Source organism: Streptomyces aurantiogriseus, from assembly GCF_014649375.1.
GTDB classification, from domain to species: domain Bacteria; phylum Actinomycetota; class Actinomycetes; order Streptomycetales; family Streptomycetaceae; genus Streptomyces; species Streptomyces aurantiogriseus.
In genome coordinates this window covers 1-54,695 of sequence record NZ_BMSX01000040.1, presented here as the reverse complement: position 1 = coordinate 54,695, position 54,695 = coordinate 1, and the positions used below count along the sequence as shown (strand labels likewise).

Below are 54,695 nucleotides of genomic sequence, written 5' to 3'. Positions count from 1 at the left end.
TCTGTGCCAGGTCGCGCAGAGACGCGGCGGCGGGGCCGAGGGCCGCGAGGTCGAGGCGGGTGTGTGGGTCGTTCGCCCATGCGGTCCGGATCACCGGGGCCGCCCCGGCCTCCACCTCCCCGGTGACCCGGCACACGGCAACCGCCGCCGACGTCCGCTCCACCCGCGACGCGTCCTCGACCATGCGGCGCAGCGCGGGCAGCGCGGGCAGCGCCGGGTGCGCGGCGGGGCCGAGCCGGGCGAGTCGCCGGGCGGCGAGGGCCTGGTGCCGAGGGCCTGGTGCCGAGGGCTCCCGTGGTTCAACTCCCGCAGCAGAACCGGCAGGACCAGGGATGTGTCGCCCTCGACGGCCCACAGGGCCTCCGCCGCAGCGAGCGCGTGCTCGCCCTCCAGCAGGTCGCGCAGGACCGGCACGGCGTCACGCGCGGGAGACCCGATCGCCGCCAGCGCCCCGAGCGCCGCCGCAGTGGGGCCGGGTCCGGACGGGCCGCCGTCCAGCAGCCGGAGGACGTGGGGCACGGCGGCCGCGTCGCGCAGGTCCCCGAGTGAGGATCAGTCCCCCTCGGGCAGTGCCCGGCCCAGGATCCCGTCGAGGTCCGCGCCGTCCGGGAGCGTGCCGAAGGCGTACCCCCAGTCACCGCCCAGCCGGGTCGCGCAGAAGGCGTCGGCGACCGCCGGCGGGGCGTACCGCACCAGGAGGGAGGCCTGGAGGGTGAGGGCCATCTGCTCCACCAGACGGCGGGCCCCGGCCTGCGTCGCCTCGCCGAGCCGCGACCTGAGCCGGCCGACCGCCGCGTCCAGCCGGGCGTCCGCCCCCTGGGCGAGGGCGAGTTCGCCGAAGAGGGCGTCCGCGGTGGCGGGCTCGCGGGTCAAGGCCCGCAGCACGTCGAGGGCGTTGACGTTGCCCGAGCCCTCCCAGATGGACAGCAGGGGAGCTTCGCGGTAGTGCCGGGGCATGCCGGAGTCCTCCACGTAGCCGTTGCCGCCCAGGCATTCCAGGGCCTCCGCGGTGAAGGCCGGACCCCGCTTCGTCACCCAGTACTTGCCGACGGCCGTGGCGATCCGCCGGAAGCCCTGCTCACCCGCGTCCCCGCGCACCGCCCGGTCCGCTGCCCTGGCCAGCCGCAGCGTGAGCGTCGTGGCGGCCTCCGACTCCAGCGCCAGGTCCGCCAGGACGTTGCGCATCAGCGGCTGGTCCAGCAGCCGCGCCCCGAAGGCCGTGCGGTGCCGCACGTGATGGCCGGCCTCGACGAGCGTCTTGCGCATCAGCGCCGCCGACATCATCACGCAGTCCAGCCGGGTGCAGTTGACCATCTCGATGATGGTCTTCACACCCTGCCCCTCGGGCCCGACCAGCCAGGCCACCGTCCCGTCGAACTCCGGCTCGGAGGAGGCGTTGGAGCGGTTCCCCAGCTTGTCCTTCAGCCGCTGGATGCGGAACGTGTTGCGAGTGCCGTCGGGCAGGACGCGCGGCACGAGGAAGCACGACAGGCCGCCGGGAGCCTGGGCCAGTACCAGGAAGACGTCGCACATCGGTGCCGAGGTGAACCACTTGTGCCCGCGCAGGGTGTACACGCCGTCCTCCGCCGTGGGCGTGGCCGTCGTGGTGTTCGTCCGGACGTCCGAGCCGCCCTGCTTCTCGGTCATCCCCATGCCGGCGAGCAGCCCGCGCTTGTCCGTCGGCACGCGCAGCCCGGGCTCGTACTCCCGGCTCGTCAGCAGGGGTTCGTAGACCTTCGCGAGGTCCGGCTGCCGGCGCAGCGCGGGGACGGCGGCGTACGTCATCGACGTCGGACAGCCATGTCCGGCCTCCGTGTGCCCCCAGACCAGCCCGCCCGCCGTCCTGGCGACATGAGCCCCGGGACGGTCGTCCGCCCAGGGCGCCCCGGCCAGCCCTTCCGCCACGGCGACCCGCATCAGTTCGTGCCAGCCGGGATGGAAGTCGACCTCGTCGACGCGATGCCCGTACCGGTCGTGTGTGCGCAGCTCGGGCTCGTGCCGGTTGGCCAGCTCGGCCCACTCCTGCGGCTCGGGACCACCGGCCAGCAGCCCGAGCCGGCGGACGTCCTCCTCCGCCCACCCGGCGCCCTCCCGGCGCAGCCCCTCCAGCAGGGCGGTGTCGTCGGAGGCGTCGTACGGGGCCAGGGGAGGGGGCTGATTGGTGACGTCGTGCGTGGTGTGCACCGGGACGGGCGACTGCGCGAGGATCGAGGCCATACCGGCCATGTTGCATGATCCCTACAGTCGCAGCAATACTGCAACAACGACGGGCGACGTACAGTACGGCGTCATGCGCAGGAACGTGCCGGTGGAGGCCGGCGAGCCGGAGCTGCGGCCGCTGTCGGCGCGGTCGGTCGTGCTGAGCCTGCTGCTCGGCACGCATCCGCCTCAGCTGCCGGTGAAGGACCTCGTCCGGCTGGTGGAGCCCTTCGGTGTCGGCGGGTCCACGCTGCGGGCGGCGCTCAGCCGGATGGTGGCGGCCGGTGATCTGCGGCGCGCCGGTGCCGTCTACGGCCTCAGTGACCGACTGCTGGAGCGCCAGCGACGGCAGGACGACGCCGTCCACCCGGCGACCCGGCCCTGGGGCGGCGACTGGGAGATGGCCGTCGTGACGGCGACCGGCCGGGGTCCGGCCGAACGCGCCGAGCTGCGCACCGAGTTGACCCGCCTCCGCCTGGCCGAACTGCGTGAGGGCGTGTGGCTGCGCCCCGCCACCCTGCTCCGCCCCTGGCCGGACGAACTGGCCGACGTCACCCGGTACTTCACCGCCCGCCCCGGCACAGCGGACCGGGAACTGGCCGCCGCTCTCTGGCCGTTGGACGAGTGGGCCGCCCAGGCTCGCGCCCTGCTGGCCCACATCGCGCGGGCCCGGCAGCCCGCCGACCGCTTCACCGCCTTCGCGGCCGTCGTACGGCATCTCCTCGCCGACCCCGTCCTGCCCCCCGAACTCCTGCCCGCCGACTGGCCGGGTGCCGCGCTGCGTGCCGCGTACACCGCCTACCAGCGGGAGGTGACGGACACGGTGCACGGGCGGGAACACGCCTGACGGCCGGAGGAAGCGGGTGCGGGCCGCTTCCTCCGGCCGTCCGTGGGGGGAGAGGGATCAGCGGTAGGTGACGTCCGAGGTGGCGTACAGGCAGTTGGTGCTGTCGGGGCCGACACCCGCTGCCGTGTTGTTGTTGTACTTCTGGCAGGGGATGACCTTGCGGCTGGCGTCGTTGAGGATCGTGATCTTGCGCAGCGTCGCCACGTCGTTGCGGTTGACGTTGATGCCGACGATCCGCGCCGTGGACCCCGTGCCGGTCACCTCGATGGTGTTGAGGTTGACCTTGCGCGTGTACTGCGTGGAGCAGTCACCGCAGGAGCGGTAGAGGGTCTTGAACTCCTGCACGGCGAAGTTGGAGATGTTCACCGTGCCGCCGCCGTTGTGCTGGAAGACCTTGTCGGACGCCTTCTTGGCGCCGCCGCCGACGACGTTGTACGTCGCGCTGCTGCCGCCCTTGAAGGTCGCGGCGTCCTCGCCGACGTCCTCCCACCAGACGTTCTGCAGCGTGCAGCTGCCCAGGCAGTGGATGCCGTCGGCGCCGGGCGCGCCGATGATGACGTTCTTCAGGGTCACGCCGTTGGCGAGGGTGAGGATCGGCTGCTGGTCCTCGGCCTGGTCCCCGGTGCCCAGGGCGCCGCTGCCGTAGAGGCGCAGCATCCCGTAGTCCTTCGAGCTGGTCAGGTTGATGGTCGAGCTGACCGGCTGGCTGCCGGAGGCGGAGGGCCAGGTCGCGGCGCCGGCCGGGGCCGTCCCGGTAGTCATGATCATGCCAAACGAAAGGCCGAGGGTGGCCACCGCGCCGGTCAGCGCCCGCCCGCGGGCGCGCCGTCGTGTCGCAGAAGTCATGTCCCGTTCCTTCTGTCGTGGGGGTGGGGTCAGAGCTTTCCGGCGCCCGCGCCGGACGTCACCGAGGCGACGACGGACGAGGCGGGCTCGGCGGTGTAGCTGTACGGCGGCTTCGTGAACGTCCCGACCCGCGACACCTCGGTAGCGGCTCCACCGAGGTCGTTGCCGGTCAGGTTGGCGTAACCGTCCACGTCGCTGCTGCGGTTCGTCGTCACCGCGACCTTCGTGCTGCGGAAGACGTTGTTCTCCACGAGCATCTGCGCGCCCATGCGCGAGTGCACGGCGGTGTCGGCGCCGACGACGTAGTTGTCGTAGAAGTGCCCGGTGCCGAAGCGCAGGCTCGGGATGCGCGAGTAGACGTTGCTGAACAGGTTGTGGTGGTACGTCACCTTCAGGTGACCGGTGTCCTCGTCGGCGTTGTTGTCGCTGTGGCCGACGAGCGAGCCCTTGAAGTGGTCCTTGAAGGTGTTCCAGGACACCGTCACGTTGTCGGAGCCGTGATTGATGTCCAGCAGACCGTCGTAGTAGTCCTTGTCGTGATCGCGGTCCGCGGAGAAGGAGTTGTGGTCGATCCACACCTTCGTGGACGCCTCGACCGTGACGCCGTCGGCCGGTGCGAGCGGCTTGCTGATGTTCAGGTTGCGGATGACGACGTTCGTGACCTTCTTCAGCCGCAGCCCACCACCGGTGAACCCGGAGGACGAACCGACCCCCAGGACCGTGGTGTTGGAGCCGATGTCGACCTGACCGCTCAGTGTGATCAGGCCGTTGACCTTCACGACCTTGGCCGCGTTCCCGGTGACGGCCGTCTTGAAGGCGGCGAGCGTCGACACCGTGACCGCCGTGGCGCTGCCGCCGCCGGTCGTCCCGGCGCCGAACCCGATCGGCGCGCTCTCGGCGGCGCCGGCCTGGTGGGGGAGGGCGAGGACCGCGACCGTGGCGAGAGCGGCGGCCGTCGCCGCCAGAGCGGACCTTTGCACGTGTGTACGTGGGGGGCCTGTGCGCATGCGGGTGCGTCCCTTCGAAAGGGCGGGGGAGATCGCATATCTGAACGATGTGCGCCATGTTGAACTGCTGGTGCGGGCAGTGCGGCGTTTTGGGGATCAGAGTGAGCGGCTCGTCCACACTGTTGAACGGAAGGTAGGGGGCAAGCGCTTTCTAGTCAACGCTTTGCGCAGAAGACATCCGGCCACACCGGCTGACCGGCAAGGGCTTCCGCGAAGGAGGTGTGGGAGCGCTTCCATGATGGGCATGTGCATGCCACTATGCGAGGCGGACGCTTACCCATCCGCTACGGAGAGAGGGGCGAGTCGATGACGACTCCGCGGACTTCTTCGACAGCGAGCCGCAGGCCGGCATCGACCACAAGGGCACCGGCGGCCGGCTCCTTCCCTGGCGTCCGAGCCTGCTGACCCGGACGAACTCAGCCTGCTGAGCCCACCCTCCGCGTACGACAGTCCCCCGAGCCGCCATCAGAAGGGACCAGCGTGGTTACCCTCGACTCCTCCAGGAGAGCGCTGCGTTCGGTGCTCGCGGCGCTGGTGCTGTTACTCACCGGCGCCCTGCTCGCCGCCCCCACCGCCTCCGCCCGCGCCCGGACCGCCGAAGCGGCGGTCCCCGCCGCCACCCTCACCGAGGTCACCGGCTTCGGCACCAACCCCAGCAACCTCCAGATGTACGTGTACGTGCCGGCCAACGTCACCGCGCGCCCGGCCGTCCTCGTCGCCGTGCACTGGTGCGGCGGCTCCGGCCCCGCCATGTACTCGGGAACCGAGTACTCCCAACTCGCCGACCGCCACGGGTTCGTGATCATCTACCCGTCCGTCACCCGCAGCAGCAAGTGCTTCGACGTCTCCTCGCCCCAGGCGCTCCGCCGCGGCGGCGGCAGCGACCCCGTCGGCATCAAGTCGATGATCGACTGGGTGGCGACGACGTACTCCGCCGACACCTCACGCGTGTACGCCACCGGCATCTCCTCCGGGGCGATGATGACCAACGTCCTGCTCGGCGACTACCCCGACGTCTTCGCTGCGGGCGCCGCGTTCTCCGGGGTGCCCTTCGGCTGCTTCGCCACCACCGACGGCTCCGAGTGGAACAGTGCCTGCTCCGGCGGCACGGTGATCCGCACCCCGCAGCAGTGGGGCGACCTCGTGCGCGGTGCCTACCCCGGCTACACCGGGCCCCGGCCACGCATGCAGCTGTGGCACGGCACCGAGGACGACGTACTGCGCTACCCCAACTTCGGCGAGGAGATCAAGCAGTGGACGAACGTCCGCGGCATCGGGCAGACCCCGGCCGCCACCGACTCGCCGCAGTCCGGCTGGACCCGCACCCGCTACGGCGGCACCGGTGACCAGGCCCCCGTGGAGGCCATCAGCCTCCAGGGTGTCGGACACAACCTGTACGCCTGGGGCATGGCCTCCCGCGTGATCACCTTCTTCGGCCTCGACTCCGGCAACCCCACACCCCCGCCCCCCACGGGCCCCTGCAAGGTGACCGTGTCCACCAACGGGTGGAGCACCGGCCTGACCGCCTCGCTGACGCTCACCAACACCGGCACCACCACGGTGAACGGCTGGCAGCTCGGCTTCACCCTGCCCGCCGGGCAGACCATCACCAACGGCTGGGGCGCCACCTACACGCCGGCCTCCGGCGCGGTGACCGCCACCAACGCGACGTACAACGGCACCCTCGCACCGAACGCGAGCGTCACCATCGGCTACCAGGCGAACCACACGGGCAACAGCGCGGCGCCCGGCGCCTTCACGCTCAACGGCACGGCCTGTACGACGAGCTGATCGTCAGCTGTGTGCGGCCCGTGGGTGATCGCCGCGGGCCGCACGCGGAAAATGCCGAGCAGCTGGTGCAGGCGGAAGGTAGCGTCGTCGAGATCGGGACCCCGGTCCTCAGGGATGGAGAGATGAGCATGACGTCCGACGACGTGGTCAGGCTGTTCGCCGACGAGACCCGGGTGCGCGCCTTCGCCGCCGTGGCGCTGGGTGCGAGGAACGCCACCGAGGTCGCCGAGCGGACCGGGCTCTCGGCCAAGGACGCCCTCGGCGCGCTGCGCCGGCTCGAGGACCGCGAGGTCCTCGTGTCGCACGGCGGCGGGCTTGTGGTGTCGTACGACCACTTCCGCGGCCTGGCGCGCGCGGCGGTCGTGTCCGGGCCGCCGGAGGACCACGGGTCGGGGGACGAGCAGGTGGAGACGCTGCTGCGGACGTTCGTGCGCGGCGGGCGGCTGGTGCGGCTGCCGGCCCAGTGGGAGCGCAAGAAGGTCGTCCTGCGGCATCTCGCGGAGCGCAGCTTCGAGCCGGACCGGGAGTACTCCGAGCAGGAGGTCAACGACCGGCTGCGCGCCTGGTGCGAGGGCGGCGCGGCCGACCACGTGACCCTGCGCCGCTACCTCGTCGACCTGCACCACCTCGACCGGCAGGACGGTGTCTACCGGCGCTCGCCCGAGGACACCGCGCTGCTCGACCGAACGGCCGGCGAGGAGACGACCTAGACGGTCTCTTCCCGGGACTTCTCGCCGCCGGCCTCCTCGACGCCGCCGCCCGCGCTTCCGTCCGACTCGGCGAGGCCTGAACCACCCTTCGCGGGAAGGTGGTTGAAGAGCAGGTTCAAGACGATCGCGGTCACGCAGCCCGCACTGATCCCGCTGTTCATCACCGTCTGGAACCAGTCCGGGAACTTCTCGTAGACCGTCGGCACGCCGACCGGCAGCATGCCCACCGCCACCGACACGGCGACCACCGTCAGCTGGTGGTTGCCCTTGAAGTCGACCTCGGCCAGGGTCCTGAGGCCGCTCGCCGCGACCGTCCCGAACATCACCAGGCCGGCGCCGCCCAGAACCGGCGCCGGGATGGCCGCGACCACCGCGCCCAGCTTGGGCAGCAGTCCGAGCAGGACGAGGATGCCGCCGGAGGTGGCGACGACCCAGCGGCTGCGCACCCGGGTCATGCCCACGAGGCCCACGTTCTGCGCGTACGCCGTGTACGGGAAGGTGTTGAAGACACCGCCGAGGACGGTGGACAGGCCGTCCGCGCGCAGGCCGTCCGAGAGTGAGCGCGGCTCGACCTTGCGGCCGGTCATCTCACCGACCGCGATCAGGTCACCCGTCGTCTCGGTCATCGTCACCAGCGCCACCACGAGCATCGAGATGATCGCCGACGCCTCGAACGTCGGCGCCCCGAAGTGGAACGGCGTGCTGATCCCGAGCCAGTCGGCGTCCTCGACCCCGCCGAAGTCCGTGAAGCCGAAGGGGACGGCGACCGCCAGGCCCACCGCGATGCCGATGAGCACCGCGATCCGGCTCAGGAGGGCCGGCGCGAACCGCTGCACACCCAGCACGACCGCCAGCACGAACGCGGCGAGCGCGATGTTCTTCGGCTCCCCGAAGTCCGCCGAACCGGCCCCGCCCGCGGCCCAGTTGCCCGCGACCGGCAGCAGCGAGAGGCCGATGATCAGGATCACCGTGCCGGTGACGAGCGGCGGGAAGAACCTGAGCAGGCGGCCGAACACGGGCGCGAGCAGCACGATCGCGAGCCCCGCGACGATCACCGAGCCGTAGATCGCGGGCAGTCCACCGCCCGTCGTCCCGATCAGCACCATGGGCGACACGGCCGCGAACGTACAGCCCTGCATGATCGGCAGCCGCACACCGAAGCGCCAGAAACCCACGCACTGGATGAGCGTGGCGACGCCGCAGATCAGCAAGTCCGCGGTGATCAGATACGCCAGGTCGGCGGGCGGCAGCTTCATCGCGCCGCCCACGATCAGCGGCACGGCCACGGCGCCCGCGTACATCGCGAGCACATGCTGCAGACCGAAGGCGGCCAACTGCCGTGCGGGTGGCACCTCGTCGACGGGATGAACGGGCGCGGTCGTGGCCATGGGCACTCCAGAGCGGCGGGGGACGGAGAGGGCGGCGGGGACGAAAGCATCCGAGCAGCAGGCGTCACCAGAACAGCAGGGGACACCTGAACAACAGGGGACACCCCAACAACAGGGGACACCAAACAACAGGGGACACCAAACAACAGGGGTCCCCCGAACAACAGGCGACATCGGACAGCACGAGACCGTACGAGCCTTAAACAGTTTGTTGATTTCACGGATGTTGCTGTTGTGTGTCCCGTACACCTGATTCCGCCCGGCTCGCCGCCGCCCGCAGCGACGCCCAGTCCGGCAGCTTCACCACACCCCGCCCCAGCGAGGCCCCGAGTTCCGCCTCCGCCCGCTCGATCGCCTGCCACCCCGCCCACTCGACCGGCTCCACCCCGGCCTCCCGCAGCAGCGGGAGCGGATCACCGGGCAGTTCCCGCCGTACGAGGGCGGGGGCGTCCTCCAGCAGGGAGGTCGCCGTCTCCTTCGCGCACGGCCGATTGGTGCCGATGACGCCGGTCGGGCCCCGCTTGATCCAGCCGGCCACGTACTCGCCAGGCGCGATCGCGCCCTCGCGCAGCACCCGCCCGGCGAGATGGGGAACCGTGCCCCGTTCCGGGTCGAACGGCAGCCCCTCCAGCGGCACTCCGCGGTAGCCCACCGACCGCAGCACCAACTGCGCCTCGACGTCCTCGTACCGGCCGGTCCCCGTTACCCCGCCGTGCCCGTCCGGAGCGGTCCGCTCGAAGCGCACCGCCCGCACCCGGCCCCCGTCGGCCTGCAGTTCGACGGGCCGCAGGAAGAAGCGCAGGTGGATCCGGCGCCGCAGGCCCCGGGGCGGTGTGGCCGCCCAGCCGCGCAGCACCTCCACGTTGCGGCGCTGTGCCGCCGGCAGCGCGGACGGGTCGGCGTACGCCGGGTCCAGGGCCAGCTCGGCCTCGTCCACCAGCACGTCGGTGTCCGGCAGGGCGCCCAGCTCGCGCAACTCCTTGGTAGTGAAGCGGGCCTGGGAGGGGCCGCGCCGCCCCACCATGTGGATCTCGGTGACCTCGCTCGCGGTGAGCGCGGTCAGCGCCGCCTGCGGCATGTCCGTGGGGCTCAGCTCCGCCGCGCCGCGCGCCAGGATCCGGGTGACGTCCACGGCGACGTTCCCCACGCCGATCACCACGGCCGTACGGGCGCCGGATAGGAAGCGGCCGGCGACGGCGTCCGGGTGGGCGCTGTACCAGGCCACGAAATCGGTCGCCGACCAGCTGCCCGGCAGGTCCTCACCGGGGATCCCCAGGTGGCGGTCCGTCGCGGCGCCGACGCAGTACACGACCGCGTGGTACAGCTCCCGCAGCCGCTCCACGGGCACCCCGCCCGTGCCGGCCCGCACCCCGCCGAGGAAGCGCACCCGCTCGTGCTCCAGCACCGTCCGCAGGTTCTGCTGGAGCGACTTGATCTTCTCGTGGTCCGGGGCGACGCCGTAGCGCACCAGCCCGTACGGGCACGGCAGCCGGTCCAGGACGTCGACGAGCACCTCGGAGTCCTGCTGGACGAGGCTCTGGGCGGTGTAGACCCCACTCGGCCCGGAGCCGACGACGGCGACACGCAGCACGGCCGAACTCCTTACCCCGGCAGGCGCAGGAGAGCGCTGGTGCTTCCAGCATCGCACCGCCGCCGTCGCGCTGACAGGGTGTGGTGCGCCATGTGCGGGTGCGGGACCGTTCGAGCGAGAAGTGACCATACGGTCACGCTACGTGTGCGACGCCTTTCCCCGGATCACAACATCCTCCGCATCCGCGTGATCTCCGCCGTCTGCTCCGCCACGACGTCGTCCGCCATCTCCTCGATGCGGATGTTGTTCCCCTGCGCCTTCACGTCCGCGGCCATGGTGAGGGCGCCCTCGTGATGGGTGATCATCAGGGTCAGGAACAGCTCGTCGAAGGCCTTGCCGCGCGCCGCCCGCAGCTTCTTCAGCTGCGCCTCGGTCGCCATCCCGGGCATCGCGGCGTGGTCGTGCCCGCCGCTCGCCCCGCTCTCGCCGTCCTTGCCGTGAGTCGTCAGCCAGCTCTCCATCGCTTCGATCTCCGGCCCCTGTGCGGCGGAGATCCGTGCGGCGAGGGCCTTCACCTGTGTGGACTCGGCCTGTTTCGGGGCCAGTTCGGTCATCTCGAGGGCCTGGCTGTGGTGCTCGATCATCATGCGGGCGAAGGAGACGTCCGCCGAGTTCGGGGTGTCGTCCTCGGCGCGCTGCGCGGCCGCGTCCTCGGCGGACAGTGTCCGGTTCTCCTCGCCCGGCATGCCCGGCGCGATCACCGAAGGGCCGCTCGCCGCATCCGACTTGGTGTCGTCCGACCCGGAGTCACAGCCCCCGAGGACGAGCACGAGCAGCGAGGCGGTGACGAGGGGCGCGCGGCGGAAGAGCACAACGACCTCCTGATGTAGCCGGGTTGACGACCTGTGAGGACCTGCCCACAACTGGGACCGTCCTAGCACGAGTCTGTGCGCCACTGATCAAAAACATTCATTACGAGTGCGTTGCCGTCTGTTGATCTGTGCATGATGAAGACGATACTTCGGAGGACCGTGAACCGTTCCATGCGAACGGCGACAAGGGAGGACGCAGTGACCCTGAACCATCCCCGAACGCGGCGCAGACGGCTGGGAGTTGCCGCGGCCTGTGCCGGACTCCTGGCCACGCTCCTCACGGCTGTCCCGGCGGCCGCGACCCCCGACCCGGGGGACGGCCCGGCCGTGGAGCGCGAAGTCTCCCAGGGCGTGCAGGCCGAGGTGGCCGAGGCGATCGCCGAGGGGGAGATACCCGGCCAGGACGAGATCGTCCACTCCGCCAACATCGAACACGTCGTCAACGTCCCCAAGGAGGCCCTCAAGGCCACCAACTCGGACCTGGCCTTCCAGGGCAGGTACGCCTTCGCCGGCAACTACGACGGCTTCCGGATCTTCGACATCAGCAACCCGAAGGCCCCGAAGTCCGTCGCCCAGGTGCTCTGCCCCGGCTCGCAGAACGACATCTCCGTCTCCGGGAACCTGCTCTTCCTCTCCACCGACTCCTCGCGCAGCGACAGCAGTTGCAACAGCACCACGCAGCCCGCGACCGAGAAGTCCTCCTGGGAGGGCATGAAGATCTTCGACATCACCGACAAGGCGAACCCGAAGTACGTCGCCGCCGTCGAGACCGCCTGCGGCTCGCACACCCACACGCTGGTGCCCGAGCGCAAGAACGTCTACGTCTACGTCTCCTCGTACTCGCCCAACGCGGCCTACCCCGACTGCCAGCCCCCGCACGACGGCATCTCGATCATCAAGGTGCCGCGCCACGCGCCCGAGAAGGCCGCGATCGTGAACTTCCCCGTCCTGTTCCCCGGTGAGGGACCGGACGGCGGCGGCAACCCGGGCGGGCCCACCAACCCGGGCGTCTCCAAGACGACCGGCTGCCACGACATCACGGTGCTCCCGGAGAAGGACCTGGCGGCTGGAGCCTGCATGGGCGACGGCATCCTGTTCTCCATCAAGGACCCGGAGAACCCGAAGATCATCGACCAGGTCCAGGACAACGTGAACTTCGCGTTCTGGCACTCGGCGACCTTCAACCAGAAGGCGAACAAGGTCGTCTTCACCGACGAGCTGGGCGGCGGCGGCGCGGCCACCTGCAACGCGGCGACCGGCCCGAACAGGGGCGCCGACGGCATCTACGACATCGTCGGCAAGGGCGACCACCGCAAGCTCGTCTTCCGCAGCTACTTCAAGATCGACCGCCACCAGGCGGACGTCGAGGTCTGCGTGGCGCACAACGGCTCGCTGATCCCGGTCAGGGGCAAGGACATCATGGTCCAGGCCTGGTACCAGGGCGGCGTCTCCGTCTGGGACTTCACCGACTCCGCCCACCCGAAGGAGATCGCCTACTTCGAGCGCGGCCCGGTCAACACCGGGCAGCTCACCACCGCCGGCTCCTGGTCGGCGTACTACTACAACGGCTACATCTACTCGAACGACATCGCCAAGGGCTTCGACGTGCTGAAGCTCAACGACCGGCGCACGGATCCGGCCAAGTACGTCCGGCTGCGTGAGCTGAACGTCCAGACCCAGCCGGACTACTTCGACTGATCACCGGCAGGCACTCCCGTCGCGAAGAACCGCGACAGGTCCGTGTCCCGGCTCCCGCCGGGCGCCTCGGCGCCCGGCGGGACCCCCAGGCCCCAGTCGAGTCGGTAGCGCGCGAACAACTCGGCGCGCACGGGGGCGATCGGCATGCCCACATTGGGCAGCACCATCGCGTAGACGGCCCCCATCAGCAGGGCGCGCAGCATCGGATAGTCGGCGTCGACGTCCCGCGAGCCGTGCCGGGCCATGGTGTCCCGCAGCAGCTCGGCCAGCCGCCGCTGCTCCGGACACTGCACGAAGCCCTCCGCCTGGAGCAGCCCGGCCATGTGCTGACGCATCAGCACCGTCCGGTCCCGGGCCAGCCCGAGGATCGCGTCGATGGCCCGCGCCATCCGCTCCCGGCCGTCCTCGGTGCGCGGCTCGCGCTCCAGCGCCTCCTCCAGCGTGCGGTGCATCAGCCGGTGCACGGCCGACTGCACCAGCTGGCGCTTGCCGGGAAAGTAGTACGACACCAACCCGCGCGCCGAGCCCGCCCGGTCCGCGATGTCACCGAGTGTCGTCGCCTCGTACCCGCGCTCGCTCACCAACTCGACCGCGGCCTGCAGGAGCCGCTCCCGGGAACGGCGCCGCAATTCTTCATTGACCGAGGCGCTGCGCGGGGACATGCTGTAACTCCTGCGTTGACTGGCTGCCAGCCAACTATACTCAGCGCATCCCGGTTCGCTCCGTTCCGTTTCGGAGTCGTACCGGGCGGCCGCCTGCTCTGGGCGACGCGGGGGATCGTCCAGAGTGGGCGCGCTTTTCCCCGGATGGTGGCCTGGGGCTCCTTTCCTGCCGGCCCGTGATTCCGCTTCCGCTTCCGGTCCCGCCATCGCGAGAGGCGGGCTGCCTGCGGACTCAGCCCACCAGATCCAGCACCGGCCGCAGCCCGTCCGGCCGTTCGGCCGCCGGCAGATGGTCCACGAAGTGCACCGCGCAGCCCAGCGCCGCCGCCCCGCCGTCCGCATGGCGGCTGTCACCCACCATCAGCGTCGACCCGGGATCGGCACCGAGCGCCTCGCACGCCGCCGTGAACAGCCGCGGATCCGGCTTCTGCACACCGTGCTCGTAGGACAGCACATACGCGTCGACGAGCGGGTCGAAGCCGTGCTCACGGAACACCGGCCGCAGATCCCAGCCGATGTTGCTCACCACGCCCACCCGGACCCCACGCTCACGCAGCGCGCTCAGCACCGGGAGGGCATCGGGGTACGGGCCCCAGGCGGCCGGTGTCATGTGCCGGTCGTACAGCGCGTCGTGGAGCGCCGGGTCGGGCAGCGGCACCTGACGGGAGAGGCCGGTGTAGGCGGCCCGGTGCAACTCCGCGCTCCGGTCCCGCACCGGCCACAGACCGGCCAGCTCCTCCGGCACCCGCACGGGGTCGGCCCCGCCCGGCAACGCCCCGGCGATCTCGAGCGCCCGCGCCGTCTCGACGATCTCCGCCTCGGACAACTCGACGCCCGCCCCATCGAGCACGGCCCGCAGCCAGGACTCGGTGGACTCGACACGGAAAAGGGTCCCGGAGAAGTCGAACAGCACGGCGACGGTCATGCGGTGGATCTTACGGAAACGGCACGTCCACGTTCCAGAATTCTGGGGACTGCCGCACCCCCAGTCCCCCGCTCCGGCCCTCAACGGGCCTCGTCCTCGAACGTCGGACGGGCTGGACACACCCGCGCCCGCCCAGAAGGTGCCGCCCGGCCACTTGGCGATACCGCCGCCCCGGCCCGCTCACGGTCGCCACCGCAGGTGGGCCGCGATCGCCAGTGCCACCAGCATCGTCCCCATGAGCCAGCCGCCGAGGACGTCCGTGGGCCAGTGGACGCCCAGCCAGATCCGGGTCAGTCCCACGCCCACCACGGAGACGACGGCCAGAGTCACCGCCGTACGCCATACCGCGGGGGCGGCGCCATGGCGGTACAGGAGCCAGAGGAGGAGGCCGCAGACGACCGTCGCGGTGAGGGCGTGGCCGGAGGGGTAGGCCGCGTAGTGGGCGGAGTCGACGGGGTCGGGCCAGACGGGGCGTTCGCGGCCGAGGGCGGCCTTGAGGCCCTGTTGGAGGAGGGTGCCCACGGCCGAGGTGGTGACCAGCCACACGGCCGTCCACCAGGCCGAGCGCCGCCACACCAGCCAGATGGCGACCGCCGCGCACAGCAGACGCATCGTCAGCGGGTCCCAGACCCAGTCGGTGAGGACGCGGCAGACCTGGGTGACGTCGGGATCGGCGACGGCCCAGCGGTGGGTCGTGCGCGAGACGCCGCCGTCGACGGACATCAGGGGGCGCCACTCGGCCGCGACCAGGAGCAGGAGGAGGACGGAGCACAGTCCCAGGGTCAGGGCGGTGCGGACGGCCGTGCGGTAGGGCGACGGGGCGGGCGGGGAGTCGACGGACGGGTTGTGCATGGAGGGATCCTTGCCGAACTCCGGGATCTGAAGCCAACCCGGGGGCGACTTCCGGCCCCGGCTGCGGTCAGCCGAGCGCCCGCAGGCCCGGCACGAGCGTCACCAGCACCGGGATCACCGGCACCAGCGCGGCCGCGGCCGTCAGCCGCAGTCTGCGGGCCGCCGTGAGCCGGTCCGGGGGTGTGAGCAGACGGTGCACGCGCTGCGGAACGTGCGCCTGCGGAGTGGGGGAAGGGCCGAACACGCCCCGGTCCTCGTTGAGTTCCACCAGCGCGAGCGCGGTGGTCAGCCGGCCGAAGCGGCGGGAGGCCATGTCGTCGGCGGAGAGTTCGACCAGCCGGTGCATCTCGTCGCGGAACGCGGCGAACACCGGCACCTGCGGGAAGCCGTTGGCCAGCGCCGCCGAGCAGTGCAGCAGCCAGTCGTGCCGCGCCTGGGCGTGCCCCTGCTCGTGCGCGAGCACGGCATCGAGCTGACGCCCCTTCAGTCGACGCAACGCCCCTGTGGTGACCACCAGTCGGGGCGCGGCGCCCGCAAGCCACCAGGCGTCGGACCGCTCGCCCTCCAGCACCACGAGCCGTCCGGTCGCGGGCTCCTCACCCGGCAACAGCGGCGCCCGCAGCCGCAGTTCGGCCCGCCGGTGCCGACCCCAAGCCCGGGCGCGGACGACCTCCCGTACGAGCATCGCCCCGCTCCACAGCCCGGCACTCGCGAGCGCCACCGCGGTCGACGCCGCCCAAGGGCCCGTCGCGCTCAGGGCGTAGGCCTCCACGACCGCGCGCGGCGCCGGCGCGAAGACGTGCCCGCGCACCGCCTGCCAGGCCGCCGCCGCGCTGAGCGTCATGGAGAGCGCGCAGCACAGCAGCACCGCCGCCACCACGCACTGCCACGCCCACAGCGCGACCACCGGTTCACGGTCCGGCCAGTCGGCCCGCGCGAGCAACCGGGGGCCGACGAAGGCGGTCAGGGCGCCGAGCAGCAGCAGGACCGCGGGGACCATCATGGGCAGCACCCTATGAGCGGCGTACCGGTCAGGGGTACGGCCTGTAGCAGCAAAGTGACGCAGACCACGACCGCCTGCCGGGCGGCTCGGGGATCACATGGTCAGCAGCATCGCGAGCATGCCGATCCCCATCGACAGACGGCACGCCCGCGCCAGTTCGGGCCGATCGCTCCACGCGACGCCACCGCCCCCCGTTCCGGCCACGGGCAGCAGCCGGACCCCGGAGACGAGGACGTATCCCGCGAAGTACAGCAGCAGCACGCCCGTCAGCAGCGGGACACCCGCGGCGCCGTGACCGTGCCCGGTCCCGGGGGAGGCGGCCATCACGACCGCCATGTAGACCATGGCCGAGGCCCCGACCAGATGGTGCAGGTGGTGGGCGCTCGTGCGGGCCGCCCACAGCGCCCGCAGCGCGGCCACGCCGAAGACCGCCGCATACGCCGGCCAGGCCCACTCCGGAGGTGTGAACGCCGCCGCGGGCACGGCCATCGCGGCCATGCCGAACCCCATGAGCGCCTCGCCGCCCGCGGCCCGGCGCTGCTCCTCGTCGCCTCTGCGCATGCGCAGCAGGCAGTACGCGCCGGTCGCCGCACACAGCGCGACCAGCAGCCAGCCGGGCGAAGCCGGTCCGTGCACGCGCACCTCCCCGCTCGACGGTCGGTCGAGGGATGCGATGCCCGGGGTACGCCGAGCGCAAGCGAGCGCACGGGTGTACACGGGGAGCGTTCGGCGGAGCACGGCAGGTGACGTGCGCCGCAAGAAGGCGCCCGGGAGATGCCCGAAGACGCCTGGCGACACCGGAGATGCTTTACGAGTAAAACACATGCTAAATTAATGACCATGAGTAGTGCGACCCACCTCCCGCTCGCCGGTGTGCTGCGCCTCGGCCGCCCCTCCGACATCTGGTTCAAGCCCGCCCTGAGCGTGGTCGCCGCGGTCGCCCCGCCCAACCTGACCCTGCTGGCGCTCGGCCGCCTCGACCTGGCGATGTACACGATGGCCGGATCCCTGTGCGCGCTCTACGCCCACAACCGCCCCTACGCCGCCCGTGCCCGTGCCCTGGCCTGGGTGGTGCTCGGCATGACCGGCGGACTGGCCGTCGCCCTGCTCGCGGCCTCGCTCACCGCGAACGCCGCCGTCCTGGTCACCGTCGGTGCTCTCCTCGCGGCGGCGCAGAAGGTGCTCTGCGACGCGACCCGCATCGGCCCGCCCGGCAACATCGTCCTCACCTTCATCACCTCCGCCTCGCTGTTCGCCCCGCAGACCCTGGGGCAGGTCCCCGGCCATCTGGCCCTGGCCCTCGCCGCGGGCGCCTGGTCCTGGATCGTCGGCATGGCGCCGGGGCTGCTGCGCCCGCACGGCCCGGAGCGCCGCGCCACCGCCCAGGCGCTGAACGCGGCCGCCGCCCACGCCGCCACCCGCGGCACCGGCGACGGCCACGCCCGGACCCGCGCCGCCGCGGCCGCCGCCGTGCACGCCGCCTGGCAGACCCTGCTGTCGGCCCGCGACGGGGACACGGTCCGTGCCCTGGAACGCCTCGTGGTCCGCGCCGAGGTCGCCCTCGCCGCCCCAGCCGACACCGACCCGGCGCGCCTGCGCACCTGGGCCCGCGCACTGCGCGGCACGGGACCGGTGCCCCGCCCCGACGACCTCGTCGACGACGAGGAACTCCTCGGCGTCGACGCCGAACGTGCCACCGGCCGGCCCTCGTTGTGGCGCCGCCTCGGCCCCCTCACCCCGCTCGCCGTCCGCACCGCCCTCGGCTGCGCCCTCGCCGGATACGCCTCCCTCGCCCTCGGTGTCGGCCGCCCCTACTGGGCCCTGGTCACCGCCGCCTCCCTCTACCAGGCGAACGTCACCCTCACCTGGAGCCGCGGCGTCCAGCGCGTCGTCGGCAACCTCGTCGGTGTCCTCGCCTTCGCCGTGATCGTCCCGCTCGCCCACCTCCACCAGGCGGCCCTGGTCCTGACCTGTCTCGCCCTGAACTTCGGCGCGGAGGCGCTGATCAGCCGCAACTACTGGCTCGGCAGCGTCTGCGTGACCCCGATGGCCCTGCTCATCACCGAGTTCACCCGGTATCAGGACGCGGGTGAACTGATCACCGAACGGGTCGTGGACACCTTCGTCGGCGCCCTGGTCGGCTTCGCCACCGCGGTCGCCGTCACCAACCGCCGCGCCGGCGACCGCCTCGGGCACGCCCTGACCGCCGTGGAACGGGCCCGGGAGCACGCCGCCCGCCTCCTCGCCGAGCCGCGCCCGGCCCCCGGAGCCCTGGAATCCGCCCGCCGCGCCCTCGCCGCCGCACTGGTCGACCTGCGCGCCACCGCGGACGCCGCGTCCGGCGAGTGGTGGCAGCGTGCCCTGCCCCAGGAGCGGGTCGTCGCGGCGGAACAGTCCGGACACCGTACGCTCGCGGCGACGGTACGGCGCCAGGGACTCCTCCCGGCGCGGGACGCGAGCGCGAGAACGGAGAACGTACGGCCATGACGGGGACGCAGGGACGGCCTGGCGGCGGGAACGGCGGGGGACGGGGGAGGTCGCAGGCCCACGGAAACGGAGCCCGGGGCGACACCGTCGCCGCGGTCGTGGGGCAGTGGCGGACCGTCCACCCCGACCTCGACACCGGCCCCATGGAGATCATCGGTCGCGTCAACCGCTGCGCCGCCCTCCTCCAGCAGGCCGAGGACGCCCCCCTGCGCCGGGCCGGCCTCAGCCGTCCCGAGTTCGACCTGCTCGGCGCGCTGCGCCGCACCGGCCACGAACTCACCCCCAGCGAACTGGCCCGCGAGACCTTCTCCTCGGGCGCCGCCGTCACCAAACGCGTCAAGCAGCTGACCGAACGCGGCCTGGTGGAGCGCCGCGGCGACACCCGCGACCGCCGCGTCGCCCACGTCCGCCTCACCGACGCCGGCCGCGACCTCGTCGACGGCATCCTGCCCGAGCAACTCGCCTACGAGAGCGCCGTACTGTCCGCCCTCGACGCCGACCGGCAAGGCGAACTGGCCGATCTGCTCGGAGAGTTGCTCGGCCGCCTGGAAGGACACATGCGGGCGCTGCGGGTCTGAGGCCCGCACGCCCGTTGACGCCGCCCGGAGATCCTCTCTACGTTCGAGCGGCGGTCGATTCGACGTACCGACCGCCGCTCGAAATCCCGAACAGAGGATGGATGTCGTGGCAGCCGAGCACACCCCCGAGACCCTCACCGTCGACCTCGGCACGGACACGGGCCCCTTCCACGGCGGCGCGAGCGGCACGCTCTACGGCCTCTACGGCGCCGGAGTGCCCAGCCGCACCCTCATCGAGGGCATGGCCGTCCGCACGGTCGCGACCAAGGCCCAGGACGGCGTCCAGCACCCCGGCGCCGACGCCCTGGAGATCCTGCCGTCCTTCGCCGAGGCGGGCGGCAAGGACGTGTACGTCTACGTCCCCGACATCTACCGTGGCTTCCCCTACGAGTGGCCCGGCGCCACGGGCGAGGAGCGGCTCGCCGACCTGAAGGAACGCGTCCGGCGCCAGGTCGCGTACGTCCGCACGCTGGGCGCCCACCGCTCCCACGTCGTGTACGTGCCGTTCAACGAACCCGAGGGCAACATGTTCGGCACGGGGGAGTGGAGCTACGACGGGGTCTCCTGGCGCACGGAACCCGGCCCCTACTTCACGGCCTGGCGGCAGGTGTACCGCCTGATCAAGGACCTCGATCCCGAGGCCCGCGTCGCCGGCCCGAACACGAGCCTCCTCTACCCGGAGGTCCGGGGCTTCCTGGAGTACGCGAAGGCCCATGACGTCCTGCCCGACGTCGTCACCTGGCACGAGCTGTCCTCACCGGACGAGATCCGCACGAACGTGGCCCGGTACCGCGCCATGGAAAGGGAACTGGGCATCGGGCCGCTGCCCGTCAACATCAACGAGTACGCGCACAACTACCACCTCTCCGTCCCCGGCCAGATGATCCAGTGGATCTCCGCCATCGAGGAGGGGAAGGTCGACGCCGACATGGCGTACTGGAACATCGCCGGCAACCTCAACGACTCGGCGGTGGGAGCCAACCGGGGCAACGGCCAGTGGTGGCTGTTCAACGCCTACGGCCGGCTCACCGGGAACACCGTCCGTGTCACCGCCCCGCACCCCAACGCCCAGTACACCCTCCAGGGGGTGGCCGCGCTCGACCGTGCCAAGCGGCAGGCACGGGTGCTGTTCGGCGGTGCGGGCGGCGCCGCGCAGCTCGTCGTCGAGCACATCGACCCGGAGCTCTTCGGTACGACCGTGCACGTCCGCCTGGAGGAGATCCCCTGGACGGGCCAGGTGGGCGAGAGCGACCGGCCGTTGCTGCTGCGGGACACCGAACTGCCCGTCACCGACGGCACGGTGACCGTCCCCCTCACCGGCCTCGAGGAGATGTCCGCCCACCAGCTCACCCTCTCACCCGGCGGCAACGGGGCCACGCCCGCGCAGCCCTCCGTCCGCTGGCGGCGCACGTACGAGGCCGAGGACGCGACGTACACCGGCACCGGCTACGTGAAGCACGGACCCGAGGGATCCCCGTCCGACGTCGGCAAGTTCGCCACCTCCGGCGGCTACCACGTGGGCGGCCTGCGCACCGGCTCCGACGGCGTCCTCGCCTTCGAGGTCGAGGTCCCCCGCGACGGCACGTACGACGTCGCCGTTTACGCCAACTCCCACAACCGGGCCGACCTGGTACGGGAGTTCGGCCCGACCAACGTCTTCCTGCGCGTCGACGGCGAACAGCCGCGGGAGCTGCGGCTGCCCCTCGGCTACCAGTGGGCCGTCTGGGGCCACACCGACACGCGGGTCGAGCTGACCGCGGGCCGGCACACCCTCACCCTGGCCGCCCGCGACCCCGACCTGGGCGTCACCCGCGGCGACGCCGTGATCGACCGCCTCGACCTGACCCTGCACGCCGACCGGGCCGACGCGGTGTACGACGCCGAGTACGCCTCCCTCGGCGGCGGAGCCCAGGTCGCGTACACGCGCCCGGGAGCCTCCGGACCCGGCGCGGTCGTCCTGCCGGAGGGCGGCACCGTCACCTTCTGGGTGTACGCGCCCGGCGACGGCGAGGCGAGCGTGACCGTCGACCGACTCGGGCTCGGCGACGGGCTGTTGACGATCAACGGCGAGGACGTGGGCGCCGTCCGCGAGGGCGCCGTACCGCTCTTCCTGGCCGGCGGCATCAACAAGGTCACCGTCACCGGCACCTCCGAGCGGCTCGTCGTGGACCGGCTGCGCGTCGGACCCTCCCGCGGACTGCTGCCGACGACCACCCACCAGGCCGAGGACGGCAGCCTGACGGGCACCGCGCGGGTGACCGGCGCCTTCCCGTACGCCACCGGCGGCAAGGCCGTCGACGGCGTCGGCGCCGGACCGGCGAACGCGCTCACCCTCACCGTGACCGCCGAACGCGACGGCCGGCACGCCCTCACGATCCGCTACTCCAACGGTGAGCAGGCCGCCGCCACCCACTACAACCCCGACCCGGTCTGCCGTCACGCCGACCTCCACGTCAACGGAGCCGCCCCGCAGCGCCTGTTGTTCCCCACCACCTTCCACTTCAACAACTTCGCCGACCTGTCCGTCCCGGTCACCCTGCGCCGCGGCACCAACACCCTGACCTTCACCGCCGACGAACCGCTCGACTTCGACGGCGTCACCCGCAACCCGCTCGGCCAACGCTCGCCGTACGCACCGGTGCTGGACAGGGTCACGGTCACTCCGCTCGCCTGACGGCCCGGGGGCTACTTCTCGTAGCCCGCCCGGTACACCCCGAACACCGCGCCCTGCGGGTCCCGCAGCACCGCGATCCGCGGGCCGTCCGGCACCGAGGTGGGTTCCATGAGCGCCGTGCCGTCCGCCTGCTCCGCCGTCGCCGCGGTGGCGTCCACGTCGGCCACCGCGAAGTACGGCAGCCAGTGCGACGGCACCTCGGGCGGGAACTTGTCGTCCATCGTGATCATGCCGCCGAAGTCCGCGCCGCCGACACCCCACTGCGTGTAGTGCTCCGAGGTGTTCACGGTCCAGCCGAACACCGTCGTGTAGAAGGCCTCCGCCCGCGCGGTATCCCGGGTCATCAGCTCCACCCAGCCCAGCGAGCCGGGCGCGTTGAACACTCCGGCGCCCGGGAAGGTCCGCGCCTGCCAGAGCTGGAAGGCGGCGCCGCCCGGGTCGAGGGCGACGACGAAACGGCCGATGTCGAACACGTCCATCGGGCCGACCAGGACCTGGCCCCCGGCCTCGTCGATCATCCGCGCGCAGACGTCGGCGTCGGAGACCGCGAACGACACGTTCCAGGCGACGGGCTGCGACTCCTGGTAGAGGGGGCTGAGCGCGGCGACGGCCGCCTCACCGAGGTGGGCGACGGTGTAGCCGCCCGCCTCCTGCCGCGGATCCGTCTCGCACCGCCAGCCGAACAACTCCGTGTAGAACCGCTGGGCCGCCGTCAGATCACTGGTCCCCAGCTCGGCCCAGCAGGGTCCGCCCGGCACGGGCCTGTCGAGCTTCATGGCGTTCCTTCCGAAGGGAGCACACCCCCTCCAGCACGCTAAGCCCGACCCCGCGCCCCGGCATCCGCTGGACTCAGATGCCCGGCCGGTACCGCAGCGGATGGTCGGCCGGCACCTCCACCAGCACGATCGGCGTCCCGTCCGGGTCCGCGATCCACATCTCGACCAGACCCCACGGCTCCCGCACCGGCGGCCGGACGATCTCCACGCCCTTCGCCAGCAGCTCCTCGTGGGCCGCCGGCACGTCCGCGACCTGCACCCACAGCCGTACCGCCGGATCCGGCGGCGCCTCCGACCGCCCCGAGACCTCCAGGAAACCCCCGCCGAGGAAGTAGACGGTGCCCCGCTCCGCCCCCGTACCGAACTCGCGGTAGACGGCGAGGCCCAGCTGCCCGCCGTAGAAGGCGCGGGAACGCTCGGGGTCGGTGGGGCGGAGAAGGATCCGGCTGCTGAGTACATGCACCATGCATCCGGAGCGTAGGGCAGGGCTAGGCTCGGCCCAGCACCTGCCGCGCCAGAGACCCGGAGATCGCCGCATGGACACCGCCGCAACCGACCTCACCTTCCGTGACGCCACCGAAACCGATGTCGACGCGCTGGTCGCGCTCGTCGAGTCGGCCTACCGCGGGGACTCCAGCCGGGTCGGCTGGACCACGGAGGCGGACATCCTGCAGGGGCAGCGGACCGACCCCGAGGGCGTGCTGGAGATCATCGAGTCGACCGAGGGCCGGGTACTGGCCGTCGAACGGGACGGCCGGATCGTCGCCTGCTGCCAGCTCGAACACCGCGGCGACCACGCCTACTTCGGCATGTTCGCGGTCAGCCCCACAGCCCAGGGCGGCGGCCTCGGCAGCATCGTCATGGCGGAGGCCGAGCGCCAGGCCCGCGAGACCTGGGGCGCGACCGAGATGCACATGACGGTGATCTCGGTCCGCGGCGACCTCATCGCCTGGTACGAGCGCCGCGGCTACCGCCGTACGGGCCGGATGACCCCCTTCCCGTACGGCGACGAGCGCTTCGGCATTCCGCAGCGCGACGACCTCCAGTTCGAGCTGCTGGTCAAGCCCCTGGTGTGACGCTCGGCGCCGCTGTCACGCCGTGAAGCGGCCGGTGCGCTTGATCTCGGGGTCGTCGGTGGTCACCCCGTCCAGTTCCAGGGCCCGCACCAGCCGCAGGTGGTCCGGCGTGTTGACCACCCACCCGATGATCCGCAGGTCGTGCTTCCGGGCGTGCTCGACGATCTCCAGGGTGAGCCGCCGGATGTTCAGGCACACGGTCGCGGCGCCGACGGCCACGGCCCGGTCCACGATGTCGAGGTTGTAACGGCTGCCGATGAGCGCCGTGCGCACCCCGGGCACCAGCCGCGCGATCTCGGCGACGGCCTCGTCGTGGAACGAGGACACCTCCACCCGCTCCACCAGGTCCCGTTCGTTCATCACCTCGGCGAGCGCCCGCGCCGCCTGCACGTCCTTGATCTCGGCCTGCAGCGGCAGCGAGACCGCCTCCAGGACCTCCTCGAAGACCGGCACCCGCTCCCCGCGCCCCGCGTCGAGGGTGCGCAGTTCGGCGAGCGTGCGGTCCGCGATCGGCCCGCTCCCGTCGGTCGTGCGGTCGACGTCGGCGTCGTGCATGACCACGAGAGCGCCGTCCTTGCTCAGATGCAGATCGAGTTCGACGACGTCGAGGCCGGCGTGCTCGGCGGCGACGAACGACCGGAGGGTGTTCTCGGGCTCGACACCCATGACTCCGCGGTGACCGATGGTGAGGAGGTTCAAGACTCGACTCGCTTCCGTCGACGGCGGCGCTGGAAGAGCCCGCAGCCTAACGGCCCGGGACCGACATGGACATGTGCGTGCGCCGCGGATTCCTCTACCCACCGCCCCACCACGAAAGTCCTCGCCCTCCCGATGTCCCACAGGAAAAAGGGCGGTGACCATGGGGGGTCCGCAGGATAATTTCCCGAGACTCCACTTGCTGGAGGAAACCTCGTATGCATACGGTGTCCTTACGCGAGGTTCTCCCGTGGAGGATGGGACATGACGGAAATTCTTGTGCAGGTGGGTACGGAGGACCAGGTTCCTCCCGCGGCCAGGGTGGTGGAGCACCCGGCGTGGCCCGTGCTCAAGGATGCCGTGGAGCGGATCCGCCCCTGGCAGTCGAAGGACGGATCGATCGACTTCACGGCCGAGGGTGCCCCCGAGCGCGCCGACGCCGAGCAGACCGTCCGCCGGGTGATCGAGGCGGTCGAGGAGCTCTCCCCGCTGCTCCCGCACGACGCGGACTACCACCGCGCCCTGGTGAAGGACCTGCGCCGCTGGGCGGAGGGCGGCTTCGAGGTGCCGGACTTCCTCGACTCGCTGCTGGCCTTCCAGCCCGCCGCGGGCCGCGTGGACGGCCTCCAGCACCTGGTCGTCTTCCCGATGTACACGCAGAACGGCAACCCGGACCGCAACCTCGAGGCGGTCGTGCTGCGCATGGTCTGGCCGGACTGGCTGGCCGAGCTGGAGCGCACCCGCTACGACAACCCGCTGTTCTGCGGCATCACCTTCGAGGACTTCACGGCCGGCTACGACACCAACTCCGCCGTCCTCTTCCCGGAGACCATCGCCGTCCGCGAGGCGCCGGAGCGCTTCTCCTGGGGTGGCATCTTCTGCGACCGCGAGGCCGCCCGCTTCCGTCATGTCACCGAGGCCGCCGTGGACATCCTGGGCCTGGAGCTGCCCGAGGACATCGCCGCCATGGTCCACGACCAGAAGCGCTGCGAGGAGGCCTTCGTCCTGTGGGACATGGTCCACGACCGCACCCACAGCCACGGCGACCTGCCCTTCGACCCCTTCATGATCAAGCAGCGCCAGCCGTTCTGGATGTACGGCCTGGAGGAGCTGCGCTGTGATCTCACCGCCTTCAAGGAGGCCGTGAAGCTGGAGGCCGACGGGGTCCCGCAGGCCCGTGACGTGCAGTACGCGGTGCTGTTCGACCGCATGTTCCGCTTCCCCGTGACCGGCGAGCGGGTGCGCAACTACGACGGCCTCGGCGGCCAGCTCCTCTTCGCCTACCTGCACAAGCACGACGTCGTCCGCTGGACCGACAACAAGCTCTTCATCGACTGGCAGCGCGCCCCGCAGGTCACCAACGAGTTGTGCGCCGAGATCGAGAAGCTCTACCGCGACGGCATCGACCGCCCCAAGCTCGTCCACTGGTTCGCCGGCTACGAGCTGGTGTCCACCTACCTCGCCCCGCACCCGGGCTCCAGGTGGGCCAAGGGTCCCGACGCCCTCGACCTGAGCCAGCCGCCGCGGAAACTGGTCGATGACGTGCTTCCGGACGAGTTTCCGCTGAGCATGTTCTATGAGGCACTGTCCAAGAAGCTGAAGCACGTGATCGCCTCCACCAAGGGCATCACGGCGGACGGCGTCGAGCGGATCGCCGCGTGAGCGACCTGCGTACCGAGAACACTGCTCAGGAGGCGAAGAACATGGGGAACGGGGCTCTCAGCGGTGCGGTGATCGCGGTGGCCGGCGCGGGCGGACCCGCCGGCCGGGCGACACTGCTCCGGCTTGCCGAGGCGGGCGCGACCGTCGTCGGCTCGGACAACGACCCGGAGCGCCTGGCGGCGGCCGTGGACGCGGCCAGCTACGCACACGGCGGTGCCAGGGTCACCGGCGACACGGTCGACCTGCTCGATCTGCAGTCGACCCAGGACTGGGCCCTCCGCGTCGAGAAGGACTTCGGCCGGGTCGACGGCCTGGTCCACCTCGTCGGCGGCTGGCGCGGCAGCGAGACCTTCACCAAGACCAGCCTCGACGACTGGGACTTCCTCGAGCTGCTGCTCATCCGCACGGTGCAGCACACGTCCATCGCCTTCCACGAGGCACTGCAGCGCAGCGACCGCGGCCGGTACGTCCTGATCAGCGCCGCGGGCGCCAGCAAGCCCACCGCGGGCAACGCCGCCTACGCCGCCGCCAAGGCCGCCGCCGAGGCATGGACGCTGTCGATGGCCGACTACTTCCGCAAGGCCGGGGGCGCCGAGGGCCCGACCTCCGCGGCTGCGATCCTGGTCGTGAAGGCGCTGGTGCACGACGCGATGCGCGCCGAGCGACCCAACGCGAAGTTCGCGGGCTTCACGGACGTCAAGGACCTGGCCGAGGCCATCGCCGGAGTCTGGGAGAAGCCCGCCGCCGAAGTGAACGGAAATCGTCTGTGGCTCACCGAGAAGCCGTGAACCCACCGAAGACCGACGCCCGTCGCCATCACGACCCGGGGGTCCGCGGTTTCGCCAGCGACAACTACGCCGGGGCCCACCCGGAGGTGCTGGCCGCCCTGGCCCTGGCCAACGGCGGCCACCAGGTCGCGTACGGCGAGGACGTCTACACCGAGAACCTCCAGCGGATCATCCGCAGCCACTTCGGGCCGACGGCGGAGGCGTTCCCGGTCTTCAACGGCACCGGCGCCAACGTCGTCGCGCTCCAGGCGGTCACCGACCGCTGGGGCGCGGTGATCTGCGCCGAGAGCGCCCACATCAACGTCGACGAGGGCGGCGCGCCCGAGCGCATGGGCGGCCTGAAGCTGCTCACCGTCCCCACGCCCGACGGCAAGCTCACCCCCGAGCTGATCGACCGGCAGGCCTGGGGCTGGGAGGACGAGCACCGCGCGATGCCGCAGGTCGTCTCGATCACCCAGAGCACGGAGCTGGGCACGCTGTACACACCGGACGAGATCCGCGCGATCTGCGACCACGCCCACGCGCGCGGGATGAAGGTCCACCTGGACGGCTCCCGGATAGCCAACGCGGCGGCCTCTCTCGACGTGCCGATGCGGACGTTCACCAACGCCGTCGGCGTCGACATCCTCTCCCTGGGCGGCACCAAGAACGGCGCCCTGTTCGGCGAGGCCGTCGTCGTCATCAACCAGGACGCCGTCAGCCACATGAAGCACCTGCGCAAGCTGTCGATGCAGCTCGCCTCCAAGATGCGCTTCGTGTCGGTGCAGTTGGAGGCCCTGCTCACCAAGGACCTGTGGCTGCGCAACGCCCGCCACGCCAACGAGATGGCCCAGCGGCTCGCCGAGGGCGTCCGCGCGGTGCACGGCGTGGAGATCCTTTACCCGGTCCAGGCCAACGGCGTCTTCGCCAAGCTGCCGCACGACGTGAGCGAGCGGCTGCAGAAGCGGTTCCGGTTCTACTTCTGGGACGAGGCGGCCGGCGTGGTGCGCTGGATGTGCGCCTTCGACACGACGGAGGACGACGTGGACGCGTTCGTGGCGGCGCTGAAGGAGGAGATGGCGCGCTAGCAGGTCACGACGCGGTTGTGCATAGATATGCGGTCGCCTGAAAAGTCATTGACTCTCGGGTGATCGCATTTCTATGCTCTCCAGGCATGGAGCTGATCCAGGAGAACCCCGACCTGTCCGCGTACTTGGCCGCCGACGAGGTCATCGACCATGACCATCCGCTGGTGCGGGACACTGCCGCGCGTCTCGCCCAGGACGCGGAGGACTCGTATGCCTATGCGCGGCTGGCCTTCGAGTTCGTGCGCGACACCATTCCCCACTCGCAGGATTCCGGCGACCTCCGCGTCACCTGGCGCGCCTCCGACGTGCTGGAGCAGAGGACGGGCATCTGCTACGCCAAGGCCCATGCGCTGGCCGCGCTGCTGCGGGCCGAGGACATCCCGACCGCGCTGTGCTACCAGAAGTTCGACGTGGTGCACGGGCTGGTCGCCGTCCGCTTCAACGGCGCCTGGCACCGACAGGACCCGCGTGGCAACAAGCCCGGCGTGAACGCCCGGTTCTCCCTGGACGGCGAACAACTGGCCTTCACACCCGACACCGAGGCCGGCGAACTGGACCACCCCGTCCTGTACGCCGCGCCCCACCCGGCGGTACTGAGCACGCTGAAGGCCGCCCCCGACCGCCCCCACCTCTGGAAGACACTCCCCACAACCCTGTGACAGGTCTCGCGGTCGCCGGTCTCCCCGGCGGACGCGACGGGAGAGAGGCCCGAGGAGGCCGGTGCGGAAGGAAACGATGCCGTGCGACAGAATCCCGAACAGGCCGGTCCCCGCGCCCACGCGGCGCTCCGCGGCGCCGCATCCTCGCCCTCGTAGCGCGCCGGCAGACAACAGCCGGAACGGCGGCCCCGTCGCGCGGAGGTCCCGGGCCTCCGGTTTCCGGTGAGGGCCCGGGACCCTGTCGCTCTGGGGGCGACGCGTCCGCGGCGCGAGGGCGCGGGGGCGGAGGTCAGCGGGCCTCGGCCTCGCGCACCTGCTCCGGCGTCGGCGCCGTGCCGCCCAGATGGGCCGGCATCCACCAGGTGTCGTTCGCGTCCCTGGGGCGCACCGGGTAGGCGCGCTGGGCGGCCTCCAGGAGCTCCTGGACGCGCTCGCGCAACTGCCGGGTGATCGCGCCCGCGTACTTGTCGCGGGAGGCCTCGACCGCCTCGCCGACCCGGATGGTGATCGGGGTGTGGCTGCGCTTGAAGTTGCGCGGGTGGCCCTTGGTCCACAGTCGCTGCGTGCCCCACACGGCCATCGGGATCAGCGGGACGCCCGCCTCCTGGGCCAGCCGGGCGGCACCCGACTTGAAGCTCTTCAGCGTGAAGGACTCCGAGATCGTGGCCTCCGGGAAGACCCCGACGATCTCGCCGGAGCGCAGCGAGTCCAGGGCGTGGGCGTACGCCGCCTCGCCCTGCTTGCGGTCCACGGGGATGTGCTTCATCGCGCGCATCAGCGGACCGGAGACCTTGTGGCGGAAGACCGACTCCTTGGCCATGAACCGCACGAGACGCTTCTGCGGGAGCGCGGCCAGGCCGTTGAAGATGAAGTCGAGGTAGCTGATGTGGTTGCTCACCAGCACGGCTCCGCCCGAGCGCGGGATGTTCTCCGACCCCTTGCAGTCGATCTTGAGGTCCCAGACCTTGAACAACGTCTGGGCGAGGCCGACGACGGGGCGGTAGACAAGCTCTGCCATGGGCGGGTTCGGACCCTTCTTTCTCTCTGCCCGGGAGGGGACTCCCGACGGCAAAGTTACGCAGCCGTAGGTTTACGGCATCTCGCAGATCGTGCCCCAAGAACGGCCGGGGAGCCAGTCCCCGTGCCCGCGAACCGCGAGATCCTCGTCACTCCGCCCTGTGAGCCACCTCGCCCTTTTAAGTCACCTTTACTCCGCCCGTACCGCCACACGCCGTACGAGCAGGTACATCTCGCAGCCCAAGCAGTACCCGAAAGTGGCATTGAGGAAGGCGGCCGCGAGCGCCGCCCCGGTCGCCGCGAACCCCAGCCAGTCGGGCCCCAGCGTGAACCCGACCAGGCCCACGCCCGCGAACAGCAGCCCCACCACCTGGGCGAACCGCGGCGGTTCCGGCGCCTCGAACGCCGTCGGCGGCCCGAGCTTCGGACGTACGGCCACCCGGAAGGCCCAGCCGTACGGCGAGCGGCCGACCCCGCCCGCCGCGCCGAGCGCGAACGCCAGCGTCTGCCAGGCCAGCAGCCAGACGTTCTGGGTGATCAGCGCGACCGCCAGGACGACGGTCGTGATGGCCGCCCCGAAGCGCGGCCCCCTCACATCAATGTCCATGAATCAAGCATTCCGCAGCGGAAAGACGTCCGGGAGGCGGGAATCTTTGCAGTCTCATGAATGCTTGTGCTGGTGATGACCGGACTCATGGTGTGCGTGGCGGTGCTCGCGGCGGCGAGCGCCTACGGAGTGCTGCACCGACGGCGGAGCGGGAGGGTGCGCGTGCGCGGGCGCGACGACGGCAAGCGGCTCGGAGCGGACCGGCTGGGCGGCGCGCTCGGCGAGCGCGCCACGCTCCTGCAGTTCTCCAGCGCCTTCTGCGCCCCGTGCCGGGCGACGCGCCGGGTCCTCGGCGAGGTCGCCGGCATGGTCCCCGGCGTCACGCACGTGGAGATCGACGCCGAGGCGCATCTGGACCTCGTCCGCGAACTCGGCATTCTCAAGACCCCGACCGTGCTGGTCCTCGACGCCGACGGCCGCATCGTGCGCCGCGCCACCGGCCAGCCCCGCAAGGCCGACGTCATCGCGGCCCTGGGGGAGGCGGTGTGAGGGCCGCGCCAGGGACGGTGAGGCATCTCCCAGATGCCGGGACGGACTTGACTGCGCCTGCCACCTATCGTCAGCCTGACCGTATGCCCGAGGAACTCCTTCTCCACGGACGGGCCCACGTCGACCTGGTCCGTACCGCGAGCGCGCGCTGTCCGGCTCGTTGAGCCGCCACGACCCCGCTCGTCACTCCCCGCAGAAGGACAACTCCATGACGGCCACGCCCGGCCTCGGCACCCCTCAGCTCGCCTCACCCGACCTGCTGCGCTCCGTCTTCCGCCGCCACGCGGCCGGAGTGGCCGTGATCACCGCGTCCGGCGAGACCGGCCCGGTCGGCTTCACCGCCACCTCGCTCACCTCGGTCTCCGCCGAGCCCCCGCTGCTCTCCTTCGGCATCGGCACCGGGGCCTCCAGCTGGCCGGCGGTCTCCCGGGCCGACCATGTCGGTGTGCACATACTCGGCGAGCACCAGCAGGAGCTGGCCGCCACCTTCGCCCGCAGCGGCGCCGACCGGTTCGGCGCCCCGACGGCCTGGCGGGAGGGTCCGCAGGGCGTTCCCGTCCTGGACGACGTGCTCGCCTGGCTCGTCTGCCGGGTCGTCACGCGCGTGCCCGCGGGGGACCACCGCATCGTGCTGGCCGAGGTCGTCCTGGGCGATCCGGCCGGTGCGGGCCGTCCGCTGCTCTACCACCAGGGGCGGTTCACGGCGCTGCGTGATTGATCACTGCCCGGCGCTCCTGCAAAATCGTCCGGTTCCGATTACGCTGCGTTGCAAAGGTCACAGTTCAAAGCGCTTGCTTAGCGGGAACGAACTGGGTGTACTGACGAGTAATATTTCGGTCGGAGCGCGGGCCGCCCCGACCGGGATCGGCCGCTTGTGGCGCCTATGCTGCCTGCTAGAAGGCAGCCGAGAACTGACGATGCAGTAGGAGAGCCGGCGTGAGCTTGAGGATCGTTGTCACTGTGAAGTACGTGCCCGACGCCACTGGCGACCGGCACTTCGCCGATGACCTGACCGTCGACCGGGACGACGTGGACGGTCTGCTCTCCGAGCTCGACGAGTACGCGGTCGAGCAGGCGCTGCAGATCTCCGAGAACTCCGACGACGACGTGGAGATCACCGTCCTGACGGTGGGCCCCGAGGACGCCAAGGACGCCCTGCGCAAGGCGCTGTCCATGGGTGCCGACAAGGCCATCCACGTCGAGGACGACGACCTGCACGGCACCGACGCCATCGGCACCTCCCTGGTCCTGGCCAAGGCCATCGAGAAGGCCGGCTACGACCTGGTCATCTCCGGCATGGCCTCCACCGACGGCACGGGCGGTGTCGTCCCGGCCCTGGTCGCCGAGCGCCTGGGCGTCCCGCAGGTGACCCTGCTGTCCGAGGTCTCCGTGGAGGACGGCACCGTCAAGGGCCGCCGCGACGGCGACGCCGCCTCCGAGCAGCTCGAGGCCTCCCTGCCGGCCGTCGTGTCGGTCACCGACCAGTCGGGCGAGGCGCGCTACCCGTCCTTCAAGGGCATCATGGCCGCCAAGAAGAAGCCGGTGGAGTCCTGGGACCTGTCCGACCTCGACATCGAGGCGGAGGAGGTCGGTCTCGACGGCGCCTGGACCAAGGTCGACTCCGCGGCCGAGCGCCCGGCCCGCACCGCCGGCACGATCGTCAAGGACGAGGGCGAGGGCGGCAAGCAGCTCGCTGAGTTCCTCGCGAGCCAGAAGTTCATCTAAGGCTCGACACGCCGACCGCCCCTCAACTTCGTTTCGCAGGAGAGCAATCCCATGGCTGAAGTCCTCGTCTACGTCGACCACGTGGACGGCGCCGTCCGCAAGCCCACCCTGGAGCTGCTGACCCTGGCCCGCCGCATCGGCGAGCCGGTCGCCGTCGCCCTCGGCTCCGGTGCCGAGAACACCGCCGCCGCTCTGGCCGAGCACGGCGCGGTCAAGGTCCTCACCCACGACGCGTCCGAGTACGCCGACTACCTCGTCGTACCGAAGGTGGACGCGCTGCAGGCCGCCGTCGAGGCCGTCTCCCCGGCCGCCGTGCTGGTGTCGTCCTCCGCGGAGGGCAAGGAGATCGCCGCCCGTCTGGCGCTGCGCATCGGCTCCGGCATCATCACCGACGCCGTCGACCTCGAGGCCGGCGACGAGGGCCCGGTGGCCACCCAGTCGGTGTTCGCCGCGTCCTTCACCACCAAGTCCCGGGTCATCAAGGGCACCCCGGTCATCACCGTCAAGCCGAACTCGGCCGCGGTCGAGGCCGCTCCGGCCGCCGGTGCCGTCGAGGCCCTGTCGGTGTCCTTCGGTGAGCTCGCCACCGGCACCAAGGTCACCGGCCGTACCCCGCGTGAGTCGACGGGCCGTCCGGAGCTGACGGAGGCCGCGATCGTGGTCTCCGGCGGCCGTGGTGTCAACGGCGCGGAGAACTTCGCGATCATCGAGGCCCTCGCCGACTCCCTCGGCGCGGCCGTCGGTGCCTCGCGTGCCGCGGTGGACGCGGGCTGGTACCCGCACACCAACCAGGTCGGCCAGACCGGTAAGTCGGTCTCGCCGCAGCTGTACATCGCCAACGGCATCTCCGGCGCGATCCAGCACCGCGCCGGTATGCAGACCTCGAAGACGATCGTGGCGGTCAACAAGGACCCCGAGGCCCCGATCTTCGACCTGGTCGACTACGGCGTCGTCGGCGACCTCTTCGACGTCGTCCCGCAGCTCACCGAGGAGATCAAGGCCCGCAAGGGCTGATCACCCGATCACCTGATCGCCCCCGGGCTGTACGAGGCCCCCGTGACCACGCCGGTCGCGGGGGCCTCGGCTCATCCCAGGGTCACGGAGGCCTGCACCGGCAGATGGTCGCTCGGGTACTGGCCGTTCAGCCGGAAGGTGTGGACCCACGTCCGGTGGACCGTGATGCCCGGCCGGGCCAGGATCCAGTCGATCCGGTCGCCGTCCGGCCTGAGTGCCTTGTACCCGTGGAACGTCGCGTACCCCTCGCCGCGCCGCCGTGCCGTGTCCCAGGTGTCCACGAGACCGGCGCCCAGCAGCGTGTCGTAGACCGTGTTGCGGTGGGCGACGGCGTTGAAGTCGCCGGTCACCAGCATCGGCAGGGCGGGGTCGAACCTGGCGATCCGCGAGGTGATCAGGGCGGCGGCGCGCTCGCGAGCGTACTGACTCTCGTTGTCGAGGTGGGTGTTGAAGAGGCAGAACTCCCGCCCGCCGGCCCGTAAGTCACGGAAGCGGACCCATGTGACCATGCGGGGATAACCCGCGCCCCAGGTGTTGGAGCCGGGCATCCTGGGCGTGTCGGAGAGCCAGAAGTGGGCGTGCTCGACCGGGGCCAGCCGGCGGGTGTCGTAGAAGATGGCCATCGACTCGTTGTCGCCGCCGCCACGGCCCCTGCCGATCCAGTCGTAGTGCGGTCCGAGGTCGGCCTCGATGTCCCGCAGTTGTGGCGGCTCGCCCTCCTGGGTGCCGATGACATGCGGGGCCGCCCCGCGCAGCAGGGCGCGCATCACCGGGCGGCGGGAGGGCCAGCTGTGCGGCTCCTTGGTGCTCGGGAAGCGGAGGTTGAACGTCATGACCTCCAGGGGCGGGGCGAGACGTGCCCGTGTGCGGCTCTCCTCGGGAGCGCTGGAGGCCCGGACCGTCCCCAGCAGAGGAACCGCGACGGCTGCCGCCACCACGGTTCTGAGACCGGTGCGACGCGTGATCCACCCGGTGCCCGTCATGTGCTCCCTCCCTTCGTGATCCAGGATGAAGGTGCGAACCCCTGTGCGTAAGCGTTTTCGGAAGGCTGGAGTGTGATCAAGGGCATGGACAGGTGTTGACCGGCGAGAAGATCCACGGATAGCTTCGTTCTACGGATTGTTGATTCCGTAAAGCGGAAAATGGGAGGTCTGGGATGGGCCACGGCCAGCAGGAGACGGTGGCGACGAGCCTCGCGGGCGCCGTCAGCGAGGAGATCAGCGCCTCCCTCGCCCCCGTCGACGCCGCACTCGAGAGCCGCTACCCCGGCGACCCGGGCACCCGCCAGCCCGTCCACACCGTCTACGTCCCCGGCGATGCCTTCACCGCCGACACCCTCCGCTCCTGGGGCGACCGGGCTCTCGCCGCCCTCGACGAGCACGCCCCGGACGCCGCGTCCTTCGCCGCCGTCCTCGGCCTCTCCGAGGAGCTTGCCGCACCGGTGTACGCGCGCGTGCGGGCCAAGCTGGAGCGTGAGCCGATCGAGGACCTGCGCGTCGACTTCGAGGACGGCTACGGGCCGCGCCCGGACACCGAGGAGGACGAGACGGCCGCCCGGGCCGCCCGGCTGATCGCCGAGGCGTACGCCAAGGGCACGGCGGCCCCGTACATGGGCATCCGCATGAAGTGCATGGAGGCCGCCGTCCGCGACCGGGGCATCCGCACGCTGGACGTCTTCCTCACCGGCCTGATGGAGGCCGGCGGTCTGCCCGACGGGCTGGTCCTGACCCTGCCGAAGGTGACCTATCCCGAACAGGTCAGCGCGATGGTCCGGCTCCTGGAGGCCTTCGAGCAGGCGCGTGGGCTCGCACCCGGCCGGCTCGGCTTCGAGATCCAGATCGAGACCAGCCAGGCCATCCTCGCCACCGACGGCACCGCCACCGTCGCCCGCTTGATCCAGGCCGCCGAGGGCCGCGCCACGGGCCTGCACTACGGCACCTTCGACTACAGCGCCTGCCTCGGCGTCTCCGCCGCCCACCAGGCCAGTGACCACCCGGCCGCCGACCACGCCAAGGCGGTGATGCAGGTCGCGGCGGCCGGCACCGGCGTCCGCGTCTCGGACGGCTCCACGAACGTGCTGCCGGTGGGCCCGACCGAGAAGGTCCACGAGGCCTGGCGCCTGCACTACGGCCTCACCCGCCGTGCCCTCGCCCGCGCCTACTACCAGGGCTGGGACATGCACCCCGGCCACCTCCCGACCCGCTACGCGGCTGTCTTCGCCTTCTACCGCGAGGGGTTCGCCCGGGCCGCCGAGCGCCTGTCCCGGTATGTCAACCGGGCCGGCGGCGACGTGATGGACGAGCCGGCCACCGCCAAGGCCCTCAGCGGCTACCTGCTGCGCGGCCTGGACTGCGGTGCGCTCGACCTTGCCGAGGTGACCGGGGCCACTGGGCTGACGAGAGCCGCTCTGGAGGGTTTCGCGGCGCCCCGCCGGGGTGATCTCACGGCTTCCGCGCCCTAGCGGGCTCCGGTCGGGGCCGACAGCGGAGGCCGACCGGGGCGTCGCCACCCCGGTCGGCCCACGGTCCTCAGGACCGGCTACTGCTCGGGAAAGGTGTACGGGGTGGTGATGATCTCCATCCCGTGCCCCGCGGGATCCATGAAGTACAGGCCCCGGCCGCCATGGTGATGGTTGATCTCACCCGGCTGCCGTCCGTGCGGATCGGCGAAGTACGTGATCCCCGCCTGCTTGATCCGGTCGAACGCCGCGTCGAACTCCTCGTCCGAGACGAGGAACGCGTAGTGCTGCATGACGATCGACTCCGCCGGGATGGTGGCGAAGTCCAAGGTGACGCCGTTGCTGGTGCCGACCGGAACGAACGGGCCCCACTCGGCCCCGACTTCGAGTCCCAGGATGTGGGCCAGGAACTCGGCGGACTCCCGGTTGTCGCGGGAGTGGACGATGGTGTGGTTCAGCTCGACTGACATGTGTGGAATGCCTCCGTAAGGCAAACTCACGGGCACCTCCATGCCTCACCCGGTCGGTGACCGACACGCGATGCCGTGGGACGACCTTAACGGACGGTCAGGTGCTCCAGTCCTGAACATGCCACGAGCTTCTCCTTCGCGAACAGTCGGGTGCCGCGCTCGCACAGCTCCGCATCGGCCCGGGCGCGGGCGCAGAACTCCTCCGGAGTCACGCCGAACAGCCGCCTCAACTCGGCCGACCCCACCAGGAGTTCGGTGATCAGGGCGCGCTGCCCCGGATGGGCTCGCGGTGCGCCGGTGCCGTCGTGCAGAACGCCGCGACGGTTGACGTACGCGAACGCTCCGGGGAGCATCTCGCCGTTCTCCAGCTCGATCCGCACCTCGTCGGCGGGCAACAGCGCGCGGGTGTAGTTGCCGTGTGGCAGCGGCACCCCCTCGCTCGCGTCGATCACCGCGAGCTGTTCCGCGTCCAGCCAGATGACGAACAACTCCCGTGTGACGCCAGGGGCGTCGACGGGGGACGCCGAGATGTATCCCATGCGGCTGACATGCGCGGAGACGCCGATGTCGATGCCCGTGACCCGGGTCCTGACCATCGGGATCGGTGAGGTGATCCCGAACTCGGCCATCTTGTGGCGCAGTTGGCCGGGGCAGGCGTTGGAGCCGATGGCCAGGAGCGGTGTCCGGTCGGGGAAGGTCAGGCGGTCCAGGGGCAACAGCCGGTTCCCGTCGAGCAGTCCGGAGTCCGCCGGCCAGGCACCGGGATACGTCAGCGGATGCTCGCGCGGCGCGTCGGCGAGACCGAGCGCCTCCAGCGTGCGGTGCAGATCGCGTTCGTACACGCCGGGCTCAGTCCGCCGGGGGCAGCTCGCCCGAGCCGCGGGTGATGAGCCGGGTGGGCAGTTCGATGCGTTCGGGGGCGACCAGGGTGCCGTCCAGCTGCTGGAAGAGGCGCTCGGCGGCGGTGCGGCCGATGGCGGCCGCGTCCTGGGCTACCACGGTGACGCCCGGCTGGAGGAGGTCGGCGAGTTCGAGGTCGTCGAAGGCGACGAGGGCCACGCGGCGGGCCTGCTCGGCGAGCACCCGGATCACGGTGACCGTGACCCGGTTGTTGCCCGAGAAGACCGCCGTGACCGGCGCGGGCCCGGACAGCATCTCCTCGGCCGCCCGGCGCACCCGGCCGGGATCGGTGGCTCCCAGGGACATCCAGGCGTCCTCGACCGGTATGCCGGCGTCCTCCATGGCCGCCCGGTAGCCGCGCAGCCGCTCCGCCGCGGTGTGGATGCGCGGCATGTCGCCGATGAAACCGATCCGGCGGTGCCCGTGCGCGACGAGGTGGGCCACGCCCTCCCGGGCGCCCCCGAAATTGTCCGACAGGACGCAGTCGGCGTCGATCCGGCCGGCCGGCCGGTCGACGAAGACCGTGGCCACGCCCGCCTTGATCTCCGGCTCCAGATAGCGGTGGTCGTCCCCGGCCGGGATGATCACCAGGCCGTCCACCCGGCGCGCGCACAGCGCCAGTGCCAGCTCCTGCTCCCGGTCCGGGTCCTCGGCGCTGGAGCCGTTGATGAGCAGCGCACCGTGGGCACGGGCCACCTCCTCCACGGCGCGGCTGAGCGGGCCGTAGAACGGGTCGGCGAGGTCCTCCAGGACCAGGCCGATGCTGGCGGTACGGCCCTTGCGCAGGACCCGCGCGCTGTCGTTGCGGCGGAAGCCGAGCGCGTCGATGGCCTCCTGGACCCGCCGCTCGGTCTCCGGTGTGACGCCCGGCTCGCCGTTCACCACACGCGAGACGGTCTTCAGTCCGACGCCCGCGCGTGCCGCCACGTCCTTCATCGTGGGACGGTTGCCGTAGCGAGTTCCGGAGAGGCCGACTGGGCGGCGGGGCGTCTCGGGCACGATGCGGTGTCCTGTCCTGTTGTCGGCGGGGATGCGTGGGTCCCTGGAGGTGTATGAGGATGTGGAGTCGAGCATAGGGCCTGGACAACGTTGTCAGATGCGGGAGACACTGTCCACCGCACTCTCCGGCCCACGTCCCCCACCGCTGGACCGGCCAGGCTTTTTCCGATGGTTCCGATGGTTCCGATGGTTTCCAATGGTTGACGGGGAGAACCGAGACTTTGATGCACACCGACCTCGTGGCCGCGCTCGACATCGGCGGCACCAAGATCGCCGGAGCGCTGGTGGACGGCGACGGCACGATCCTGGTCCGCGCGCAGCGGCCCACGCCCGCACAGGAGGACGGCGACACCGTGATGCGGGCCGTCGAGGAGGTGCTGGAGGAGCTGACGGCGTCGCCGCTGTGGGGGCGCGCCCACGCCGTCGGCATCGGCAGCGCGGGCCCGGTGGACGCCTCCGCCGGCACGGTGAGCCCGGTGAACGTGCCCGGCTGGCGTGACTATCCCCTCGTCGACCGGGTGCGGGCCACCACCGGGAACCTGCCCGTGGAGCTGATCGGCGACGGTGTGGCGATCACGGCGGCCGAGCACTGGCAGGGCGCCGCCCGCGGCCACGACAACGCCCTGTGCATGGTGGTCTCCACCGGCGTCGGCGGAGGCCTGGTCCTCGGCGGACGCCTGCACCCGGGCCCCACCGGCAACGCCGGCCACATCGGCCACATCAGCGTCGAGCTTGACGGCGATCCGTGCCCGTGCGGGGCGCGCGGCTGTGTGGAACGCATCGCCAGCGGCCCCAACGTCGCCCGCCGCGCCCTGGAGAACGGCTGGCGGCCCGGACCCGACGGCGACACCTCCGCGGCCGCGGTGGCCGCCGCGGCCCGCGCGGGCGACCCGGTCGCCGTGGCCTCCTTCGAGCGTGCCGCCCAGGCGCTGGCCGCCGGCATCGCCGCCACCGCGACCCTCGTCGAGATCGACATCGCGGTGATCGGCGGCGGCGTGGGCAAGGCGGGCGACGTCCTCTTCGCGCCCCTGCGGCGCTTCCTCGCCGACTACGCGACCCTGTCCTTCGTCCAGCGGCTCGCCGTGACGCCCGCGCAGATGGGCACGGACGCGGGGCTGGTGGGGGCGGCCGCGGCGGCCCTGGCGAGCGGGGCGGGGGTGACGGCGGCGGGGGTGTGACCGGGCTCTGGAGGAACGTTCAGGCGGGCCCGGGGCGCGTCCGCTCCGCCCGACGGCACCGTCGGGGCTGTGGGACGTCCCGCCCGCGCACGGGCGCACGGCTCCGTGCGGCCTGGCCGGAGGGAGCTCACGGCCGCGCCCGCGAAGCCTCCACCTCGACGGAGTCGATGTCCCGGCGCCGCCGTGTGCGGACTGATCCCCGACGCGGCTCTCGCCGGCGGGAACGCGTGACCCCGGGCCGCGTTCCTGCGTTGAACCGGCCATGAAGAAGCGCAGCATGCTCGCCATCGCCTCCCTCGCCACCGGCTTCGTCGTCGCGGCGATCACCCCCTCGCACGGCCTGGGCGGTGAGGACCTCGACGGGCTGAACGTCGAAGACACCCTCAGCACGCTCGACCGGACCGTCGCCGACAACAGCCCGGCCGTCGACGAGGGCGCCCTGGGCGGCGACAGCGACTGACGGATTCCGCACGAGACCGTGGCGCCGGTTCCCCACCGCGAGGGGGCCGGCGCCACGGCGTTCCGCGCCCTCAACGGGAGGTGGTTTCCGTGGCAGGGTGGAGCGGGCAAGCCACAGGGGGCCAACAGAAGAGGGGGAAACGTGACCGTCGTCTGGATCAACGGCGCGTTCGGTGCGGGGAAGACGACCACCGCACGGGAACTGATCGACCTGATCCCGAACAGCACGCTCTTCGACCCCGAGGTCGTCGGCGCGGCGCTCCCGTATCTGCTGCCGCCCAAACACCTCGCCGAGGTCGGCGACTACCAGGACCTGCCGATCTGGCGCCGACTCGTGATCGACACCGCGGCCGCGCTGCTCGGCGAGCTCGGCGGCACCCTCGTCGTCCCCATGACCCTGCTGCGCCAGGAATACCGCGACGAGATCTTCGGCGGCCTCGCCGCCCGCCGGATTCCCGTCCGCCATGTGCTCCTCGCCCCGGCCGAAACGATCCTGCGTGAGCGAATAGCCAAGCGGGAGATCCCGCCCGACCTCCCCGACGGCGAGATGCGCGTACGGCAGTGGTCGTACGACCACATCGAGCCGTACCGGGCCGCCCTCGCCGCCTGGCTCACCGGTGACGCCCACCCGGTCGACACCAGCGACCTCACCCCGTACGAGACCGCCGTCCGCATAGCGGAGGCCGTCGGCAGCGGCGACGTGGCCGCCTGCGACATCGTGCAGACCCCCGAGCCCACCGCCGAGACGCTGGCCGCCGGGGTGCTGCTCTTCGACGAACACGACCGGGTGCTGCTCGTCGACCCGACCTACAAGCCCGGCTGGGAGTTCCCCGGCGGTGTCGTGGAGCCGGGCGAGGCGCCCGCGCGCGCGGGCATGCGCGAGGTCGAGGAGGAGACCGGCGTCCGGCTCGAGGACGTACCCCGGCTGCTCGTCGTCGACTGGGAGCGGCCGACGCCTCCCGGATACGGCGGGCTGCGTCTCCTCTTCGACGGCGGCCGGCTCGACTCCGCCGCCGCCGCGGGAGTGCTGCTGCCCGGGCCCGAACTGCGGGCCTGGCGCTTCGTCACCGAGGAGGAGGCGGCCCACCTGCTGCCGCCGGTGCGCTACGAGCGGCTGCGCTGGGCGTTGCGTGCGCGCGAGCGGGGATCCGCGCTCTACTTGGAGGCCGGGATCCCGGTCGGGTGACCCTCCGACGAGGCCGAGGCGCGGCGCAGCTCCTCCGCCGGATACGGCGTCGACCTGCTCTCCTTGCGCAGCCGTCGCTGGAAGTCGGTCATCACGGTGGCGACCCGTGCGTGGCGGGTGAGGAGGGCGGCGGCACCGTCCGGGATCCCCTCCGGGCGCAGGCCCTCGGCGCAGGCGCGCACGAAGGCCGCGCGTTCCTCGTCGTGGTATCCGTACAGGTCGGTGGCCAGCCACTGCACCAGGTAGGTGAGGGTGTAGGCGCGGTCATAGCCTCGGTGCCGGTCGATGAAGTCCCTTTCCGCCGCGGTGACCTGGAAGCGGGGGGAGAGCGCCAGGCCGTGGTCCGCGAGGTAGAGGCGGCGTCCGTCCGTGAGGATGTTGCGGAAGTGGGCGTCGAAGTGCAGGAGGTGTGCGTCGCGGAGGAAGGCGGTCAGGCTCGTCAACTCCTCTTCCACCAGGGCACAGGCGGCGTCCGCCTCGTCCGTGCGGAGCTTTTCGGCCAGCCAGTCGTGGAGGGTGGTCGGCAGGTACTCCAGGAACAGCGTCAGGCTCGCCGACGCCGAGCGCAGTTCCTCGATCCGTGCCCGCAGGCCCGGACTCCCGCCCCAGTACGCCACCGCACGGTCCACGTCCGCCAAGTCCTCGTACAGCGGCTGGGGTTCGGCGGGCAGCACCCGCCAGTGGTGGGTGAGCGGAAAGCCGGGGAAGCCGCCCGCGAGCACCCAGCGCGTGGTCATCGCGTGCACCGCGAGCTCCCGCCAGGCGCCGAGGCCAGGGCCGGCGATGTCGCCGAAGCCGTAGTGGCAGACGGGCGGCAGGTCGAAGAGGTTCGCGGTGGAGCGGGTGTGTTCGGGGCGCAGTTCGGTGTCGGTGAGCCGGATCCGTTTCACGAAGACCGGCTCTCCGTCGACGTCGACACGCAGCACCTGGCCGCCGACGCCGGTGCCCAGCGGGGTCCCGGACGTCACCAGGTCCGCCAGCTCGCGGTCGCTGAGGAGGTCGAGGGTGGTGGCGAGGGCGTGGTGGGCGGTGAGGCGTGCGGTGAGGTGTGAGGCGGGGGCCATGATCCCCATCATCAGTGCGCGGCGCGGCACTTGTCCGCCGCTTCGCGCAGGACCGCCGAGGCGCGCTCGGTGACCGGGTCGCCGTGGCCGAAACACGCCAGGTCCGTGTCGAGAGCGGCCAGCCGCTGGAAGGCGGCGAGGACCAGGGGGCGGTCGAGGTTGAACACGCCCGGCACGACCGTGCCGTCGACGGGCGAGGCGGCCACCGTGTCACCCGTGAACAGCACGCCGTGATGGGGGAGTTGCAGCGCGATGCTGCCGTGGGTGTGGCCGGGCACGTGGATCACGCGTGCGCCGTCGCCGAAGTCGAGGACGTCGCCGTCGGCCAGCTCGGTGATCACTTTCGGACGGTCGAAGTCCCCCTTCGGGAGCTGCTGGAGGGCGGCCGCGTGCAACGGTCGTTCCCAGTCCTCCAACTCCGGCGGCGGGCCGGGTACCTCACCCCGCACCACGGCCGCATCCGCCGCGTGCGCCAGCACCTCCGCACCGGTCCGGGACGCGAACTCGGCCGCGCCGCCCGCGTGGTCCTCGTGGAAGTGGGTGAGCACGACACGCCGTACGGCCTCGGGAGCGTGCCCCAGGGCGGCGACCGCGTCGGCGATCGCCCCGCCGGAGCCGGGCGGTCCGGCGTCGACGAGCGTCAGCTCCTCGCCGTCGCGCCAGAGACAGGCCTGACCGACCGGGAAGCGCAGGAGATGGAGGCGGGGGAGGAGTTCGACGACGTCCATGGGACGACCGTAGAGAGGGCCCCGCCCGTGGGACGAGGCCCTCTGCTGACGGCAGAGCCGGTGGCTCAGCTCCCCGCGTACGTGCGCAGGAACAGGGCCTCCGCCACCGACAGGCGCTCCAGCTCCTCCGGAGACACGCTCTCGTTGACCGCGTGGATCTGGGCCTCCGGCTCGCTCAGTCCGATGAGGAGGATCTCCGCCTGCGGGTAGAGGGCGGCGAGGGTGTTGCACAGCGGGATGGAGCCGCCCTGGCCGGCGTACTGCATCTCCCGGCCCGGGTAGGCCACCGCCATCGCCTCGGCCATCGCCGCGTACGCGGGGCTCGCGGTGTCGGCGCTGAACGGCTGGCCCTGACCGATCTGCTCGGTCTGCACCCGCGCACCCCACGGCGTGTGCGCCTCCAGGTGGGCCTGGAGCAGCTTGGTCGCCTCGGCCACGTCCCTGCCCGGCGGCACCCGCAGGCTGATCAGCGCACGCGCACTGGCCTGCACGGACGGGGTCGCGCCGACGACCGGCGGGCAGTCGATGCCGAGGACCGTCACGGCCGGGCGCGCCCAGATCCGGTCGGCGACCGTACCGGAGCCGATCAGGCCGACGCCGTCCAGGACCTTGGCGTCCCGGCGGAACTGCTCCTCGTCGTACTGCAGGCCCTCCCAGGCCGCGCCGTCGGTCAGCCCGTCGACGGTCGTCGAACCATCCTCGGCGCGCAGCGAGTCCAGCACGCGGATCAGCGCACCCAGCGCGTCGGGGGCGGCGCCGCCGAACTGGCCGGAGTGCAGGTTGCCCTCCAGCGTGTCGATGCGCACCCGCATCATGGTCATGCCGCGCAGGGTGGAGGTGACGGTGGGCAGGCCGACGCGGAAGTTGCCCGCGTCGCCGATGACGATGGTGTCGGCCTCGAGCAGTTCGGGGTGCTGCTCGGCGTAGCGCTCCAGGCCGCCCGTGCCCTGCTCCTCCGAACCCTCGACGATCACCTTCACGTGGACCGGGACCCCGCCGTTCGCCTTGAGGGCGCGCAGGGCGAGCAGGTGCATGATGAAGCCGCCCTTGCAGTCGGCGGTGCCGCGCCCGTACCAGCGGCCGTCGCGTTCGGTCAGCTCGAAGGGCGGGGTGATCCAGCCGGCCTCGTCCAGCGGCGGCTGCACGTCGTAGTGGGCGTAGAGCAGGACGGTCTTGGCGCCCGCGGGCCCGGGCAGGCAGCCGTACACCGACTGCGTCCCGTCCGGGGTGTCGAGCAGGGCCACGTCCTGGAAGCCCTCGGCGCGCAGCGCGGCCGTTATCCAGTTCGCAGCGGCCTCGCTCTCGCTCCTCGGGAACTGGTCGAAGTCCGCCACCGACTTGAAGGCCACCAGCTCGGTGAGCTCCGCCTTCGCCCTGGGCATGAGCGAGGCGACGGTCTCGGCGACCGGATTCGACGACATGGGCACGCTCCTTGTGGGTGCGACGTTGTACCGATGAGTGCCGTCGATCCTCCCACAGCGGGCCGTGGCGATCTCGGTCGTAGGATGCGGGGGACAGGTGCGGCAGGCGGCTTGATCGGGAGCAGTAGACCATCGTGAGCAGCGAGAACTCTTCGGCGGACGACGTGCGGCAGGTGTGGGACGTCGTCGTGGTGGGCGCGGGACCCGCGGGGGCTTCGGCCGCCTACGCGGCGGCGGTCACGGGGCGGCGCGTGCTGTTGCTGGAGAAGGCGGAGCTGCCCCGCTACAAGACGTGCGGCGGCGGCATCATCGGCCCCTCGCGCGACGCGCTGCCCCCCGGTTTCGAGCTGCCCCTGCGGGACCGGGTGCACGCGGTGACGTTCTCGAACAACGGGCGCTTCACCCGCACCCGCCGCTCCCGCCAGATGCTGTTCGGGCTCATCAACCGGCCCGAGTTCGACCAGCAGCTCGTCGAGCACGCCCAGAAGGCGGGCGCCGAGCTGCGGACGGGCGTCACCGTGCAGCGGGTCGAGCAGCACGGCTCGGCCGTGCCCGACCGGCGGACGGTCGCCGTCGTCCTGCAGGGCGGCGAGACGCTGCTCGCGCGCGCGGTCGTGGGCGCCGACGGCAGCGCCAGCCGCATAGGAGCACACGTCGGGGTGAAACTCGACCAGGTGGACCTCGGCCTGGAGGCGGAGATCCCGGTGCCGGAGACGGTCGCCGAGGACTGGAAGGGGCGGGTGCTCATCGACTGGGGCCCGATGCCCGGCAGTTACGGCTGGGTGTTCCCCAAGGGCGACACACTGACGGTCGGTGTGATCTCGGCGCGCGGTGAGGGCGCCGCCACCAAGCGGTACTTGGAGGACTTCGTCGGGCGGCTCGGCCTCGCCGGCTTCGAACCGAGCATCTCCTCAGGTCACTTGACGCGCTGCCGCGCCGACGACTCCCCGCTCTCCCGCGGGCGCGTGCTGGTCTGCGGGGACGCGGCGGGTCTGCTGGAGCCGTGGACCCGCGAGGGCATCTCCTTCGCCCTGCGCTCGGGCCGGCTCGCGGGCGAGTGGGCGGTCCGCATCGCGGAGGCGCACGACGCGGTGGACACCCGCCGCCAGGCGCTGAACTACGCCTTCGCGATCAAGGCCGGACTCGGTGTCGAGATGAGCGTCGGCAAGCGGCTGCTCGTCGCCTTCGAGCGCCGACCGGGCCTGTTCCACGCGGCCCTCACCGGCTTCCGCCCGGCCTGGCGGGCGTTCACGGACATCACCCGCGGCCGGACGACGCTCGGCGAGATCGTCCGCACGCGTCCGCTGGCCCAGCGGGCGCTGATGGTGATGGACCGCCGTCAGACGGGGGAGGACGCCGATTCCGGTTCCTGACCGGCCCACGGCGGTGCTCACCGCCGGTTGGTGACGGTGATCCGGAACACCGGGTGGTCGGGGGCGACACGGCGCAGGTCGGCGTCGGCGGAGTCCGGGCCGACGCCGTTGAAGAAGACCCCGACTTCGGCCTTCCAGCGCTTGAGGTAGGCGCGCAGCAGCGGCACCTTCTCGTCGTCGCCGACCTCGACCGCGGTGAACTCCTCCACCGTCCTGCCCAGGTGCAGTTCACCGCCACCGGCCGCGCGCATGTTGTGCGTCCACTGGACGTGGCCGCGCGGGGCGACCAGGTAGTGCTGTCCGCCCACCGTCAGCAGGTTCACCGGCGTGGTCCGCCACTGACCGCTCTTGCGTCCGCGGACCGCCAGCACCCGCGACCCCCACACGCTGAGGCCCCGGCGGGTCAGCCAGGCGACGGCACGGTTGAAGACGTTGACGGTGAACCAACCGGGCTTCTGGACGTGGGTGGACATGGCTGCCTCCTCCTGAAGTGTGAGCACTGCTCTCGCTTTCCTCGCGGCAAGTCTGCATCGGATCAGTGACCCAGAGCAAGAGCAGTGCTCTCTTTTTTGTTCACTGCTCTCGAATGTGTGCACTGCTCCGCTCTCGTGGGACACTGACGCCCATGAGCAGCACCGCACGAGGGGCTCGCGCCCGCGCCAGGATCGAAGTCACCGCCGCCATCAAGGAAGAGGCGCGCAGACAGCTCGCGGCCGAGGGCGCCGCCAAGCTCTCCCTGCGGGCGGTGGCCCGTGAGCTCGGCATGGTCTCCTCCGCGCTGTACCGCTACTTCCCGAGCCGCGACGACCTCCTCACCGCGCTCATCATCGACGCCTACGACTCCCTGGGCGCGAGCGCGGAGGCCGCGCACGCCGCCGTCGCGGACGCCGTCCCCCTCCGGCGCTGGGTCGCGGTCTGCGAGGCCGTACGGGACTGGGCGCTGGCGCATCCGCACGAGTACGCGCTGATCTACGGCTCTCCGGTGCCGGGCTACAGCGCACCCCGGACGACGGTCCCCGCCGCCGCCCGCGTCGGCATCCTCCTCATCGGCATCGTGCGGGACGCGCAGCAGGGGCAGACACGGCCCGTCGAACCGCCGCTGCCCGCCGAACTGCGCTCCGAGGCCGAGCGGATCACGGCCGACCTCGCCCCCGACCTGTCCCCGGAGGTGGTCACGGTGCTGGTCGCTGCCTGGTCCCAGCTGTACGGGCTGGTCGGGTTCGAGGTGTTCGGCCAGTTCAACCGGTTGGTGGAGGAGCGCGCGCCGTTCTTCCGCCACGCGGTGACGCGGCTCGCCCACGGGGTGGGACTGGGCTAGGGAGTGCCCTGTGGAGCAGGCCGGCTGCACGTGACGGGGCCGCACCGGGCGGGTGCCGGACGGGGGTGCCGCGCCGGGCGGGCCGGGCCGCTCATTCGGGTGCGGCCGACTCGCGGGTGAGGTCCGGGCGCGGTCTGGTGGTCACGGATGCGCGCCGGCCGCCGGTGTCCGAGCGGCGTCGGGCGCTCGGCCGTGAAAGGACGTGGCATGCGAACAACTGGTCCCATAGCCGGCCGCCGGAGGACATGTGCCGCGGTCGCCACCGTGGTCCTGACCTGCTCGACGGCGCTGACCGGGCCCCCGCCGGCCGCGGCGGACGGGGGGCCTGCCCCCGCGACGCCCGCGCCGAAGCTGGACTGGGAGCCCTGCGTTCAGGACGGGCGGTACGACTGCTCGACGGCGACCGTGCCGCTGGACTACGCGGACCCCGGCGGGCGCACCATCGAACTCACCGTGGTGAAGCGGAAGGCGACCGGCCCCGGGCGGCGCATCGGCACCCTGTTCTTCAACCCCGGCGGCCCCGGCGGGCCCGGGTCCGTCCAGATGCCTCAGACGTACGACCTCTTCCCGCAAGAGGTTCGGGAGCGTTTCGACATCGTCAGCTGGGACCCGCGAGGGATCGGCCACAGCACAGCGGTCAACTGCTTCGACAGCGCGAAAGAGGCCGAGGCCTGGAGCGCGAGCCATCCGGCCGGGTTCCCGGTGGGCGAGCGGGAGCGGAAGACGTGGATCGACTCCTACCGGGAGCTGGGCCGGGCCTGCGAGCGGCGTGACCCGAAGCTCCTGCGCCACGTCTCGACGGCCGACACCGCCCGCGACCTCGACCAGCTCCGCCGGTCGGTGGGTGAGCCGCGCCTCACCTACCTCGGGATCTCCTACGGCACGTACCTCGGCGCCACCTACGCCAACCTCTACCCGGACAACGTTCGTGCCATGGTGCTCGACAGCAACGTCGACCCGAACGCATGGACGAACGACACGTCGAAACAGGCACGGCTCACCACCTTCCTGCGCATCGGATCGGACCGTTCGGCGGCCGCGACCCTGGACCGGTTCCTGTCCCTGTGCGGATCCGCCACCGTCGCGCGCTGCGCCTTCTCGGCCGGCAACCCGCAGGCCACCCGGGACAAGTTCGACAAGCTGACCCAGCGCATGCGGGAGCGTCCCGTGGAGTCGTGGACCTACGCCCGGACCGTGGCGGACGCCGTGAACAGTCTGTACATCGTCCACCCGGGATGGACGGACCTGGCCGTCCGGCTTCAGGAGCTGTGGCAGGGGCGCCTCCCGGCGGCGCCCGCCACGCCCGCCTCGGCGCCCCCGGTCCCCGTGCCGTACCTGGGCGAGGAACAGGCGGCCGCCGTGCTCTGCGGCGACAGCCCCAATCCGCGGGAGCCCGGCGTCTTCCACGCGCTCGAGGAGGCCGCCGCCGCGCGTTCCGGCGACGCGGCGCGCTACTGGACGTGGGCCACGGGGCCGTGCTCCACCTGGCCGGCGGAGCCCGCCGACCGGTACGCAGGACCGTGGAACAGGCCGACGGCGCACCCGGTGCTGGTGGTCGGCACCACCTACGACCCCTCCACCCCGTACGCGGGCGCCCAGGCGATGTCCGAGATCCTGGCCGACGCCCGGCTGCTGACCAACCACGGGTACGGACACACCGCGCTGAACAACCCCAGCAGGTGCGTCAACGACCACGTGAGCCACTACCTCCTCGACGGCGTCCTCCCGCCGCCGGGAACGTCGTGCGAGCCGGACGCTCCGCCCTTCTCGGCGCCCGAGCCGCGCGGTGGCGTCGCCACCGGCGGGGGTGGGACGGCGGCGTCGTGAAGCACCCTGCGGTGGTGGCGGTCGCGGGCCGGCGGCCGCCGGCCTCGCCTGCCTTCAGCGGGACCGACACCTCCTCCTGACCGGGGCCCGGTGAGCGCGGTCCCGGTCTCCCGGCCGGGACCGGGCGACCGAGGCATCGGCGGCCCCACCAGGTGTACTTCCCCGGGAGTACGCGCGGTCACCTCGCCCGGCGGACGTCCCTGGCGGGCCGGGGCGTCTAGCGTGGCGGACATGGACGTGGAGCGGGTACGTGCACGGGGTGGGCCCGCCCGGTGGTGGCGGCACGGGCCGCCGTGGCCGGGCCCCTGGGAGGAGTCCGAACGGCCGGGCAGCCGGTGGCCCTGGCGGTCCACCCTCCTGCTCACGGTCTTCGTCCTCGTCGGCTCGAACTTCGCCGCCCACGAGCAGCAGGGCGAGCGGGCGGCCCTCGACCCGTTCGCGCGGGTGCTGCTGCTCGTCGCCGCCGCTTCGCTGCTGTGGCGGCACCGGCATCCCGTGCACGTCGTGTTCGGTACGGCCGCGGCCACCGCGCTCTACCTGGGCGCCGGCTACCCGTACGGTCCGGTCCTCCTGACCGTCGCCGTGGCCTGCTTCGCGGCCGTCGTCGCGGGGCACCGACAGGCCGCCTGGACGGCCCTGGGCCTGCTGTGGGCCGTGCACCTGCTGGTCGCGCACTGGCTGTACCGGTGGCTGCCACCGTCCGGGGACCCGGCCGCCGCGTGGGCGCAGGAGGGTGTGGTCGCGGCCTGGGTGGTGGCGATCCTGGCCGTGTCGGAGCTGGCCAGGGCCCGGCGTGAGCAGTGGGCCCGGGAGCGGGCCGAGCGCGCCCAGGCCGCCCGGCGGCGCGCCGACGAGGAGCGGCTGCGCATCGCCCGCGAACTGCACGACGTCCTCGCCCACAGCCTCTCGGTCATCAACGTCCAGGCGGGCGTCGGCCTCGCGCTCCTCGACGCCGACCCGGAGCAGGCGCGTACCGCGCTCACCACCATCAAGTCGGCCAGCAAGGAGGCGCTGGGCGAGGTGCGCCAGGTGCTCGACACCCTCCGCACGCCGGGAGACGCGCCGCGCGCTCCGGCGCCCGGCCTGGACCGGCTGCCCGAACTGGTGGAGCAGGCGGCGCGTGCGGGCCTGACCGTCGAGGTGACGGGGGAGCCGCCCCGGCTGCCGCCCGGCACGGACCTCGCCGCGTTCCGCATCGTGCAGGAGGCCCTCACCAACGTCGTACGGCACTCGGGATCGCGGCACGCGCGCGTGCACCTCGACGAGGCGGGCGGGACGCTGCGGCTGCGGATCGACGACGACGGGCCGGCGGCCCACGCCGACGCGGGTGGCAGCGGCAACGGCCTCGCGGGAATGCGGGAACGGGCCGCGGCCCTGGGTGGCACGATCGAGGCAGGGCCGCGGGACGACGGTGGTTTCCGGGTGCTCGCCGTACTGCCGACCGAGGTCAGGGAGGACCGGTGATCCGCGTACTGCTCGCCGACGACCAGTCGCTGGTCCGGGCGGGGTTCCGGGCGTTGCTGGACGCGCAGCCCGACATCGAGGTGGTCGGGGAGGCCGCCGACGGTGACGAGGCGTTGCGCAAGGTGCGCGAACTGCGGCCCGACGTCGTGCTGATGGACATCCGCATGCCCCTGCTCGACGGGCTGGCCGCCACCCGTCGTATCACCGAGGACGAGGCGCTCACCGAGGTGAAGGTGGTCATGCTCACCACCTTCGAACTCGACGAGTACGTCTTCGAGGCCATCCGCTCGGGTGCCTCCGGCTTCCTCGTGAAGGACACCGAGCCGGACGAACTCCTGCGCGCCGTACGGGCGGTGGTGGCGGGCGACGCGCTGCTCTCGCCGGGCGTGACGCGCCGGCTGATCGCAGAGTTCGCCGCCCGCTCCAAGGAGCCCGCGGCCGCAGCGGAGTTGGCCCGGCTCACGGAGCGGGAGCGGGAGGTGATGGCGTTGGTCGGGATCGGCCTCTCCAACGAGGAGATCGCCCGCCGACTGGTCGTCAGCCCCCTCACGGCCAAGACCCACGTCAGCCGCACGATGGTCAAGCTGGGCGCGCGGGACCGAGCCCAACTGGTCGTGCTCGCTTACGAGTCGGGGTTGGTGCGACCGGGCTGGCTGGGCTGAGCCCGCCCGCGGAAACGGCCCAGCACGCTCACCACCCGCGCCACGAACATCAGGGGCGCGAGCGCCAGCCCCGTCCGGAGCAGCGACGTCTCGAACACGTCCGGGAGCCGGAACAGCAACGCCGGGCCGGCGACCGCCCCGAAGAGCACCGCCGCCGCGAAGGCCGCGCTGCACAGCGCGTACCCGATCTCGACGGTGATCGCGTCCCGCTGCGCCTGTGTGCGCCGGCCCCCGTAACCGCTCATACCGCGAGTCTCACAGGCGTGCGCCCGGCGGGGCAACCAACCCGCCGGGCGCACGTTTCGGAGGCGTCCCCCTAGTCGCGGACCGGTACCCGCTCCGCGTTCGCCTCCTCCAGGGTGGACTTGGTGGGCTCGGTGGACTGGGCGATCACCACCGACTGTCCCGCGCGCCGCGCGCGCAGGCCGGTCAGGGTGATCAGGAGCCCCAGGGCGGCGATCCCGGTGACCACCGTCAGGCCGGGCCGGTAGCTGTCGAGGACGGCCTGCGGGGTGGGATCGGCCGGGGTGCCCGCGGTCACCACCGCCGTCACCACGGCCAGGAAGATCGCGCCGCCCACCTGCACCGAGGTGTTCAGCAGGCCCGAGACCATGCCCTGCTCGTGGTCCTCCACGCCGTTGGTGGCCTGGATGTTGAGCGAGGGGAAGACCAGCGCGCAGGCCGCGCCGATGAGCAGCATGCTGGGCAGGATCACGGCCGCGTACACCGGGTCCAGGTCGACGCGCAGGAACAGCGCGTACCCGACCACCATGAGGGCGAAGCCCACCGCGATCAGCCGCGGGGTGCCGAACCGGTCCACGATCGAGCCCACCTTGGTCGAGGACAGCGCCACCAGTGCGCCCGCCGGCAGGAAGGCGAGCGCCGTGTGCAGCGCCGACCAGCCCAGCAGTGTCTGCATGTAGAGCGTCGCCAGGAACTGGAAGCCGACGTAGGAGCCGAAGAAGGTCATTGCGCCGAGCTGGGCGCGGATCTGGCTGCCGGAGCGCAGCACGCCGAGCCGGATGAGCGGGCCGGCCGAGCGCCGTTCGACGAGGACGAACACGGTCAGCAGGGCGGCGACGGCGAGGAAGGACAGCAGCGTGCGGGCGGACGCCCAGCCGACCTCCGGCGCCTGGACGACGGTGAAGACCAGCAGCAGCATCGACGCGGTGCCGAGGACGGCGCCCGGGATGTCGTAGCCCGTGTGTCCCTTCTCGCGTTCGCTGCGCGGCAGCAGCTTCAGGCCCGCCAGCAGGGCGATCAGGGCGATCGGCGCGGGCAGCAGCATGGTGAGGCGCCAACTGGCCTCCGTGAGCAGGCCGGAGAGGACCAGGCCCATCGAGAAGCCGGTGGCGGCGCAGGTGGTGTAGATGGAGAGCGCGCGGTTGCGCAGCGGGCCCTCCGGGAACGTCGTGGTGATGATCGACAGGCCCGCCGGGGCCGTGAAGGCCGCGCTCAGGCCCTTGATGAACCGGCTGGCGATCAGCAGCGGACCGGAGTCGACGAGCCCGCCGAGCAGCGAGGCGAGCGCGAACACGGCCAGGGCGACCAGGAACACCTGACGGCGGCCGAGCAGGTCGGCGGTGCGGCCGCCGAGGAGCAGCAGACCGCCGTAGCCCAGGATGTAGCCGCTGACGATCCATTGCAGTGTCGAGGTGGACAGGTCGAGGTCGGAGCCGATGGACGGCAGGGCGACGCCGACCATCGACACATCCAGCGCGTCCAGGAACATCGCGGCGCAGAGCACCAGCAGAGTGCCCCACAGCCGCGGGGTCCAGCGAACCTCCGAGAGAGGGGACGCGGGGGAGGAGAGCGGAGAGGTCATGCCGAAGACACTACATGCGCATGCATCGAATGCAAACGCATTTAATTCCGGTGCAATAAATTCGGTTCTCTGCTACGGTGCGGCCATGGCGGCGAAGAAGGCCGAGCAGGCGCTCGTGGAACAGTGGCGGGACATCCTGGCGCTGCATGCGCGCACCCAGTGCGAACTCGACCGCGCGCTGCACCACCACGGCCTGTGCGCCAGTGACTTCGAGGTGCTCGACGTCCTCGCCGGGGGAGCCCCGCCGGACGGCTCGTGCAGTCTCCGCGTCCAGGAGATCGCCGACCGGGTCCATCTGAGCCAGAGCGCGTTGTCGCGGCTGATCGCCCGGCTGGAGAAGGACGGTCTCGTCGAGCGCGGTATGTGTGCCGAGGACCGCAGGGGCGTCCGGGTGGGGCTCACGGGCAAGGGGCGCGCGCTGCACGGCGAGGTGCTGCCGGTGCAGCGCGCGGTGCTGTCGAGGATGCTCGCGAAGTGAGGGCCGGGGGAACTGGCGCCTCCCGACCGCCGGTTCAGGGCGATCAGCTCAGGACGATGGCGGACTTCTCCCGCCACAGGTCGGCGAGCGCGGTGTCCCCGGTGACGGCGGGGAACGGCAGCCGGTTCCACAGCGCCAGGTAGAGCTGCGCCACCGGCCCCGTCACCTCGCAGTCGGCGTCCCTCGTCCCGCCCCGCTCCGCTACGGGCGGCTCCGGCGACAGCCGCACGGTCCATACGGCGTCGTCCGTGTCGGTCGCCCGCACCCGCAGGACCCGGGGCGTCTCGGTGCGCACCTTGCTCTTCGCTCGCGCATGGAAGGCGAGGAGCAGCTCGTCGACGCCGTCCGCCGCGAAGTCGCGGGGCACGGCGGCGGCGAGCTCCTCGGGCGCCGTACCGTGCGCCGACTCCGCGTCGGCGCGGTGCACGGCGGTCTCGTGCGCCTGCCGCCTGGCCCAGAAGGCGAGCGGCGAGGGCGCGGGCAGGAAGTGCCAGCACTCCACGTCCGGCGGGGCGGAGGACAACGTGTCGACGAGCCTCCGGTGCCCTTCCTGGAACCAGTCCAGCAGTGCGGTGCCGTCGAGGCGGGTGAGTGTGCCGGATGGAGTGCTCAGGGGACCGCGTCAGGCGGTGGCGAAGGCGGTGCGCAGGGTGCCGACGGCCTGGGTGATGGCGGCTTCGGCGGCGTGGGTGGAGCGCAGGGCGTTGAGCATCACGAAGTCGTGGATGATGCCCTGATAGCGGACGGCGGTGACGGGGACGCCGGCTTCGCGCAGCTTGTTGGCGTACGCCTCGCCCTCGTCGCGCAGGACGTCGGCCTCACCGGTGATGACCAGGGCCGGGGGCAGGCCGGTGAGCTGCTCGGTGGTGGCGCGCAGCGGGGACGCGGTGATCTGGGCGCGCTCGGTCTCGTCGGTCGTGTACTGGTCCCAGAACCACTGCATGGCATCGCGCCGCAGGAAGTAGCCGGTGGCGAACTGGTGGTAGGACGGCGTGTCGAAGTTCGCGTCGGTCACCGGGTAGAAGAGGACCTGCTGGACGAGTGGCACGTCACCGCGTTCCTTGGCCATCAGGGTCAGCGCGGCGCTCATGTTGCCGCCGACGGAGTCGCCGGCGACGGCGATGCGAGTGGCGTCCAGGTTCTTGGACGCGCCCTGGTCGACGATCCACCGGGCGACGGCGTAGTTCTGCTCGATGGCGACCGGGTAGCGGGCCTCGGGTGAGAGGTCGTACTCGGGGA

55 protein-coding genes and 1 pseudogene (1 of these 56 running past the window's edge) are annotated in these 54,695 nt (G+C 71.8%); 27 read left to right on the top strand and 29 right to left on the bottom strand.

Annotation, left to right across the window (positions count from 1 at the left end; translation table 11 throughout):
* Positions 1–184 carry the 5' portion of a hypothetical protein gene (locus IE263_RS45370; RefSeq protein ID WP_189944006.1) on the bottom strand. 116 nt of this gene lie to the left of the window's left edge, so only the first 184 of its 300 coding nucleotides appear in the window; the start codon lies at positions 182–184; its stop codon lies off the left edge, out of view.
* Between the two features lie 110 nt (positions 185–294).
* On the opposite strand from IE263_RS45370, the gene IE263_RS45365 reads away from it, so the two are divergent.
* A complete protein-coding gene (locus IE263_RS45365) occupies positions 295–549 on the top strand; it encodes a hypothetical protein (RefSeq protein WP_189944005.1) in 255 nt (84 codons plus the stop codon).
* Positions 550–552: 3 nt separating this feature from the next.
* Here the strand turns inward: IE263_RS45365 and IE263_RS45360 are convergent, their stop codons facing one another.
* The gene (locus IE263_RS45360) at positions 553–2,217 is read right to left on the bottom strand and encodes an acyl-CoA dehydrogenase family protein (protein ID WP_189944004.1); all 1,665 of its coding nucleotides are present in this window, start codon (positions 2,215–2,217) and stop codon (positions 553–555) included.
* Between the two features lie 73 nt (positions 2,218–2,290).
* Between IE263_RS45360 and IE263_RS45355 the strand changes: the two genes are divergently transcribed.
* Entirely contained in the window at positions 2,291–3,046 is a 756-nt protein-coding gene (locus IE263_RS45355; RefSeq protein WP_189944003.1) for a PaaX family transcriptional regulator C-terminal domain-containing protein, read from the top strand.
* 57 nt (positions 3,047–3,103) lie between these two features.
* Here IE263_RS45355 and IE263_RS45350 read toward each other — a convergent pair whose 3' ends face one another.
* Both IE263_RS45350 and IE263_RS45345 read right to left on the bottom strand, forming a co-directional pair.
* Positions 3,104–3,892: a pectate lyase gene (locus IE263_RS45350; protein WP_189944002.1), complete on the bottom strand. Its 789-nt coding sequence runs from the start codon at positions 3,890–3,892 to the stop codon at positions 3,104–3,106.
* A 29-nt stretch (positions 3,893–3,921) separates the two neighbouring features.
* A complete protein-coding gene (locus tag IE263_RS45345; RefSeq protein WP_189944001.1) occupies positions 3,922–4,899 on the bottom strand; it encodes a pectate lyase family protein in 978 nt (325 codons plus the stop codon).
* A gap of 480 nt (positions 4,900–5,379) precedes the next feature.
* Here IE263_RS45345 and IE263_RS45340 point away from each other — a divergent pair, with 480 nt between their 5' ends.
* Positions 5,380–6,690, top strand: coding sequence for an extracellular catalytic domain type 1 short-chain-length polyhydroxyalkanoate depolymerase (locus IE263_RS45340; RefSeq protein ID WP_229911532.1), 1,311 nt, complete (start codon positions 5,380–5,382; stop codon positions 6,688–6,690).
* 128 nt (positions 6,691–6,818) lie between these two features.
* The gene (locus IE263_RS45335) at positions 6,819–7,400 is read left to right on the top strand and encodes a DUF2087 domain-containing protein (RefSeq protein WP_189944000.1); all 582 of its coding nucleotides are present in this window, start codon (positions 6,819–6,821) and stop codon (positions 7,398–7,400) included.
* Here IE263_RS45335 and IE263_RS45330 read toward each other — a convergent pair.
* From IE263_RS45330 to IE263_RS45320, 3 genes are all read right to left on the bottom strand, one after another.
* On the bottom strand, positions 7,397–8,788 hold the full coding sequence (locus IE263_RS45330) for a nucleobase:cation symporter-2 family protein (RefSeq protein ID WP_189943999.1): 1,392 nt from the start codon (positions 8,786–8,788) through the stop codon (positions 7,397–7,399). The two genes, IE263_RS45335 and IE263_RS45330, sit on opposite strands and share 4 nt — an antisense overlap.
* Positions 8,789–9,005: 217 nt before the next feature.
* Complete coding sequence (locus IE263_RS45325) at positions 9,006–10,379, bottom strand: FAD-dependent oxidoreductase (protein WP_189943998.1); 1,374 nt, start codon at positions 10,377–10,379, stop codon at positions 9,006–9,008.
* Positions 10,380–10,543: 164 nt separating this feature from the next.
* Positions 10,544–11,191: a DUF305 domain-containing protein gene (locus tag IE263_RS45320; protein WP_189943997.1), complete on the bottom strand. Its 648-nt coding sequence runs from the start codon at positions 11,189–11,191 to the stop codon at positions 10,544–10,546.
* Positions 11,192–11,362: 171 nt separating this feature from the next.
* Here IE263_RS45320 and IE263_RS45315 point away from each other — a divergent pair, with 171 nt between their 5' ends.
* The gene (locus IE263_RS45315) at positions 11,363–12,889 is read left to right on the top strand and encodes an LVIVD repeat-containing protein (RefSeq protein WP_189943996.1); all 1,527 of its coding nucleotides are present in this window, start codon (positions 11,363–11,365) and stop codon (positions 12,887–12,889) included.
* Here IE263_RS45315 and IE263_RS45310 read toward each other — a convergent pair.
* The 5 genes from IE263_RS45310 to IE263_RS45290 form a co-directional block, all read right to left on the bottom strand.
* Positions 12,877–13,551 carry a TetR/AcrR family transcriptional regulator gene (locus tag IE263_RS45310; RefSeq protein WP_189943995.1) on the bottom strand — a complete coding sequence of 225 codons (675 nt, stop codon included), beginning with the start codon at positions 13,549–13,551 and terminating at the stop codon, positions 12,877–12,879. The two genes, IE263_RS45315 and IE263_RS45310, sit on opposite strands and share 13 nt — an antisense overlap.
* A 232-nt stretch (positions 13,552–13,783) precedes the next feature.
* The gene (locus IE263_RS45305; RefSeq protein WP_189943994.1) at positions 13,784–14,476 is read right to left on the bottom strand and encodes an HAD family hydrolase; all 693 of its coding nucleotides are present in this window, start codon (positions 14,474–14,476) and stop codon (positions 13,784–13,786) included.
* Positions 14,477–14,656: 180 nt separating this feature from the next.
* Complete coding sequence (locus tag IE263_RS45300; protein WP_189943993.1) at positions 14,657–15,328, bottom strand: phosphatase PAP2 family protein; 672 nt, start codon at positions 15,326–15,328, stop codon at positions 14,657–14,659.
* 67 nt (positions 15,329–15,395) lie between these two features.
* Positions 15,396–16,331, bottom strand: coding sequence for a M56 family metallopeptidase (locus tag IE263_RS45295; protein WP_189943992.1), 936 nt, complete (start codon positions 16,329–16,331; stop codon positions 15,396–15,398).
* A gap of 93 nt (positions 16,332–16,424) precedes the next feature.
* A complete protein-coding gene (locus IE263_RS45290; protein ID WP_189943991.1) occupies positions 16,425–16,967 on the bottom strand; it encodes a DUF5134 domain-containing protein in 543 nt (180 codons plus the stop codon).
* 204 nt (positions 16,968–17,171) lie between these two features.
* On the opposite strand from IE263_RS45290, the gene IE263_RS45285 reads away from it, so the two are divergent.
* The 3 genes from IE263_RS45285 to IE263_RS45275 all read left to right on the top strand — a co-directional run bounded on the left by IE263_RS45285 (position 17,172) and on the right by IE263_RS45275 (position 22,070).
* Positions 17,172–18,818 carry an FUSC family protein gene (locus IE263_RS45285; RefSeq protein WP_189943990.1) on the top strand — a complete coding sequence of 549 codons (1,647 nt, stop codon included), beginning with the start codon at positions 17,172–17,174 and terminating at the stop codon, positions 18,816–18,818.
* On the top strand, positions 18,815–19,396 hold the full coding sequence (locus tag IE263_RS45280; protein ID WP_189943989.1) for a MarR family winged helix-turn-helix transcriptional regulator: 582 nt from the start codon (positions 18,815–18,817) through the stop codon (positions 19,394–19,396). The genes IE263_RS45285 and IE263_RS45280 overlap by 4 nt, the downstream gene beginning before the upstream one ends.
* A 97-nt stretch (positions 19,397–19,493) precedes the next feature.
* Positions 19,494–22,070, top strand: a complete 2,577-nt coding sequence (locus IE263_RS45275) for a carbohydrate-binding protein (RefSeq protein ID WP_189943988.1) — start codon at positions 19,494–19,496, stop codon at positions 22,068–22,070.
* An 11-nt stretch (positions 22,071–22,081) separates the two neighbouring features.
* On the opposite strand, the gene IE263_RS45270 is transcribed toward IE263_RS45275, so the two are convergent.
* Positions 22,082–22,846 (bottom strand): VOC family protein, encoded by a 765-nt coding sequence (locus IE263_RS45270; RefSeq protein ID WP_189943987.1) that lies wholly within the window; start codon positions 22,844–22,846, stop codon positions 22,082–22,084.
* A 73-nt stretch (positions 22,847–22,919) separates the two neighbouring features.
* The gene (locus IE263_RS45265) at positions 22,920–23,312 is read right to left on the bottom strand and encodes a VOC family protein (RefSeq protein ID WP_189943986.1); all 393 of its coding nucleotides are present in this window, start codon (positions 23,310–23,312) and stop codon (positions 22,920–22,922) included.
* 70 nt (positions 23,313–23,382) lie between these two features.
* Between IE263_RS45265 and IE263_RS45260 the strand changes: the two genes are divergently transcribed.
* Positions 23,383–23,922, top strand: a complete 540-nt coding sequence (locus tag IE263_RS45260; RefSeq protein WP_189943985.1) for a GNAT family N-acetyltransferase — start codon at positions 23,383–23,385, stop codon at positions 23,920–23,922.
* A gap of 15 nt (positions 23,923–23,937) precedes the next feature.
* Here IE263_RS45260 and IE263_RS45255 read toward each other — a convergent pair whose 3' ends face one another.
* The gene (locus IE263_RS45255) at positions 23,938–24,621 is read right to left on the bottom strand and encodes a glycerophosphodiester phosphodiesterase (protein WP_189943984.1); all 684 of its coding nucleotides are present in this window, start codon (positions 24,619–24,621) and stop codon (positions 23,938–23,940) included.
* Positions 24,622–24,882: 261 nt separating this feature from the next.
* On the opposite strand from IE263_RS45255, the gene IE263_RS45250 reads away from it, so the two are divergent.
* The 4 genes from IE263_RS45250 (at position 24,883) to IE263_RS45235 (ending at position 28,794) form a co-directional block, all read left to right on the top strand.
* Positions 24,883–26,280, top strand: a complete 1,398-nt coding sequence (locus IE263_RS45250; protein ID WP_189943983.1) for a DUF6421 family protein — start codon at positions 24,883–24,885, stop codon at positions 26,278–26,280.
* Positions 26,281–26,321: 41 nt separating this feature from the next.
* Entirely contained in the window at positions 26,322–27,068 is a 747-nt protein-coding gene (locus tag IE263_RS45245) for an SDR family NAD(P)-dependent oxidoreductase (protein WP_189944012.1), read from the top strand.
* Positions 27,065–28,135 carry a threonine aldolase family protein gene (locus IE263_RS45240; RefSeq protein ID WP_189943982.1) on the top strand — a complete coding sequence of 357 codons (1,071 nt, stop codon included), beginning with the start codon at positions 27,065–27,067 and terminating at the stop codon, positions 28,133–28,135. The genes IE263_RS45245 and IE263_RS45240 overlap by 4 nt, the downstream gene beginning before the upstream one ends.
* Positions 28,136–28,221: 86 nt before the next feature.
* Positions 28,222–28,794, top strand: a complete 573-nt coding sequence (locus IE263_RS45235) for a transglutaminase domain-containing protein (protein ID WP_189943981.1) — start codon at positions 28,222–28,224, stop codon at positions 28,792–28,794.
* Positions 28,795–29,083: 289 nt separating this feature from the next.
* Here the strand turns inward: IE263_RS45235 and IE263_RS45230 are convergent, their stop codons facing one another.
* Both IE263_RS45230 and IE263_RS45225 read right to left on the bottom strand, forming a co-directional pair.
* Positions 29,084–29,812 (bottom strand): lysophospholipid acyltransferase family protein, encoded by a 729-nt coding sequence (locus IE263_RS45230; RefSeq protein ID WP_189943980.1) that lies wholly within the window; start codon positions 29,810–29,812, stop codon positions 29,084–29,086.
* Positions 29,813–30,001: 189 nt separating this feature from the next.
* Positions 30,002–30,418 carry a DUF4395 domain-containing protein gene (locus tag IE263_RS45225; RefSeq protein ID WP_189943979.1) on the bottom strand — a complete coding sequence of 139 codons (417 nt, stop codon included), beginning with the start codon at positions 30,416–30,418 and terminating at the stop codon, positions 30,002–30,004.
* A gap of 75 nt (positions 30,419–30,493) precedes the next feature.
* Here IE263_RS45225 and IE263_RS45220 point away from each other — a divergent pair, with 75 nt between their 5' ends.
* The 4 genes from IE263_RS45220 to IE263_RS45205 all read left to right on the top strand — a co-directional run bounded on the left by IE263_RS45220 (position 30,494) and on the right by IE263_RS45205 (position 33,646).
* A complete protein-coding gene (locus IE263_RS45220) occupies positions 30,494–30,907 on the top strand; it encodes a TlpA family protein disulfide reductase (protein ID WP_189944011.1) in 414 nt (137 codons plus the stop codon).
* Between the two features lie 208 nt (positions 30,908–31,115).
* Positions 31,116–31,625 (top strand): flavin reductase family protein, encoded by a 510-nt coding sequence (locus tag IE263_RS45215; RefSeq protein WP_189943978.1) that lies wholly within the window; start codon positions 31,116–31,118, stop codon positions 31,623–31,625.
* 218 nt (positions 31,626–31,843) lie between these two features.
* Positions 31,844–32,632, top strand: a complete 789-nt coding sequence (locus IE263_RS45210; protein WP_189943977.1) for an electron transfer flavoprotein subunit beta/FixA family protein — start codon at positions 31,844–31,846, stop codon at positions 32,630–32,632.
* 51 nt (positions 32,633–32,683) lie between these two features.
* The gene (locus IE263_RS45205; RefSeq protein ID WP_189943976.1) at positions 32,684–33,646 is read left to right on the top strand and encodes an electron transfer flavoprotein subunit alpha/FixB family protein; all 963 of its coding nucleotides are present in this window, start codon (positions 32,684–32,686) and stop codon (positions 33,644–33,646) included.
* Positions 33,647–33,717: 71 nt separating this feature from the next.
* On the opposite strand, the gene IE263_RS45200 is transcribed toward IE263_RS45205, so the two are convergent.
* Entirely contained in the window at positions 33,718–34,629 is a 912-nt protein-coding gene (locus IE263_RS45200) for an endonuclease/exonuclease/phosphatase family protein (protein WP_189943975.1), read from the bottom strand.
* Between the two features lie 173 nt (positions 34,630–34,802).
* Here IE263_RS45200 and IE263_RS45195 point away from each other — a divergent pair, with 173 nt between their 5' ends.
* Positions 34,803–36,107, top strand: coding sequence for a DUF6986 family protein (locus IE263_RS45195; RefSeq protein WP_189943974.1), 1,305 nt, complete (start codon positions 34,803–34,805; stop codon positions 36,105–36,107).
* Positions 36,108–36,184: 77 nt separating this feature from the next.
* Here the strand turns inward: IE263_RS45195 and IE263_RS45190 are convergent, their stop codons facing one another.
* The 3 genes from IE263_RS45190 to IE263_RS45180 all read right to left on the bottom strand — a co-directional run bounded on the left by IE263_RS45190 (position 36,185) and on the right by IE263_RS45180 (position 38,473).
* On the bottom strand, positions 36,185–36,574 hold the full coding sequence (locus IE263_RS45190) for a VOC family protein (protein WP_189943973.1): 390 nt from the start codon (positions 36,572–36,574) through the stop codon (positions 36,185–36,187).
* 86 nt (positions 36,575–36,660) lie between these two features.
* Positions 36,661–37,416 (bottom strand): hypothetical protein, encoded by a 756-nt coding sequence (locus IE263_RS45185; protein ID WP_189943972.1) that lies wholly within the window; start codon positions 37,414–37,416, stop codon positions 36,661–36,663.
* 7 nt (positions 37,417–37,423) lie between these two features.
* Positions 37,424–38,473 carry a LacI family DNA-binding transcriptional regulator gene (locus tag IE263_RS45180; protein WP_189943971.1) on the bottom strand — a complete coding sequence of 350 codons (1,050 nt, stop codon included), beginning with the start codon at positions 38,471–38,473 and terminating at the stop codon, positions 37,424–37,426.
* Positions 38,474–38,697: 224 nt separating this feature from the next.
* Between IE263_RS45180 and IE263_RS45175 the strand changes: the two genes are divergently transcribed.
* The 3 genes from IE263_RS45175 to IE263_RS45165 all read left to right on the top strand — a co-directional run bounded on the left by IE263_RS45175 (position 38,698) and on the right by IE263_RS45165 (position 41,296).
* Positions 38,698–39,651, top strand: a complete 954-nt coding sequence (locus IE263_RS45175) for an ROK family protein (RefSeq protein ID WP_189943970.1) — start codon at positions 38,698–38,700, stop codon at positions 39,649–39,651.
* 262 nt (positions 39,652–39,913) lie between these two features.
* Positions 39,914–40,111: a hypothetical protein gene (locus IE263_RS45170; protein ID WP_189943969.1), complete on the top strand. Its 198-nt coding sequence runs from the start codon at positions 39,914–39,916 to the stop codon at positions 40,109–40,111.
* Positions 40,112–40,252: 141 nt separating this feature from the next.
* Entirely contained in the window at positions 40,253–41,296 is a 1,044-nt protein-coding gene (locus tag IE263_RS45165) for an NUDIX hydrolase (RefSeq protein WP_189943968.1), read from the top strand.
* On the opposite strand, the gene IE263_RS45160 is transcribed toward IE263_RS45165, so the two are convergent.
* The 3 genes from IE263_RS45160 to IE263_RS45150 all read right to left on the bottom strand — a co-directional run bounded on the left by IE263_RS45160 (position 41,266) and on the right by IE263_RS45150 (position 44,509).
* Positions 41,266–42,360, bottom strand: coding sequence for a protein kinase family protein (locus tag IE263_RS45160; protein WP_189943967.1), 1,095 nt, complete (start codon positions 42,358–42,360; stop codon positions 41,266–41,268). The two genes, IE263_RS45165 and IE263_RS45160, sit on opposite strands and share 31 nt — an antisense overlap.
* A gap of 11 nt (positions 42,361–42,371) precedes the next feature.
* A complete protein-coding gene (locus IE263_RS45155; protein ID WP_189943966.1) occupies positions 42,372–43,088 on the bottom strand; it encodes an MBL fold metallo-hydrolase in 717 nt (238 codons plus the stop codon).
* Positions 43,089–43,153: 65 nt separating this feature from the next.
* A complete protein-coding gene (locus IE263_RS45150) occupies positions 43,154–44,509 on the bottom strand; it encodes a dipeptidase (protein ID WP_189943965.1) in 1,356 nt (451 codons plus the stop codon).
* A gap of 134 nt (positions 44,510–44,643) precedes the next feature.
* On the opposite strand from IE263_RS45150, the gene IE263_RS45145 reads away from it, so the two are divergent.
* Positions 44,644–45,882 (top strand): geranylgeranyl reductase family protein, encoded by a 1,239-nt coding sequence (locus IE263_RS45145; protein WP_189943964.1) that lies wholly within the window; start codon positions 44,644–44,646, stop codon positions 45,880–45,882.
* 17 nt (positions 45,883–45,899) lie between these two features.
* On the opposite strand, the gene IE263_RS45140 is transcribed toward IE263_RS45145, so the two are convergent.
* Entirely contained in the window at positions 45,900–46,355 is a 456-nt protein-coding gene (locus IE263_RS45140; RefSeq protein ID WP_189943963.1) for a nitroreductase family deazaflavin-dependent oxidoreductase, read from the bottom strand.
* Between the two features lie 152 nt (positions 46,356–46,507).
* On the opposite strand from IE263_RS45140, the gene IE263_RS45135 reads away from it, so the two are divergent.
* The 4 genes from IE263_RS45135 (at position 46,508) to IE263_RS45120 (ending at position 51,153) form a co-directional block, all read left to right on the top strand.
* On the top strand, positions 46,508–47,200 hold the full coding sequence (locus tag IE263_RS45135) for a TetR/AcrR family transcriptional regulator (protein WP_189943962.1): 693 nt from the start codon (positions 46,508–46,510) through the stop codon (positions 47,198–47,200).
* A gap of 207 nt (positions 47,201–47,407) precedes the next feature.
* Entirely contained in the window at positions 47,408–49,027 is a 1,620-nt protein-coding gene (locus IE263_RS45130; protein ID WP_189943961.1) for an alpha/beta hydrolase, read from the top strand.
* A gap of 231 nt (positions 49,028–49,258) precedes the next feature.
* Entirely contained in the window at positions 49,259–50,491 is a 1,233-nt protein-coding gene (locus IE263_RS45125; protein ID WP_189943960.1) for a sensor histidine kinase, read from the top strand.
* Positions 50,488–51,153, top strand: coding sequence for a response regulator transcription factor (locus tag IE263_RS45120; RefSeq protein ID WP_189943959.1), 666 nt, complete (start codon positions 50,488–50,490; stop codon positions 51,151–51,153). The genes IE263_RS45125 and IE263_RS45120 overlap by 4 nt, the downstream gene beginning before the upstream one ends.
* On the opposite strand, the gene IE263_RS45115 is transcribed toward IE263_RS45120, so the two are convergent.
* Both IE263_RS45115 and IE263_RS45110 read right to left on the bottom strand, forming a co-directional pair.
* Positions 51,114–51,398, bottom strand: a complete 285-nt coding sequence (locus IE263_RS45115) for a DUF6332 family protein (protein WP_189943958.1) — start codon at positions 51,396–51,398, stop codon at positions 51,114–51,116. The two genes, IE263_RS45120 and IE263_RS45115, sit on opposite strands and share 40 nt — an antisense overlap.
* 71 nt (positions 51,399–51,469) lie before the next feature.
* Positions 51,470–52,978 (bottom strand): MFS transporter, encoded by a 1,509-nt coding sequence (locus IE263_RS45110; RefSeq protein WP_189943957.1) that lies wholly within the window; start codon positions 52,976–52,978, stop codon positions 51,470–51,472.
* 85 nt (positions 52,979–53,063) lie between these two features.
* On the opposite strand from IE263_RS45110, the gene IE263_RS45105 reads away from it, so the two are divergent.
* Positions 53,064–53,456, top strand: a complete 393-nt coding sequence (locus tag IE263_RS45105) for a MarR family winged helix-turn-helix transcriptional regulator (protein WP_189943956.1) — start codon at positions 53,064–53,066, stop codon at positions 53,454–53,456.
* Positions 53,457–53,499: 43 nt separating this feature from the next.
* Here IE263_RS45105 and IE263_RS45100 read toward each other — a convergent pair.
* Positions 53,500–54,045: pseudogene (locus IE263_RS45100) on the bottom strand (maleylpyruvate isomerase family mycothiol-dependent enzyme); the annotation flags it as partial.
* A 33-nt stretch (positions 54,046–54,078) separates the two neighbouring features.
* A partial coding sequence (locus IE263_RS45095; protein WP_189943955.1) for an alpha/beta hydrolase occupies positions 54,079–54,695 on the bottom strand: 617 nt, incomplete at its 5' end.

What these genes read in the sequence shown, in the direction of transcription:
- IE263_RS45135 (WP_189943962.1), top strand. Translation starts at nt 46,508, where the DNA reads ATGAGCAGCACCGCACGAGGGGCTCGCGCCCGCGCCAGGATCGAAGTC.
- IE263_RS45250 (WP_189943983.1), top strand. Translation starts at nt 24,883, where the DNA reads ATGACGGAAATTCTTGTGCAGGTGGGTACGGAGGACCAGGTTCCTCCC.
- IE263_RS45295 (WP_189943992.1), bottom strand. Translation starts at nt 16,331, where the DNA reads ATGATGGTCCCCGCGGTCCTGCTGCTGCTCGGCGCCCTGACCGCCTTC.
- IE263_RS45130 (WP_189943961.1), top strand. Translation starts at nt 47,408, where the DNA reads ATGCGAACAACTGGTCCCATAGCCGGCCGCCGGAGGACATGTGCCGCG.
- IE263_RS45305 (WP_189943994.1), bottom strand. Translation starts at nt 14,476, where the DNA reads ATGACCGTCGCCGTGCTGTTCGACTTCTCCGGGACCCTTTTCCGTGTC.
- IE263_RS45170 (WP_189943969.1), top strand. Translation starts at nt 39,914, where the DNA reads ATGAAGAAGCGCAGCATGCTCGCCATCGCCTCCCTCGCCACCGGCTTC.
- IE263_RS45330 (WP_189943999.1), bottom strand. Translation starts at nt 8,788, where the DNA reads ATGGCCACGACCGCGCCCGTTCATCCCGTCGACGAGGTGCCACCCGCA.
- IE263_RS45300 (WP_189943993.1), bottom strand. Translation starts at nt 15,328, where the DNA reads ATGCACAACCCGTCCGTCGACTCCCCGCCCGCCCCGTCGCCCTACCGC.
- IE263_RS45345 (WP_189944001.1), bottom strand. Translation starts at nt 4,899, where the DNA reads ATGCGCACAGGCCCCCCACGTACACACGTGCAAAGGTCCGCTCTGGCG.
- IE263_RS45350 (WP_189944002.1), bottom strand. Translation starts at nt 3,892, where the DNA reads ATGACTTCTGCGACACGACGGCGCGCCCGCGGGCGGGCGCTGACCGGC.
- IE263_RS45160 (WP_189943967.1), bottom strand. Translation starts at nt 42,360, where the DNA reads ATGGCCCCCGCCTCACACCTCACCGCACGCCTCACCGCCCACCACGCC.
- IE263_RS45105 (WP_189943956.1), top strand. Translation starts at nt 53,064, where the DNA reads ATGGCGGCGAAGAAGGCCGAGCAGGCGCTCGTGGAACAGTGGCGGGAC.
- IE263_RS45195 (WP_189943974.1), top strand. Translation starts at nt 34,803, where the DNA reads ATGGGCCACGGCCAGCAGGAGACGGTGGCGACGAGCCTCGCGGGCGCC.
- IE263_RS45235 (WP_189943981.1), top strand. Translation starts at nt 28,222, where the DNA reads ATGGAGCTGATCCAGGAGAACCCCGACCTGTCCGCGTACTTGGCCGCC.
- IE263_RS45355 (WP_189944003.1), top strand. Translation starts at nt 2,291, where the DNA reads ATGCGCAGGAACGTGCCGGTGGAGGCCGGCGAGCCGGAGCTGCGGCCG.
- IE263_RS45200 (WP_189943975.1), bottom strand. Translation starts at nt 34,629, where the DNA reads ATGACGGGCACCGGGTGGATCACGCGTCGCACCGGTCTCAGAACCGTG.
- IE263_RS45155 (WP_189943966.1), bottom strand. Translation starts at nt 43,088, where the DNA reads ATGGACGTCGTCGAACTCCTCCCCCGCCTCCATCTCCTGCGCTTCCCG.
- IE263_RS45230 (WP_189943980.1), bottom strand. Translation starts at nt 29,812, where the DNA reads ATGGCAGAGCTTGTCTACCGCCCCGTCGTCGGCCTCGCCCAGACGTTG.
- IE263_RS45220 (WP_189944011.1), top strand. Translation starts at nt 30,494, where the DNA reads ATGACCGGACTCATGGTGTGCGTGGCGGTGCTCGCGGCGGCGAGCGCC.
- IE263_RS45115 (WP_189943958.1), bottom strand. Translation starts at nt 51,398, where the DNA reads ATGAGCGGTTACGGGGGCCGGCGCACACAGGCGCAGCGGGACGCGATC.
- IE263_RS45190 (WP_189943973.1), bottom strand. Translation starts at nt 36,574, where the DNA reads ATGTCAGTCGAGCTGAACCACACCATCGTCCACTCCCGCGACAACCGG.
- IE263_RS45215 (WP_189943978.1), top strand. Translation starts at nt 31,116, where the DNA reads ATGACGGCCACGCCCGGCCTCGGCACCCCTCAGCTCGCCTCACCCGAC.
- IE263_RS45245 (WP_189944012.1), top strand. Translation starts at nt 26,322, where the DNA reads ATGGGGAACGGGGCTCTCAGCGGTGCGGTGATCGCGGTGGCCGGCGCG.
- IE263_RS45270 (WP_189943987.1), bottom strand. Translation starts at nt 22,846, where the DNA reads ATGAAGCTCGACAGGCCCGTGCCGGGCGGACCCTGCTGGGCCGAGCTG.
- IE263_RS45360 (WP_189944004.1), bottom strand. Translation starts at nt 2,217, where the DNA reads ATGGCCTCGATCCTCGCGCAGTCGCCCGTCCCGGTGCACACCACGCAC.
- IE263_RS45335 (WP_189944000.1), top strand. Translation starts at nt 6,819, where the DNA reads ATGACGTCCGACGACGTGGTCAGGCTGTTCGCCGACGAGACCCGGGTG.
- IE263_RS45205 (WP_189943976.1), top strand. Translation starts at nt 32,684, where the DNA reads ATGGCTGAAGTCCTCGTCTACGTCGACCACGTGGACGGCGCCGTCCGC.
- IE263_RS45110 (WP_189943957.1), bottom strand. Translation starts at nt 52,978, where the DNA reads ATGACCTCTCCGCTCTCCTCCCCCGCGTCCCCTCTCTCGGAGGTTCGC.
- IE263_RS45260 (WP_189943985.1), top strand. Translation starts at nt 23,383, where the DNA reads ATGGACACCGCCGCAACCGACCTCACCTTCCGTGACGCCACCGAAACC.
- IE263_RS45280 (WP_189943989.1), top strand. Translation starts at nt 18,815, where the DNA reads ATGACGGGGACGCAGGGACGGCCTGGCGGCGGGAACGGCGGGGGACGG.
- IE263_RS45175 (WP_189943970.1), top strand. Translation starts at nt 38,698, where the DNA reads ATGCACACCGACCTCGTGGCCGCGCTCGACATCGGCGGCACCAAGATC.
- IE263_RS45315 (WP_189943996.1), top strand. Translation starts at nt 11,363, where the DNA reads ATGCGAACGGCGACAAGGGAGGACGCAGTGACCCTGAACCATCCCCGA.
- IE263_RS45275 (WP_189943988.1), top strand. Translation starts at nt 19,494, where the DNA reads ATGGATGTCGTGGCAGCCGAGCACACCCCCGAGACCCTCACCGTCGAC.
- IE263_RS45140 (WP_189943963.1), bottom strand. Translation starts at nt 46,355, where the DNA reads ATGTCCACCCACGTCCAGAAGCCCGGTTGGTTCACCGTCAACGTCTTC.
- IE263_RS45225 (WP_189943979.1), bottom strand. Translation starts at nt 30,418, where the DNA reads ATGGACATTGATGTGAGGGGGCCGCGCTTCGGGGCGGCCATCACGACC.
- IE263_RS45285 (WP_189943990.1), top strand. Translation starts at nt 17,172, where the DNA reads ATGAGTAGTGCGACCCACCTCCCGCTCGCCGGTGTGCTGCGCCTCGGC.
- IE263_RS45150 (WP_189943965.1), bottom strand. Translation starts at nt 44,509, where the DNA reads ATGTCGTCGAATCCGGTCGCCGAGACCGTCGCCTCGCTCATGCCCAGG.
- IE263_RS45310 (WP_189943995.1), bottom strand. Translation starts at nt 13,551, where the DNA reads ATGTCCCCGCGCAGCGCCTCGGTCAATGAAGAATTGCGGCGCCGTTCC.
- IE263_RS45265 (WP_189943986.1), bottom strand. Translation starts at nt 23,312, where the DNA reads ATGGTGCATGTACTCAGCAGCCGGATCCTTCTCCGCCCCACCGACCCC.
- IE263_RS45125 (WP_189943960.1), top strand. Translation starts at nt 49,259, where the DNA reads ATGGACGTGGAGCGGGTACGTGCACGGGGTGGGCCCGCCCGGTGGTGG.